At 72.0% G+C, this 55,596-nt stretch carries 52 protein-coding genes and 1 pseudogene (2 of these 53 only partly in view); 24 read left to right on the top strand and 29 right to left on the bottom strand.

What is annotated here, in order from left to right; genetic code table 11:
• The 3 genes from OG928_RS27220 to OG928_RS27230 form a co-directional block, all read left to right on the top strand.
• Nucleotides 1–304, top strand: the end of a protein-coding gene (locus OG928_RS27220; RefSeq protein ID WP_406288403.1) for a hypothetical protein. It extends 470 nt beyond the left edge of the window; only the last 304 of its 774 coding nucleotides appear in the window; the start codon falls outside the window, past its left edge; it ends in the stop codon at nucleotides 302–304.
• A 246-nt stretch (nucleotides 305–550) separates the two neighbouring features.
• Nucleotides 551–1,624: a fatty acid desaturase family protein gene (locus tag OG928_RS27225; RefSeq protein WP_406288405.1), complete on the top strand. Its 1,074-nt coding sequence runs from the start codon at nucleotides 551–553 to the stop codon at nucleotides 1,622–1,624.
• 64 nt (nucleotides 1,625–1,688) lie between these two features.
• A complete protein-coding gene (locus tag OG928_RS27230) occupies nucleotides 1,689–3,167 on the top strand; it encodes an MFS transporter (protein WP_406288407.1) in 1,479 nt (492 codons plus the stop codon).
• On the opposite strand, the gene OG928_RS27235 is transcribed toward OG928_RS27230, so the two are convergent.
• Nucleotides 3,139–4,692, bottom strand: a complete 1,554-nt coding sequence (locus tag OG928_RS27235) for an ABC transporter substrate-binding protein (protein WP_406288409.1) — start codon at nucleotides 4,690–4,692, stop codon at nucleotides 3,139–3,141. The genes OG928_RS27230 and OG928_RS27235 overlap by 29 nt on opposite strands.
• Nucleotides 4,693–4,998: 306 nt before the next feature.
• Here OG928_RS27235 and OG928_RS27240 point away from each other — a divergent pair, with 306 nt between their 5' ends.
• Nucleotides 4,999–6,132 (top strand): chemotaxis protein, encoded by a 1,134-nt coding sequence (locus tag OG928_RS27240; RefSeq protein ID WP_406288412.1) that lies wholly within the window; start codon nucleotides 4,999–5,001, stop codon nucleotides 6,130–6,132.
• A gap of 134 nt (nucleotides 6,133–6,266) precedes the next feature.
• On the opposite strand, the gene OG928_RS27245 is transcribed toward OG928_RS27240, so the two are convergent.
• Complete coding sequence (locus OG928_RS27245) at nucleotides 6,267–6,908, bottom strand: hypothetical protein (protein WP_406288414.1); 642 nt, start codon at nucleotides 6,906–6,908, stop codon at nucleotides 6,267–6,269.
• A gap of 117 nt (nucleotides 6,909–7,025) precedes the next feature.
• On the opposite strand from OG928_RS27245, the gene OG928_RS27250 reads away from it, so the two are divergent.
• Entirely contained in the window at nucleotides 7,026–7,211 is a 186-nt protein-coding gene (locus OG928_RS27250) for a DUF5703 family protein (protein WP_395868893.1), read from the top strand.
• Nucleotides 7,212–7,394: 183 nt separating this feature from the next.
• Here OG928_RS27250 and OG928_RS27255 read toward each other — a convergent pair whose 3' ends face one another.
• The 3 genes from OG928_RS27255 to OG928_RS27265 form a co-directional block, all read right to left on the bottom strand.
• Nucleotides 7,395–8,120 carry a chaplin gene (locus OG928_RS27255; RefSeq protein WP_406288417.1) on the bottom strand — a complete coding sequence of 242 codons (726 nt, stop codon included), beginning with the start codon at nucleotides 8,118–8,120 and terminating at the stop codon, nucleotides 7,395–7,397.
• A gap of 291 nt (nucleotides 8,121–8,411) precedes the next feature.
• Nucleotides 8,412–8,651, bottom strand: a complete 240-nt coding sequence (locus tag OG928_RS27260) for a chaplin (RefSeq protein WP_406288418.1) — start codon at nucleotides 8,649–8,651, stop codon at nucleotides 8,412–8,414.
• Nucleotides 8,652–8,823: 172 nt separating this feature from the next.
• Nucleotides 8,824–10,152: a M20/M25/M40 family metallo-hydrolase gene (locus OG928_RS27265; RefSeq protein ID WP_406288419.1), complete on the bottom strand. Its 1,329-nt coding sequence runs from the start codon at nucleotides 10,150–10,152 to the stop codon at nucleotides 8,824–8,826.
• A gap of 247 nt (nucleotides 10,153–10,399) precedes the next feature.
• Here OG928_RS27265 and OG928_RS27270 point away from each other — a divergent pair, with 247 nt between their 5' ends.
• On the top strand, nucleotides 10,400–11,284 hold the full coding sequence (locus tag OG928_RS27270; protein WP_406288421.1) for a TIGR04222 domain-containing membrane protein: 885 nt from the start codon (nucleotides 10,400–10,402) through the stop codon (nucleotides 11,282–11,284).
• A 174-nt stretch (nucleotides 11,285–11,458) separates the two neighbouring features.
• Nucleotides 11,459–12,715 carry a class I SAM-dependent methyltransferase gene (locus OG928_RS27275; RefSeq protein WP_406288422.1) on the top strand — a complete coding sequence of 419 codons (1,257 nt, stop codon included), beginning with the start codon at nucleotides 11,459–11,461 and terminating at the stop codon, nucleotides 12,713–12,715.
• Between the two features lie 394 nt (nucleotides 12,716–13,109).
• On the opposite strand, the gene mshC is transcribed toward OG928_RS27275, so the two are convergent.
• The 4 genes from mshC to OG928_RS27295 form a co-directional block, all read right to left on the bottom strand.
• Nucleotides 13,110–14,336: a cysteine--1-D-myo-inosityl 2-amino-2-deoxy-alpha-D-glucopyranoside ligase gene (mshC, locus tag OG928_RS27280; protein ID WP_406288424.1), complete on the bottom strand. Its 1,227-nt coding sequence runs from the start codon at nucleotides 14,334–14,336 to the stop codon at nucleotides 13,110–13,112.
• Between the two features lie 151 nt (nucleotides 14,337–14,487).
• Entirely contained in the window at nucleotides 14,488–15,339 is an 852-nt protein-coding gene (locus tag OG928_RS27285) for an SCO1664 family protein (RefSeq protein WP_406291250.1), read from the bottom strand.
• Nucleotides 15,309–15,878 carry a DUF3090 domain-containing protein gene (locus tag OG928_RS27290; RefSeq protein ID WP_406288426.1) on the bottom strand — a complete coding sequence of 190 codons (570 nt, stop codon included), beginning with the start codon at nucleotides 15,876–15,878 and terminating at the stop codon, nucleotides 15,309–15,311. The genes OG928_RS27285 and OG928_RS27290 overlap by 31 nt, the downstream gene beginning before the upstream one ends.
• A 166-nt stretch (nucleotides 15,879–16,044) precedes the next feature.
• A complete protein-coding gene (locus OG928_RS27295) occupies nucleotides 16,045–16,770 on the bottom strand; it encodes an MSMEG_4193 family putative phosphomutase (protein WP_406288427.1) in 726 nt (241 codons plus the stop codon).
• A 140-nt stretch (nucleotides 16,771–16,910) separates the two neighbouring features.
• Here OG928_RS27295 and corA point away from each other — a divergent pair, with 140 nt between their 5' ends.
• Both corA and OG928_RS27305 read left to right on the top strand, forming a co-directional pair.
• Nucleotides 16,911–17,885, top strand: coding sequence for a magnesium/cobalt transporter CorA (corA, locus tag OG928_RS27300; protein WP_406288429.1), 975 nt, complete (start codon nucleotides 16,911–16,913; stop codon nucleotides 17,883–17,885).
• A gap of 206 nt (nucleotides 17,886–18,091) precedes the next feature.
• Nucleotides 18,092–18,715: a hypothetical protein gene (locus OG928_RS27305; protein ID WP_406288431.1), complete on the top strand. Its 624-nt coding sequence runs from the start codon at nucleotides 18,092–18,094 to the stop codon at nucleotides 18,713–18,715.
• Between the two features lie 100 nt (nucleotides 18,716–18,815).
• Here OG928_RS27305 and OG928_RS27310 read toward each other — a convergent pair whose 3' ends face one another.
• The gene (locus OG928_RS27310) at nucleotides 18,816–19,862 is read right to left on the bottom strand and encodes an LLM class F420-dependent oxidoreductase (RefSeq protein ID WP_406288433.1); all 1,047 of its coding nucleotides are present in this window, start codon (nucleotides 19,860–19,862) and stop codon (nucleotides 18,816–18,818) included.
• Between the two features lie 232 nt (nucleotides 19,863–20,094).
• On the opposite strand from OG928_RS27310, the gene OG928_RS27315 reads away from it, so the two are divergent.
• The gene (locus tag OG928_RS27315; RefSeq protein ID WP_406288436.1) at nucleotides 20,095–21,075 is read left to right on the top strand and encodes an aldo/keto reductase; all 981 of its coding nucleotides are present in this window, start codon (nucleotides 20,095–20,097) and stop codon (nucleotides 21,073–21,075) included.
• A 263-nt stretch (nucleotides 21,076–21,338) separates the two neighbouring features.
• Nucleotides 21,339–23,945: an AAA family ATPase gene (locus OG928_RS27320; protein ID WP_406288438.1), complete on the top strand. Its 2,607-nt coding sequence runs from the start codon at nucleotides 21,339–21,341 to the stop codon at nucleotides 23,943–23,945.
• 80 nt (nucleotides 23,946–24,025) lie between these two features.
• On the opposite strand, the gene OG928_RS27325 is transcribed toward OG928_RS27320, so the two are convergent.
• The 3 genes from OG928_RS27325 to OG928_RS27335 form a co-directional block, all read right to left on the bottom strand.
• Nucleotides 24,026–25,123, bottom strand: a complete 1,098-nt coding sequence (locus tag OG928_RS27325; protein ID WP_406288441.1) for an ABC transporter ATP-binding protein — start codon at nucleotides 25,121–25,123, stop codon at nucleotides 24,026–24,028.
• Between the two features lie 185 nt (nucleotides 25,124–25,308).
• On the bottom strand, nucleotides 25,309–26,121 hold the full coding sequence (locus tag OG928_RS27330) for an MOSC domain-containing protein (protein WP_406288442.1): 813 nt from the start codon (nucleotides 26,119–26,121) through the stop codon (nucleotides 25,309–25,311).
• Nucleotides 26,122–26,295: 174 nt separating this feature from the next.
• Nucleotides 26,296–26,832 (bottom strand): DUF6643 family protein, encoded by a 537-nt coding sequence (locus tag OG928_RS27335; protein WP_406288445.1) that lies wholly within the window; start codon nucleotides 26,830–26,832, stop codon nucleotides 26,296–26,298.
• Between the two features lie 362 nt (nucleotides 26,833–27,194).
• Between OG928_RS27335 and OG928_RS27340 the strand changes: the two genes are divergently transcribed.
• The gene (locus tag OG928_RS27340; RefSeq protein ID WP_406288448.1) at nucleotides 27,195–28,418 is read left to right on the top strand and encodes an ADP-ribosylglycohydrolase family protein; all 1,224 of its coding nucleotides are present in this window, start codon (nucleotides 27,195–27,197) and stop codon (nucleotides 28,416–28,418) included.
• Nucleotides 28,419–28,596: 178 nt separating this feature from the next.
• Here OG928_RS27340 and OG928_RS27345 read toward each other — a convergent pair whose 3' ends face one another.
• Nucleotides 28,597–29,013 (bottom strand): cupin domain-containing protein, encoded by a 417-nt coding sequence (locus OG928_RS27345; RefSeq protein WP_406288450.1) that lies wholly within the window; start codon nucleotides 29,011–29,013, stop codon nucleotides 28,597–28,599.
• A 171-nt stretch (nucleotides 29,014–29,184) separates the two neighbouring features.
• On the opposite strand from OG928_RS27345, the gene OG928_RS27350 reads away from it, so the two are divergent.
• From OG928_RS27350 to OG928_RS27360, 3 genes are all read left to right on the top strand, one after another.
• Complete coding sequence (locus OG928_RS27350) at nucleotides 29,185–29,610, top strand: MarR family winged helix-turn-helix transcriptional regulator (protein ID WP_406291253.1); 426 nt, start codon at nucleotides 29,185–29,187, stop codon at nucleotides 29,608–29,610.
• Nucleotides 29,611–30,123: 513 nt separating this feature from the next.
• Nucleotides 30,124–31,296 (top strand): histidine kinase, encoded by a 1,173-nt coding sequence (locus OG928_RS27355; RefSeq protein ID WP_406288452.1) that lies wholly within the window; start codon nucleotides 30,124–30,126, stop codon nucleotides 31,294–31,296.
• Complete coding sequence (locus OG928_RS27360; RefSeq protein WP_406288454.1) at nucleotides 31,293–31,994, top strand: response regulator; 702 nt, start codon at nucleotides 31,293–31,295, stop codon at nucleotides 31,992–31,994. The genes OG928_RS27355 and OG928_RS27360 overlap by 4 nt, the downstream gene beginning before the upstream one ends.
• A gap of 22 nt (nucleotides 31,995–32,016) precedes the next feature.
• Here OG928_RS27360 and OG928_RS27365 read toward each other — a convergent pair whose 3' ends face one another.
• Nucleotides 32,017–33,060, bottom strand: a complete 1,044-nt coding sequence (locus OG928_RS27365; protein ID WP_406288457.1) for a transporter substrate-binding domain-containing protein — start codon at nucleotides 33,058–33,060, stop codon at nucleotides 32,017–32,019.
• A 444-nt stretch (nucleotides 33,061–33,504) separates the two neighbouring features.
• On the opposite strand from OG928_RS27365, the gene OG928_RS27370 reads away from it, so the two are divergent.
• On the top strand, nucleotides 33,505–33,885 hold the full coding sequence (locus OG928_RS27370) for a hypothetical protein (protein ID WP_406288460.1): 381 nt from the start codon (nucleotides 33,505–33,507) through the stop codon (nucleotides 33,883–33,885).
• Nucleotides 33,886–33,930: 45 nt separating this feature from the next.
• Here OG928_RS27370 and OG928_RS27375 read toward each other — a convergent pair whose 3' ends face one another.
• Complete coding sequence (locus tag OG928_RS27375; RefSeq protein ID WP_406288461.1) at nucleotides 33,931–35,115, bottom strand: trans-sulfuration enzyme family protein; 1,185 nt, start codon at nucleotides 35,113–35,115, stop codon at nucleotides 33,931–33,933.
• 60 nt (nucleotides 35,116–35,175) lie between these two features.
• On the opposite strand from OG928_RS27375, the gene OG928_RS27380 reads away from it, so the two are divergent.
• Nucleotides 35,176–35,682, top strand: a complete 507-nt coding sequence (locus OG928_RS27380; RefSeq protein ID WP_406288463.1) for an Lrp/AsnC family transcriptional regulator — start codon at nucleotides 35,176–35,178, stop codon at nucleotides 35,680–35,682.
• A gap of 61 nt (nucleotides 35,683–35,743) precedes the next feature.
• Here the strand turns inward: OG928_RS27380 and OG928_RS27385 are convergent, their stop codons facing one another.
• Nucleotides 35,744–36,874 carry a low temperature requirement protein A gene (locus OG928_RS27385; RefSeq protein WP_406288466.1) on the bottom strand — a complete coding sequence of 377 codons (1,131 nt, stop codon included), beginning with the start codon at nucleotides 36,872–36,874 and terminating at the stop codon, nucleotides 35,744–35,746.
• Nucleotides 36,875–37,101: 227 nt separating this feature from the next.
• The gene (locus OG928_RS27390) at nucleotides 37,102–38,271 is read right to left on the bottom strand and encodes a lactate 2-monooxygenase (RefSeq protein ID WP_406288468.1); all 1,170 of its coding nucleotides are present in this window, start codon (nucleotides 38,269–38,271) and stop codon (nucleotides 37,102–37,104) included.
• Between the two features lie 314 nt (nucleotides 38,272–38,585).
• Between OG928_RS27390 and OG928_RS27395 the strand changes: the two genes are divergently transcribed.
• Nucleotides 38,586–39,857, top strand: coding sequence for an alpha/beta fold hydrolase (locus tag OG928_RS27395; RefSeq protein WP_406288470.1), 1,272 nt, complete (start codon nucleotides 38,586–38,588; stop codon nucleotides 39,855–39,857).
• A 114-nt stretch (nucleotides 39,858–39,971) separates the two neighbouring features.
• Here OG928_RS27395 and OG928_RS27400 read toward each other — a convergent pair whose 3' ends face one another.
• From OG928_RS27400 to OG928_RS27425, 6 genes are all read right to left on the bottom strand, one after another.
• Entirely contained in the window at nucleotides 39,972–40,655 is a 684-nt protein-coding gene (locus tag OG928_RS27400) for a GntR family transcriptional regulator (RefSeq protein ID WP_406288472.1), read from the bottom strand.
• Nucleotides 40,656–40,757: 102 nt separating this feature from the next.
• Entirely contained in the window at nucleotides 40,758–41,759 is a 1,002-nt protein-coding gene (locus OG928_RS27405) for a proline racemase family protein (protein WP_406288474.1), read from the bottom strand.
• Complete coding sequence (locus OG928_RS27410) at nucleotides 41,759–42,691, bottom strand: dihydrodipicolinate synthase family protein (RefSeq protein ID WP_406288477.1); 933 nt, start codon at nucleotides 42,689–42,691, stop codon at nucleotides 41,759–41,761. Before OG928_RS27410 ends, OG928_RS27405 begins: the two co-directional genes overlap by 1 nt.
• Nucleotides 42,688–44,001, bottom strand: a complete 1,314-nt coding sequence (locus OG928_RS27415) for an FAD-dependent oxidoreductase (protein ID WP_406288478.1) — start codon at nucleotides 43,999–44,001, stop codon at nucleotides 42,688–42,690. Before OG928_RS27415 ends, OG928_RS27410 begins: the two co-directional genes overlap by 4 nt.
• Nucleotides 43,998–44,228 (bottom strand): (2Fe-2S)-binding protein, encoded by a 231-nt coding sequence (locus OG928_RS27420; protein WP_406291256.1) that lies wholly within the window; start codon nucleotides 44,226–44,228, stop codon nucleotides 43,998–44,000. Before OG928_RS27420 ends, OG928_RS27415 begins: the two co-directional genes overlap by 4 nt.
• A gap of 167 nt (nucleotides 44,229–44,395) precedes the next feature.
• Nucleotides 44,396–45,541 (bottom strand): NAD(P)/FAD-dependent oxidoreductase, encoded by a 1,146-nt coding sequence (locus OG928_RS27425; RefSeq protein WP_406288481.1) that lies wholly within the window; start codon nucleotides 45,539–45,541, stop codon nucleotides 44,396–44,398.
• Nucleotides 45,542–45,761: 220 nt separating this feature from the next.
• On the opposite strand from OG928_RS27425, the gene OG928_RS27430 reads away from it, so the two are divergent.
• The gene (locus OG928_RS27430; RefSeq protein WP_406288483.1) at nucleotides 45,762–45,941 is read left to right on the top strand and encodes a hypothetical protein; all 180 of its coding nucleotides are present in this window, start codon (nucleotides 45,762–45,764) and stop codon (nucleotides 45,939–45,941) included.
• Nucleotides 45,942–46,118: 177 nt separating this feature from the next.
• Here OG928_RS27430 and OG928_RS27435 read toward each other — a convergent pair whose 3' ends face one another.
• Complete coding sequence (locus tag OG928_RS27435; RefSeq protein WP_406288484.1) at nucleotides 46,119–46,898, bottom strand: SDR family NAD(P)-dependent oxidoreductase; 780 nt, start codon at nucleotides 46,896–46,898, stop codon at nucleotides 46,119–46,121.
• A 111-nt stretch (nucleotides 46,899–47,009) separates the two neighbouring features.
• Between OG928_RS27435 and OG928_RS27440 the strand changes: the two genes are divergently transcribed.
• Nucleotides 47,010–48,227, top strand: coding sequence for a TetR/AcrR family transcriptional regulator (locus tag OG928_RS27440; protein ID WP_406288486.1), 1,218 nt, complete (start codon nucleotides 47,010–47,012; stop codon nucleotides 48,225–48,227).
• Between the two features lies 1 nt (nucleotide 48,228).
• Here OG928_RS27440 and OG928_RS27445 read toward each other — a convergent pair whose 3' ends face one another.
• The 3 genes from OG928_RS27445 to OG928_RS27455 form a co-directional block, all read right to left on the bottom strand.
• Nucleotides 48,229–48,663 (bottom strand): molybdenum cofactor biosynthesis protein MoaE, encoded by a 435-nt coding sequence (locus OG928_RS27445; protein WP_406288489.1) that lies wholly within the window; start codon nucleotides 48,661–48,663, stop codon nucleotides 48,229–48,231.
• 3 nt (nucleotides 48,664–48,666) lie between these two features.
• Nucleotides 48,667–49,674, bottom strand: coding sequence for a GTP 3',8-cyclase MoaA (gene moaA / locus OG928_RS27450; RefSeq protein WP_406288492.1), 1,008 nt, complete (start codon nucleotides 49,672–49,674; stop codon nucleotides 48,667–48,669).
• A 184-nt stretch (nucleotides 49,675–49,858) separates the two neighbouring features.
• The gene (locus OG928_RS27455) at nucleotides 49,859–50,662 is read right to left on the bottom strand and encodes an IclR family transcriptional regulator (protein ID WP_406288494.1); all 804 of its coding nucleotides are present in this window, start codon (nucleotides 50,660–50,662) and stop codon (nucleotides 49,859–49,861) included.
• A gap of 175 nt (nucleotides 50,663–50,837) precedes the next feature.
• Here OG928_RS27455 and aceB point away from each other — a divergent pair, with 175 nt between their 5' ends.
• The 4 genes and pseudogenes from aceB to OG928_RS27475 form a co-directional block, all read left to right on the top strand.
• A complete protein-coding gene (gene aceB, locus OG928_RS27460) occupies nucleotides 50,838–52,457 on the top strand; it encodes a malate synthase A (protein ID WP_406288497.1) in 1,620 nt (539 codons plus the stop codon).
• 170 nt (nucleotides 52,458–52,627) lie between these two features.
• Entirely contained in the window at nucleotides 52,628–53,017 is a 390-nt protein-coding gene (locus tag OG928_RS27465; RefSeq protein WP_406288498.1) for a gamma-glutamylcyclotransferase, read from the top strand.
• Nucleotides 53,018–53,125: 108 nt separating this feature from the next.
• Nucleotides 53,126–53,500 carry a hypothetical protein gene (locus OG928_RS27470; protein WP_406288500.1) on the top strand — a complete coding sequence of 125 codons (375 nt, stop codon included), beginning with the start codon at nucleotides 53,126–53,128 and terminating at the stop codon, nucleotides 53,498–53,500.
• A pseudogene (locus tag OG928_RS27475) lies at nucleotides 53,497–54,186 on the top strand (LysR substrate-binding domain-containing protein); the annotation flags it as partial. The gene OG928_RS27470 and the pseudogene OG928_RS27475, both read left to right, overlap by 4 nt.
• Before the next feature lie 108 nt (nucleotides 54,187–54,294).
• On the opposite strand, the gene OG928_RS27480 reads toward OG928_RS27475, so the two are convergent.
• Nucleotides 54,295–55,596: the 3' portion of an 8-oxoguanine deaminase gene (locus tag OG928_RS27480; RefSeq protein WP_406288503.1), read on the bottom strand. 93 nt of this gene lie beyond the right edge of the window; only the last 1,302 of its 1,395 coding nucleotides appear in the window; its start codon lies beyond the right edge, outside the window; the stop codon is at nucleotides 54,295–54,297.

Genomic DNA, 55,596 nt, shown 5'->3' on the forward strand with positions numbered 1-55,596 from the left:
GGCCGCCAGGCCGTGGCTGCACGCGACCACCCTGGTCGTCGACACCACCGCGACGTCCCCGGACACGATCGCGGTCGGACTCGCGGACGCGCTGCTGACGGGGGCGCTGCCCGTACACCGGTCGGCGACGGAACCCGAGGAACCCGAAGCGGCGACCGAACCCGAACTCGCCCCGGAACCCGAAATCGGAGCCCGAACCGAAATCGGATCCGAGCCCGCCCCGGCCGCCGTATATCGCGCCCCACAGCGGAACTCGACGCTTCCCATCAGCCGATTCTCGGATGTCCGCAGGCGGAACGGGTAGCCAGGTCCGTGATCCGGGTGCGACAGTTCGTCTATCACGCCGACGGTGCCCAGACCCCGTGCCGGCCATACCGGATCGAACGGCGTGTGTCCATGGTGCTCGACCCCTCAGCGGGGGAGGACAGCCTCCCCTACGTTGGGGGGCTTGTCGGGTCGTCCTCTGGACGGTCGGTCAATAGCGTCGAGATGGCGCCGCACAGCCCACCGCGCCCACACGATCGCCTCCACCGAATACAGGGACGCCCATATGACCATGACCGCGCCGATCCTGGACACACCGGATCTGTCGCCACCGCGCCGCGGCAGCGACTTCGCGCCGCTGCTCGCCGACCTCAAGGACGCGGGCCTGCTCGAACGCCGCACCGGATGGTACGCCCGGATGATCGGGCTCAACCTGATCCTGCTGCTCGGATCGTGGGCCGCGGTCTGGTGGGCGGGAAACACGTGGTGGCAGCTCGCGCTGGCGGTGCCGGTCGCACTGTTCACCGCCCGCGCTTCCTTCGTCGGCCACGACGCCGGGCACCAGCAGATCGCCCGCAAGGCACGCACCCACCGCGCGCTCTCCCTGCTGCACGGCAACGTGCTGATGGGGATGAGCTGCGGGTGGTGGAACGCGAAGCACAACAAGCACCACGCCAACCCCAACCACCTCGAGAAGGACCCGGACGTCTCGGTGGGCGTGCTGGTGTGGGACGTCGACCAGACGGCCGACCGGACCGGGTTCATGGGCTGGCTGACGCGTCACCAGGCCCGGCTGTTCTTCCCGCTGTTGCTGCTCGAAGGGCTCAACCTCAAGGTCAACGGGCTGATGGCGCTCAAGGACCGCACCCCGCGCGAGCGGCTCGAGGAGGGCGCGGCGCTCGCCGTGCACTACGCCGCGTACCTGTCGGTGCTGCTGCTGACGATGTCCCCGCTCAAGGCGCTGGCCTTCGTGTTCGTCTCGCACGCGCTCCTCGGTCTGCACCTGGGCATGGCGTTCGCGCCCAACCACAAGGGCATGCCGATGCCCGAGCCGGGCGTCAAGTGGGATCACCTGCGTCGCCAGGTGCTGACCTCGCGCAACGTCAAGGGCGGCGCGATCACCGACTGGATGCTCGGCGGCCTGAACTACCAGATAGAGCACCACCTCGTGCCGAACCTGCCCCGCGTGAACCTGCGCGAGGCGCAGCCGATCGTGCGCGCGCACTGCGAACGGCTCGGGGTCGCGTACCTGGAGACCAGCCTGGTCGACTCGTATCGGCAGGCACTGGGGCACATGCACGCGGTGGGCGCACCGCTGCGGGCCCGGCGCGGCGGAGAATCCGTGCCGACAAAGGATTGATGCGTCGTACATCTATCTCTATGGTGGGGGCGACCATCCCCCTCCCCACCCTGGAGCGCGTCCCTTGGCCGGCCCCGCCACCTCCGCTCCGGACGTCCGGCAACGCTTCCTCGTCCCCGTGCTCGGCGCATGCGGCATCGTCTCCGCGCTCATGCAGACCGTCGTCGTACCACTCCTGCCGGACCTGCCCGAACTGACCGGGAGCACGGCCTCGACGGTCAGCTGGATGGTCACCGCGACGCTGCTCAGCGGTGCGGTGTGCACACCGCTGCTGGGCCGCGCCGGCGACATGTTCGGCAAGAAGCGCATGTTGATGGTCGCGATGGTCGTGCTCTCGATCGGCTCCCTGATGTGCGCGCTGACCTCGGACATCGGCGTGCTGATCGTGGGCCGCGCGCTGCAGGGCATGGCCACGGCCGTCGTCCCGTTGGGGATCAGCATCCTGCGCGACGAACTGCCGCCGGCCAGGGTCGGCGCCGGCGTCGCGATGATGAGCTCGACGCTCGGCATCGGTGCCGCCGTCGGGCTCCCGGTCGCGGGCCTGGTCGTCGACCACGCCGACTGGCACGTGATGTTCTGGGGTGCCACCGGGCTCGCGCTCGTGGTGCTGACCCTGGTCGCCGTGGTCGTCCGCGAATCGCCGGTGCGCAACCCCGGCCGGTTCGACGTGGTCGGCTCGCTCGGCCTCGCCGCGTTCCTGGTGTGCCTGCTGCTCGCGGTGTCCAAGGGCACCGCGTGGGGCTGGGGGAGCGCCCACACGCTCGGGCTGCTCGCGGCCGCGATCGTGATCGTGTTCGGCTGGGGAGCGCACCAACTGCGGGTGTCCACACCGCTCGTGGACCTGCGGGTGACCGCGCGACCGGCCGTATTGCTGCCCAACATCGCGGCGCTGTTCATCGGATTCTCGTTCTACGCCAACAGCCTGTCGACGGCTCAGCTGGTGCAGACGCCGAAGGAGAGCGGGTACGGGCTCGGCGTCTCGGTGGCGGTCGGCGGCCTGTGTCTGCTGCCCGGCGGGGTGATGATGGTCGTGCTCTCGCCGATCTCCACCCGGCTGACCGCGACCCGAGGGCCCAGATTCTGTCTCGGGATCGGCTCGGTGCTGCTCGGTCTGGGCTACATCGTGCGGATCTTCACCAGTCACGAGCTGTGGACCATCATCCTGGGCGCGACGGTCGTCGCCTCGGGGACCGCGATGTGCTACTCGGCGCTGCCGATGCTGGTCATCCGGGCCATCCCCGCCGCACAGACGGCGGCCGCCAACGGCATCAACGCGCTCATGCGCACGATCGGCCAGGCCGTGTGCAGCGCGGTGGTCGCGGCGGTGCTCACGGCGTACACGATGTCGGTCGGCGGGCGGGTGCTGCCGGCGCTGCACGCGTACATGGTCGTGTTCGTGATCGCCGGGGTGGTCGCCGGCTGCGCGCTCGTCGCGTGCCTGTGCATCCCCGACGCCGCGGGCCCGACGGCGGTGGCGATCCCCGCCCCCGCCGCCGAGCCGCGGCCGGCGCCGGCTAAGCCAGGCCCAGGCGGTCGAACATGATCAGGCCGTCCTCGAAGACGGTCAGCCCGGTGACCTTCGCGTCCTTCGCCTGGATCGCCGCCGTGAACGCCTGCTCGTAGGCGAACAGCGGGACGTCCTTGGCCAGTTCGCGCTGGACCAGCGCGTAGGCGGCCTTGCGCGCCTGTGCGTCGGTGCCGGCCCGGGCCTGGTCCAACGCCTGGTCCACCGCCGGGCTCTTCCACTGCATGTGGTTGTCCTGGCCCTTGGAGTGCAGGAAGTTGTAGAGCACCGGCTCCGGGTCGTCGAAGGACAGCACGAACTCACCGGCCTCGAACTGCCGTTGGATCTGCACCTTCTGGAGGTACTGGGTACCCTCCAGGAACTCGGTCTTCATGGTGATGTTCTTCATCGTCGCGACCTGCGCGAGCCAGTACTCGGCGGTCAGATGCGAACCGGGGCTGTTGTACGTGCTGTACGTGAACGACAGCGGCTTGCCCTCGGCGGCGAGCTGGTCGAGCAGCCGCTGCGCCTCGGCCCGGTTGTTCGCCGGCAGCACCGCGTCGGCGGCGGTGAACTCCGTGCCGGGGCGCAGGAAGGTGCTCAGCGGCTTGCCGGCGTTGGCGGTGACCACCTTCGCCCGGTCGACCGGGTCCATGATCAGCGCGTACGCGCGGCGTGCGCGGGGGTCGTCGAAGGGCGGCCGGCTGGTGTTGAACAGCGTCATGAAGCCGCCGTTCTTGCCCTCGGTGGCGACCGGCAGGCCGGCTTTCTGCGCGTCGCCCATCAGCTTGGCCTGGGCCGTCGTCAGCACGTGTGCCTGGTTGGCGTTGAGCATCGCCAGCCGCTGCGACTGGTCGACCACCGGCTTGAGGATCAGCTCCTTGAGCGGCGGCCGCCCACCCGGCTGCCAGTACCGCGGATTGCGCTCGAGCACGAGCTGCTGGTCGCGCACCCAGCTCTTGACCTTGTACGGCCCGGCGCCCACCGGCTTGTTGCCGAAGCCCTTGGGGTCGGCCTTGATCGCGGTGGGCGAGCCGATGAACGCGAGGTTGTGCGCGATCACCTTGTCGAAGTGCGCGTTCGGTGCGGGCAGCGTGATCGCGAGCGTCCGGTTGTCGGTCACCGCCACGTCCAACCCCGCCACCACGCGGGCCTGCATCGACCTGTTCGCCGGGTCGGCGTGCCGGGCCCAGTTGAACTTGACCGCCTCGGCGTCCAGGGGCGTGCCGTCCGAGAACTTCAGGTCGGGCTTGAGCCGCAGCGTCCACACCCGGCCGCCCTCCGCGGCGGTCGCGCGCTCGGCGAGCTGCGGTTCGGCGCGTCCGGTCTTGGGGTCGATCCACAGCAGGACATCGAACACGGCGGCGGCCTGGGTGCCGCCCGTGATCTGCGACAGGCTCGCCACGGTCGGGTCCAGGCTGCGCGCCTCCTGGGTGACCAGGACGGTCATCGAGCCGTGCCCGGAGCTGCCGGCCGCCGAGTCGGAGCCGCAGGCGACGGTGGTGAGGGTGAGTCCGGTCATCGCGGCCACCAGGGCCGCCTGCCGGGGGAGCACGGATCGCACGTGGTCTCTCCTTGCGTGGCACACCCCGGGCGGACCGGGCAGGCCTGAATCTCCGTCGGTGAGGGGGCTCAACCTAGAGTCACTTCTGACACTCCGTCAACAGTCGTTCCATCCAGAGTGATCACCCGACTCGGCGGGGGCGGTGGGGCGGGGCGGGCCCGAGTGTCGTCCGCGGACCGGACGGTCGATCACGGCCGGTCGGGTGATTCGTGCGATTTCCCCGGCAAATCGGGCATAGGACGGTGTGTTTGTCGATGCCGACATGCCCGAGACACCCGAGACGCCGAACGCACGCCAGGAGACCGCATGACGACCGCCGACCTGTCGCCGGAGCTGCTCGCCGAGCTGCGCCGGCCCCGCGCGCACCCCGCCGTGTCCGCGACGCTGCCCACGCACCGGCACCGGCCGGAGAACCAGCAGGACCACATTCGGCTGCGGAACGTGTTGGCGGAGGCCGAGAAGCGGCTCGCGGCGGATCCCGAGGTCAGCCGGGAGGCTCGGATCAAGACGGCGGACCACCTCAAGGCCGCCGCGGCCGAGCTGGACCCCGAGCACTTCCTGGACGGCCTGGTCCTGTACGCGTCGGCGGACGAGCACTACGCCTTCACCATCGAGGCACCGGTGAGCGAGCGCGTGGTCTTCGCGACCACCTACCTCACCCGCAACCTGGTCTCCGCGGCCGAACGGCTGACCCCGTACTGGGCGCTCGTGCTCAGCGACCACGAGGTGCACCTGTGGCACGGCCGGGGCGAGGAGGTGCACGAGGTCCGGGACGGGGGCTTCCCGGTCACCTCCGGTGGGCCGGAGCCGGATGGACCGCTCAGGCGCGAGGGCGGCGGCATGGGCGTGAGCGAGGAGGTCCGGCGGCTGCTGCACGAGGCCGACGAGCAGTTGGCGCACGCGCTGGCGGGTCGCGACGACAAGGTCGTACTCGTGGGGCTGCGGCCGCAGGTCAAGGCGTTCCGGGAGACCACCCGCAACGGTGTGCACCTGGCCGAGACCGAGCTGGAGGTCGGCGGCCTGGCCGACGCGACGCCCGGGCAGTTCGCGGCCATCCTGGCACCCGCGCGCACCGCGCTGGCGGCCGAGGCGACCGCCGCCGCGCTGTCGACGCTCGACGACGCGCGCAGCGCCAAGCGCTACGCCGGCGGGATCCAGGAGGTGTGGGCTCCGGCGCGGGCCGGTCGCGGCGCGCTCCTCGTGGTCGAGGAAGGGTTGCGGGTGACGGGCAGGCTGGTCACGGTCGACAAGACCGAGGAGATCGTGTTGCAGGTGCTCACCGGCCCGCGGGCCGAGGACGCGGTGTTGGCCGGAAGGGCGGAGGACGACATCGTGGACACCGTGGTCGAGGCGGTCCTGGAGGCGGACGGCAAGGTCGTCTTCGTGCCCGACGGCACGCTCGCGGACGCGGGCGGCATCGCGATGTGGCTGCGCTACTGAGCCGGCGCCCCCGGGCGGCCCGGCGCCGCGGAGTATGCCGGCGCTCCTGAGTGTGAACATGCGTGCGGCGGCGATCCCCGAGGGGGTCGCCGCCGCGGTCGCGTGACACGTGTCACAGCGGGTCGGATCGGGGTTCAGCGCAGATCGCGTTCCAGCGCCTCGAGGTCGTCCTCGTACGCGGTGCTGGTCTCGAACCGGTAGATGATGCTGCGCGGATCCGCGTCGTCGAACGGCGCGTCCAGCCACTCGCCCGGTTCGGTCGGCTCGATCGCCGAGACCCACAGGGTGGAATCGCCGGGTTCCAGGCCGAGTTCGTCGGCGCGCTGGGCGATCTCGTCGGGGTCGTACACGTCGAACAGGACCGCGACCGCGCTGGACGCGTTGTCCGTCCCGGCGTCGCGGGGGGACGTCGGCGGTTCGGACTCGCCGGCCTCCGCGTCGGCCCGGCGCGCGTGGTCGACGAGCGCCATGAGGTCCTTGATGACGTAGTCCCGGCGGATCAGCACGGTGACCGCCTCGGGGTTGGTCGGCCCCTCGTACTCGGTCTCCTCGCCACTGCTCGGCACCTCGAACGGGGTGACCTCGTCGTAGGCGTCGTACAACAACTCGTCGTACGCCTCGGCGGCGGCCGCGAGCGCGTCATACGCGGTGAACACGGCCGGGTCGCTCTCGCCTTCGCGAGCCTCGACGGCCGCCAAGTGGTCGTCGATCGCCGATTTGAGAACGTCCGCGGCGGCACGGACCTGCTCTGGCGTGGGCTGCGCAACACCGGTCATGGGGTGACGTTATCCGCAAGACCCCTACCGGCGCACAATGGTTCACTGATGGCGGAGTCGGAGAGTTACCAAAAGGCCGGTCACCGTGCCGTCGCGCGGACGCCGGGGAACGGAAACATGGCGGACTACGAGTTTCGGCAACTGGACATTCCGCGCGGTACATCCCGCACCGACGCGTGCCGGATCCTGACCGAGCACGCGGAGTACGGCTATTGGGAGCTGGACCGACTGCTGCTGCGGGGCGACGGCAGCCGCCGGGTGGTGCTGCGGCGCCGGATCATCCGACAGGTGCGGACCATGTGACCGATCGTCACGTCGAACGAGCGGCGCCGGCGAAAGCACTGCCGACGAAGCACTTCCGACGAAGCAGTGCCGACGCACAGCGGGGACGAACCAGCGCCGACGAAACGGCACCGACGAAAACTGCCCGCCCCTGTCCTCCCAGGGGCGGGCGGTCTATGTGATCGTCGATCGCGTGCGCCGGGCTCAGTCCTGCGTGGTACGCGCGCGGCGGTACAGCACGAAACCGCCGAGCAGCAGCGCGGCGCCGAACGGCGCCACCGTCAGCGCGCTCGAACCGGTCTGCGCGAGCGACGTGCCGCCGTGCTTCGCGGTGTCACCGGTCGTGTCGCCACCGGTCGAGCCATTGCCGGTCGTGCCGTTGCCGTTCGTGTCGCCACCGGTCGAGCCATTACCGGACGTGCCGTTGCCGTTCGTGCCGCCACCGGTCGTGCCGTTGCCGTTCGTGCCGCCACCCGTCGACGTCTCGCCGGTGGTGCCGCCGTTGCTGCCATTCGTCGGCGGCTTCGTGGTCGGCGGCTTGGTCGTCGGCGGCTTCGTGGTGGGCGGCTTGGTGGTGGGCGGGTGCGTGTGCGTCGGCGGCTTCGTGCACGGGGGGCACGAAGTCGGCGGCTTCGTGGTCGGCGGCTTCGTCGTCGGCGGCTCGTGCGTCGGCGGCTTGTGCGGCGAGGCGTTCACGCAGTTGTTGCCGAACGCCGGGTTCAGGGCACCGATGACGTTCACGGTGTTCCCGCACACATTCACCGGGATGTGGATCGGGACCTGGATGTTGTTGCCCGACGCCACGCCGGGTGATCCGGCGGCGGCGCCCTGCGCGCCGCTACTGGCGTTGGCCATGCCGACTGCCGCGGACGCGAGTGCGCCCGTGGTGGCGACGACGACCAACAGCCCCTTCTTGGTGAGCTGGTGCATGTAGTTCCCCTGTGTCTTCTGGCGAGGGGCGGGGGACGTTGACCCCGCACGGACGTCAACGAGGGGGGATACGCGAGGTCACCGAAGCTGCGCCGATTCGCTCTTACGGCTGAGCTTTTGGATTTCTTGGAACCGGCTTCAGATCGTTTATGACCGCTTTGTCTTCCAGGCGGGCGCTTGGCTGAGCGATGACGATCGACGATTTCGACGGCCGGACGGCCCGACAGCGGGATGGCCCCGAGACCGGAAGGGTCTCGGGGCCATCCTCACGCCAGAGAGCGCGGGTCTGTATCAGGCGTTGATGCAGGTGTTGCCGAACGTCGGGTTCAGCGCAGCGATGACGTTGACGGTGTTGCCGCACAGGTTGATCGGGATGTGGATCGGAACCTGGATGTTGTTGCCCGAGAGCACACCGGGGGAACCGACGGCCGCACCCTGCGCCTCGGAGTCCGCCATGGCGCCGCCGGCGCCGGCGAGCACAAGACCACCGCCGGCCGCGACGATGAACGCGACCTTGCCCATCTTCTTCATAATTCTTCCGTCCTCCTTGTCGACACCACGACGCGCTTGCGCGCCGCACAAGGGGAAACGACGGGATCGGGGGGAGGCTACGTGCTGAGTCGGGTATTCACTCATTCGGGCCCGAGAGCAGTTTTGGCAGGCATGTGGACGGGGCGCGCGGCCCCGGCCACACGCCCCCACGTCACGCGTTGTCGAGGAAATGATCCAGGACGCGCACGCCGAACTTCAGGCCGTCCACCGGGACGCGCTCGTCGACGCCGTGGAACATTCCGGCGAAGTCGAGGTCGGCCGGCAGCTTGAGCGGAGCGAACCCGAAGCAGCGAATCCCCAGGTCGGCGAAGGACTTCGCGTCGGTGCCGCCGGACAGGCAATACGGCACCGCGCGCGCACCCGGGTCGTGCGCGCGCAGCGCGGCCGACATGGCCTCGACCAGCGAGCCGTCGAAGCCGGTCTCCAGGGCCTGGTCGGTGTGTACCGTCTCGCGGCGCACCCGCGGACCGAGCACGGCGTCCAGCTCGGCGTGGAACTCGTCCTCGAAGCCCGGCAGGAACCGGCCGTCGAGGTGTGCGGTGGCCTGGCCGGGGATCACGTTGACCTTGTACCCGGCGCTGAGCATCGTCGGCTCCGCCGTATTGCGGATGGTCGCGCCGATGATGCTCGCGATCGGACCGAGCCGCTCGATCGTCGACTCGATGTCGTCCGGGTCGAGCTCGATGCCCAGCGCGTCGGAGACCTCGTCCAGGAACGCGCGCACGGTCTTGGTGACCCGGATCGGGAACTTGTGCCGACCCACGCGCGCGACGGCCTCGGCCAGCTCGGTGATCGCGTTGTCCTTCGCGATCATCGAGCCGTGGCCGGCGGTGCCGTCCACGATCAGCCGCATCCAGTCCATGCCCTTCTGGGCGGTCTCGATCAGGTACAGGCGCAGGTCGTCGTTGACCGTGAAGGAGAAGCCGCCGACCTCGCCGATGCCCTCGGTGACGCCCTCGAACAGGTCGCGGTGGTTGTCGACCAGGTGCCGGGCGCCGTATACGCCGCCGGCCTCCTCGTCGGCCACGAACGCCAGCACGATGTCGCGCGAGGGCAGCCGGCCGGTGCGGACCCGGTCGCGCAGCACCGCGAGCACCATCGCGTCCATGTCCTTCATGTCGACCGCGCCGCGGCCCCAGAGGCAGCCGTCGGCGACCTCGCCCGCGAACGGGTCGTACGTCCAGTCCGCCGCGTTCGCGGGGACGACGTCGGTGTGGCCGTGGATCAGCAGGCCGGGGCGCGAGGGGTCGGTGCCCTGGATCCGGACGACGGTGCTCGCGCGACCGCGGTCCGATTCGTAGATCTTCGGTTCGAGCCCGACCTCGGCGAGTTTCTCCGCGACGTACTCGGCGGCAGCCCGCTCGCCCGGCCCCGAGCCGTCCCCATAGTTGCTCGTGTCGATCCGGATCAGGTCGCGACACAGGTCGACGACCTCGTCCTCCGCGGTCGTGGTGGGCTGGGGACGGACAGCCTCCGTCATGACGGGCTCCTCGGGAAAGGCGGAACGGCACGTGTGTACGGGTGTATCACCATCCTGCACCCGCGTGCGGAGTCGGAGCGGGCGGGGCCGGTATCCGACCACCACCGATCGAGGGTGGGTCCGCGGTCGTCGCCGGGCGCGAACGTAGGGAGATGCCTCTGACGGGCCGGATCGAGCCGGGCTACCGTCCCCATCACGGGTCGAACACGAACAAGCAGGCGAGTCGGACAATCGGGAGGGGTGGCACATGAACGGCACCGCGTGGGGTCTCACCGGACCCGAGTTCCTCAGGCTGTACGGCGGCGTCATCGTGGGCCTGTTCCTGCTCGCGCTGGTCCTGCGGGTCGTGATGGCGTGGGCGGTGCGCGGTTATCCGAACCGGTCCGAGCTCGGCGCCTACGACGCCGCGTTCCTGGCCGGCGGAGCGATGCGGGTCGCCGACACCGCGCTCGCGTCGCTGATCACCGACGGGTACGTGCACGTCCAGCGCAAGGGTCGGGTCGGCGCCGCCACGGGCGCGCGCCCGGCCGATCCCGTCGCGGCGGCCGTGTTCGACGTGGTGCGCACGTCGAGCGGATCGCGCCCCGCGATGATGCGGGCGTGGTCGCGCAGCCCCGCGCTCGCGCAGATCGAGGGCGGCCTGGTCGAGCAGGGCCTGGTGCACTCCAAGTCGGCCCGGCGGATCGGCAAGCTGCCGGTGCGGCTCATGATGCTCCTCGCGTGGGTCGCCATCGCCCGCGTGATCAACGCGATCGTGGTCGGGCGGCCGGTCGGCATCCTGATCGTGTTCGTCGTCGTCACGTTCTTGCTCATCGGTCTCGCCGACAGCCCCTTCCGGGCCACCCGAGCCGGCCGCAAGGCGCTGGCCGAGCTGACCTCGCGGGTGCGTGCCGACTCCCAAACGGTCTCCTCGGACCTGTTGTCGGGTTCCTCGGTCGCCACCGGGGCGATCGTGGGCCTGTTCGCGGTGGCGTGCCTGGGCCTGGCCGCGCACCCGGACCCGGAGGCGCGCGAGTCGTTGGTGGCCTACGGCGGCACCTCCGGCAGCGGTGGCGGTGACGGTGGTGGTGACGGCGGGGGTTGTGGCGGCGGTGGTGGCTGCGGCGGTGGCTGCGGTGGTTGCGGCGGCTGACGGATCACACCGATCCGAACACGCGCCGGTCGAGGTGGGGCGAATCCCCCCTCGGCCGGCGCGTGTTCGTGGTTCGAACCCTTGAGCGGGGAAGAGTCCGGCCGGGGAATGAGTTCTACGTGTCGCCGCTCCTCCTGAGTGCCCGTGGTGCGGCACGACCGGAGGGAGTCTGCGTTGAGTGTGATCGAGGTTGCCCCGGCTCGGATCGACCCTGTGCGGTGGCCCGACGTGGCCGCCGTGCCGCGGCGACCGATGCGTGCGGCGGTGGCCCGTTTTCTGTTCGAGCGGGCGGTGGCACGCCTGCCGCTGCGGGTGTGGATCGACGGGGCGGTTTTCGGCGCCGGCGGCTCGGCGGCGCCCCGGATGCGGATCGTGCGGCCGGACGCGTTCTTCCATCGGGTGGGCGCGGGCGGGCTGATCGGCTTCGGCGAGGCGTACCAGGCGGGTGACTGGGAGGCCGACGATCTGACCGCCCTGCTCACCGTGTTCGCGTCGCGGGTGAGCACGCTGATCCCGCCCGCGTTGCAGCGGCTGAGACCGATCGTGGTGCCGCGCATGCCGCGTTCACAGCGCAACACGGTGGCGGGCGCGCGGCGCAACATACACCGGCACTACGACCTGTCGAACGAGCTGTTCGCGACCTTCCTGGACGAGACGATGGCCTACTCGTCCGCCGTGTTCGAGCCGGGCTCCGACGGCGGCCCGGCGGCGGGCGAGGACGCGCTGACCGCGGCCCAGCACCGCAAGATCGACCGCCTGCTCGACCTCGCGGCCGTCGGACCGGGCACTCGGGTGCTCGAAATCGGGACCGGGTGGGGCGAGTTGGCCCTGCGCGCGGCCGAACGCGGCGCGCACGTGCACACCATCACGATCTCGGCCGAACAGCGCGACCTCGCGATCGCGCGGATCGCCAGGGCGGGCCACGCGGACCGGGTCGAGGTCGAGCTGTGCGACTACCCCCAGGTGCACGGCAGTTACGACGCCATCGTCAGCGTCGAGATGATCGAGGCGGTGGGGGAGGAGTACTGGCCGATCTACTTCGGGGTGCTCGACCGGCGGCTCGCGCCGGGCGGGCGGGTCGCCCTGCAATCGATCACGATGCCGCACGATCGGATGGTCGCCAGCCGGTCCACGTACACGTGGATCCACAAGTACATCTTCCCGGGCGGCCTGATCCCCTCCGACGACGCGGTTCGCAAGGCGACGAGCGCGACCCGGCTGCGGGTGGCGGACAGCAGGTCGTACGGCCTGCACTACGCCGAGACGCTGCGCCTGTGGCGCGAGCGGTTCAACCGACGTGCGGACGAGGTCGAGTCGTTGGGCTTCGACCGGGTCTTCCGGCGGATGTGGAACCTCTACCTGGCGTGGTCCGAGGCGGGCTTCCGCTCGGGCTACCTGGACGTCCGGCAGTACCTGCTGATGGAGGCGTGATCCGGTGCCGCTCCGACGGCCTCCGGCCCGACCGGCGGAGTGGGGGAGCGGGGGAGCGGCTCCCGGTTCACCGAAACTCCCTCACGACCGGGCCGGAATTCGAGGGCTTCCCCTGCATCGCCACCGATACCCCGCGTGATCTGCTGAGAACTCGGAGGAGGCAAGGGACGGCAAGCCGCGTCTCCATCGACCTGGTCGTACCGGTGGGACCGGTCGACGAGGGTGTGTTCCGGTCGGCCGTCGCGGGGGTGCGGCCGGCCGGAGCCACACCGATCACCTACCTGTCGCGCAACACCGCCGCAACGACGAAGCCCCGGGCGCCGCCCGGGGCTTCGTCGTGTCGCGGTCTTGCGAGCGTCGAGGGCCCGGCCCCAGGGGGCCGCGACTCGACGGCTCAGAGCGCCACGCCGAGGATGGCGTCCAGTGCTCGCGAGGCCACGCCCGGGGCGGACATGTCCTCGCCGCCCTCGGCGATTTGCTTCGCCGCCCAGGCGTCCATCGCGGCCAGTGCGCCCGGGGCGTCCAGGTCGTCGGACATCCGCTCGCGGATCGTGGCGAGGAGTTCGGTGGTGTCGGGGCCGTCGGGGCGGCCGACCGCCGCGCGCCACAGCGCCAGTCGGGTGTGCGCGTCGGCCAGGACCCCCTCGGTCCACTCCCAGTCGCTGCGGTAGTGGTGGGCCAGCAGGACCAGGCGGATCGCCATCGGGTCCACGCCCTCGCGGCGCAGCTTGGACACGAACACCAGGTTGCCGCGCGACTTGGACATCTTCTCGCCGTCGAGCGCGACCATGCCGGCGTGTACGTACGCCTTCGCGTACGGCACCTCGCCCGTGTAGACGTGCGCGTGCGAGGCGCCCATCTCGTGGTGCGGGAAGATCAGGTCGCTGCCGCCGCCCTGGACGTCGAAGCCCATGCCCAGGTACTTGAGCGCGATCGCGACGCACTCGATGTGCCAGCCGGGCCGCCCGGCGCCGAAGGACGCTTCCCACGACGGCTCACCGGGCCGCGCCGCGCGCCACAGGAGCGGGTCGAGCGGGTCCTTCTTGCCCTCGCGGTCCGGATCGCCACCGCGCTCGCCGAAGATCTCGAGCATCTCGCCGGCGCTGTAGCCGGACACCCCGCCGAACCGCTCGTCCGAGGCGATCGAGAAGTAGATGTCGCCGTCGACCGAGTAGGCCGCGTCCTTCGCCAGCAGGTCCTCGATCAGTGGCACGATCAGCGATATCGCCTCGACCACGCCGATGTAGTTGGCCGGCGGGAGCACCCGCAGCGACGCCATGTCCTCGCGGAACAGCGTGGTCTCGCGCTGCGCCAGCTCGACCCAGTCGATGCCGTCGCGGTCGGCGCGCTCCAAAAGCGGGTCGTCGACGTCGGTCACGTTCTGCACGTAGTCGACCTCGTGCCCGGCGTCCCGCCAGACCCGCTGGAGCAGGTCGAACGCGACATAGGTGGCCGCGTGGCCGATGTGGGTCGCGTCGTACGGGGTGATGCCGCACACATACAGCCGTGCAACCGGTCCCGGGGTGATCGTCACGAGATCGTGCACGGAACTGTCGTACACGCGCAGGGACGCACCCTGACCAGGGAGGACGGGGAGCTCGGGAGCAGGCCAGGCATACATACGTATGAGCCTAACGTCAGTGGACCCGGAAGATCTTCCAGGGTTGACGGACGAGTTTCGCGCGCCTTTCGCGGACAGGCCCACCGGCCCGCGCTCGGCGGCGCTTCCGGACCCGCTCTCGGACCCGTTCCCGGGTCGAACTCACGAACCGTCAGATCGGCGGCCACGGGATGACATGTCGCCGGCCGCTCGGCTCCGGCAGCTTGTCGAGCTCCAGCAGAACTCTCACCCGTTCGCGCGTGGCGGCCACCTCGTCCGGCGTAATCAGCTCGCCGAGGCGGGCCCCGAGGGCGCCGTCCAGCTCGGTCGCCAACGAGGTCAGCGCCGCCCGAGCGGTGGCCGGCAGCGGTTCGCCCGCCCAGCCCCACAGCAGCGTGCGCAGCTTGTCCTCGACGTGGAAGCAGATTCCGTGATCGATCCCGTACACGTGCCCGTCCGGGCCGGGCAGCAGGTGGCCGCCCTTGCGGTCGGCATTGTTGATCACCGCGTCGAATACCGCGATCCGGCGCAGCGTGTCGGCGGCGGCGTGGACGAGCAGGGCCGGCTGCTCCTTGCCGTTCCCGTCCGGGACGACCACGTGCGCGATCGGCTTCCAGGCCGGCCCCGGGTCGACCGCGGGCAGGATCGCGACCGGCTCGGGCTCGTCGTCGGCCCGGGTGTGATCGATCCACATCTGGCACATGCCCGAGCCGTACGGCCCCTCGCGGAACACGGTCGTGGGCACGATGTCCCAGCCGAGCGCCTCGGACACCTCGTACGCCGCGACCTCGCGCCCCGCGAGCGTGCCGTCGGGGAAGTCCCACAGTGGACGCTCGCCGGCCACGGGCTTCCACACGCACGGGAGCGACACCCCCTCGAGTGTCGCGACGCAGTACAACGTCGCGTTGGAGGCGTCCTCCAGGCGCGCCTGCACGGTCAACTCGCCCCGGAGCAGCAGCTCACGGACGGCGTCGGAGTCGAGGACCGTGTCGATCAACGTCGGTATCCGTTGGCGCGCGGGCAGATGTGCCCCTCGGGATCCATCGGCAGCCCGCAGAACGGGCACGCGGGTCGGCCGGCCGCGACCACGAGCAGCGCGCGCTTGGCGAACGCACGGGCCTGACCGCCGGTGAGCCGGACCCGCAGCAGCGGCGGGCCGTCCTCGTCGTCGTCATCGCCGAGCAGGGTGTCCTCGGGGGTGTCGTCGTCGGGCACCTGTGCCTGCGCCTCGACCACGAGCCGCTCGTCGTCGGCGTCCCACGCGAGCGCCATCGTGCCGACCCGGAACTCCTCCAGGATCGGCGGCAACAGCGGCCCGGAGTCCTCGAGTTCGGTCGGCGTCACGGCCGGCACCGCGGTCTCGCCGCCGGTGCGGCGAACCAGCTCGTCGAGCAGTTCGTCGACGCGTTCGGCCAGTACCGACACCTGGGTCTTCTCCAGGGCCACGCTGGTGACGCGTCCGCCGGCGGACGCCTGGAGGAAGAAGGTTCGCTGGCCGGGCTCACCTACGGTGCCGGCGACGAACCGCTCCGGGGGGTCGTACAGGAAGACCTGGCGGGGCACGAGCTGCTCCGTGTTTCTGTCGAGAGCGAGGGACGGGGGAGTGGGACGGGCGGGACGGGACAGGCGGACCCGGGGTCCGGTGCGCGTTCGGGCGTTCACGCACGTGCTCTCGTGCGTACGCGCCGTCCCGCGCGGGCGCGTGGGGGGAGCGCGCCTTTCGAGCACCCTACGGCGCGCCGGCTCCGCCGCCCACCACCGCGTCGTCCGACGCGGAGGCGTGCCGTCCGTCGGGCGGCGGCAGCAGGCCGGCGACGGAACCGCCGGTGTCGTTGAGCCGGCCGACGCTCGGGCGCTGCCCACCGTAGGAGACCACCGTGAGCGAGCACGGGTCGACCTGGATCCGCTGGAACAGGTCCAGGTGCATCCCGAGCGCGTCGGCGACGAGCGCCTTGATCACGTCGCCGTGCGAGCAGACCAGGTACATCGCGTCCGGGCCGTGCTCGGCGGTGATCCGCTCGTTCCACTCGCGGACCGCGTCCACGGCGCGGGCCTGGGTGGTGCGCAGGGCCTCGCCGCCCGGGCCGGGGAAGGTCACCGCGCTCGGGTGGTTCTGCACGGTCTTCCAGAGGCTCTCCCCGGCGAGCTCCTTGAGCTCTCGGCCGGTCCAGTCGCCGTAGCGGCACTCGCCGACCCGCTCGTCGACCTGCGCGCCGGCGTCCAGCGCGAGCTTGGTGCCCAGGCGCGCGGCCAGGATCGCCTCGGACGTCTGCCGACAGCGCTCCAGCGGGCTGGTCACCACGGCCGCGAGCGGCACCTCGGCGATTCTCGCGGCGAGTGCCGCCGCCTGTTCCTCGCCGCGGTCGTCCAGGAGCACACCGGGCGCCCAACCGGCGAGGATCCCGGAGGAGTTGGCCGTCGTGCGTCCGTGCCGAACAAAGAGCACCGTCGTCATGGTGGTCACCCTACGTGGGTGATTCCCGGGCGCGGAGGCGTGTCGGGAGCGGAGGCGGGAGCGGGAGTGTGGGCGGTCCGGGTTCGGGGGCCGGATCGCGAGTGTCCCCGCCGCGCCGGAAAAGGCATAAGAATGTCCGTGTGATCGTGGACTGTGCCATCTACACCAACGGCCGGCGGACCGAAGGTCCCGCCGACTTCTCCGATGCCCTCGACGAGGCCCGGCGGGTCGGCGACTCGTTCCTGTGGATCGGCCTGCACGAGCCGACACCGAGCGAGTTCGAGCTTGTGACCAGCGAATTCGGGCTGCACCCGCTCGCGGTCGAGGACGCGCTGCACGCGCATCAGCGGCCCAAGCTGGAGACCTACGACGACTCGGTCTTCTTCGTCCTCAAGACGCTGCACTACTACGACGAGACGTCGTCGGTGGAGACCGGCGAGCTGATGATGTTCATCGGCGACTCGTTCGTGGTGACGGTGCGTCATGGGCCGGGTGCGGAGCTGAAGTCGGTCCGCCGTCGGGTGGAGAAGCAGCCCGAGCTGCTCAAGCACGGCCCCGGCGCGGTGTTGTACGCGGTCGCGGACGCCGTCGTGGACACCTACCTCGCGATCGCGGGCGAGCTGGAGACCGACCTCGAGGAGCTCGAGGCGCGCGTGTTCTCGCCGAGCCGGGACAACGACGCCGAGCGGATCTACCTGCTCAAGCGCGAGGTCCTGGAGTGCCGGCGGGCCGCACTGCCGTTGATCGAGCCGATACGGAAGCTGGCCACGACGGAGGTCGCGTTCGTACCGTCCGACACCCGGCCGTTCTTCCGCGACGTCGCCGACCATGTGACCAGGGTCACCGAACAGATCGAGTCCTTCGATCGGCTGTTGTCCGACGTGCTCGGGGCGCACCTGGCCCAGGTCGGCGTGCGGCAGAACGAGGACATGCGCAAGATCTCGGCCTGGGCGGCGATCTTCGCCGTGCCGACGATGATCGCGGGCGTGTACGGCATGAACTTCGACCACATGCCGGAACTCCGGCAGGTGTGGGGCTATCCCGCGGCGCTCGCGCTGATGGTGTGCGCGTGCCTGGGCCTGCATCGGATGTTCCGCAAGAGCGGGTGGCTGTAGGCCGGCGGGGGGTCGGTACCGCGCGACGCCGTGTCTTTCGCGGGGTGGGGTCGTTGACCTGGATACCGGCCGTGGCGGGGATGTACTGGACTCCCCCGCCGCGGCCTGATTCCGTTCCGTGAGCGATCAAGCGGTGGACCCTGGCACCGCTCACGCCGGACTCTCGTAGGCTTCTGCTTGTACAGACGCGGCGGAAGCAGGTGGGGATGTTCGGCAAGTCGGGCAAGCAGCGCACATCGGGGACGCGCCCGGCCCAGATTCCGGGCGCCGGGGCCGCCGGGGCCGACTGGTCCTCGCACACCCATCTGGAGGACGCCGTACGGTCCTACCTGCTGCACCCCGACGTGGCGATGGAGGCCCTGGGCTCGGTGCTCGGTCGGCGTCCGGTGCGCGGCTTCACGCTGGAGCGGGTCGTGGACATCAACGCGAACGGCACATCGGTGTGGCAGGAGGCCGCGGTCTGTGACGATCGGCGGCTCGTGTTGTGGCACAGCGAGGACATGACCGACCCGTCGGCCCCCGGCGGCACGGTGTTGGACTCCTCCGTGCAGGTGATTCCGCTCGGTTCCGTCTCGCATGTCGGGATACGCACGCTGGTCGGCACCGACACCGACGGCCGGCGGCAACTGCGGGGCGCGTTCGTGTTCCTGGCGACGCCGACCCTGCAGGAGGTGGCGACGGTGCGCGGCGAGGACGGCACGTCCACCGGCCGGTTCCGGCAGGAGGCGTACCGGTTCAGCAAGTCCCTGGAGGACGGCGGGCCGGGGCAGATTCGCCGACTGCTCGAATTCGCCGAGGTGATCGCGGCACGGGTGCCCGGGCCGCGCTGAGGCGTGGCGAACGCGGCGGCGGGCCCGGAATCCGTGGGTCCCGCCGCCGGTCTCGCGCACGGGCTGTGCGCGGTGTCGTCTCCCGCCGCGTCCGCTCCGGCTACGCGCAGCCGGAAAGCTCCAGCGCCTCGGCCGCGATCCGCAGTGCCGCGACACGTTCGTCGAGAGTGGTGCCGTTCGGGGCGATCGTGAGGGTCGTGACGCCGGTGGCGGCGTACGCCTGCATGCGCTCGGCGATCCGCTCCTTGCTGCCGAGCAGGCTGGTCTTGTCGATGAAGTCGTACGGCACGGCCGCGCCGGCGCCCGGGTAGTCCTTCGCCAGGAATTTGTCCTGGATCTCCTTGGCCTCGGCCTCGTAGCCCATCCGGCACGCGAGCCGGTTGTAGAAGTTCTGGTCGCGGCTGCCCATGCCGCCCACGTACAGCGCGGCATACCCGCGGACCTGGTCGGCCGCCGCCTTCGGGTCGTCGCCGACGACGAGCGGAACGGTCGGCACGACGTCGAAGTCGGTCATCGACAGGCCGGCCTTCTCGCGGCCCGCGCGGATGTTCAGCAGCGAGTCCTCGGCGTGCTCGGGCGCGTAGAAGACGCCGAGCCAGCCGTCGGCGATCTCGCCGGTGAGTTCGAGGTTCTTCGGGCCGACGGCCGCGATGTACAGCGGGATGTGCTCGCGCACGGGATGCACGGTGAGCTTGAGCGGCTTGCCCGGCCCGCCGGGGAGCGGCAGCGTCCAGTTGGCGCCCTGGTGGTCGACCCGCTCGCGGCGCATCGCCATCCGGATGACCTCGACGTACTCGCGGGTGCGGGCCAGCGGCTTGTCGAACTTGACCCCGTACCAGCCCTCGGACACCTGCGGCCCGGACACGCCCAGGCCGAGCCGGAACCGGCCGCCGGAGAGCACGTCGAGCGTCGCGGCGGTCATCGCGGTCATCGTGGGCGTCCGGGCCGGGATCTGGAAGATCGCCGAGCCGACGTCGATGCGCGTGGTCTGCGCGGCGACCCAGGACAGCACGGTGGCCGCGTCCGAGCCGTACGCCTCAGCGGCCCAACAGACCGCGTAACCGAGTCGGTCGGCCTCCTGGGCCACCGCCAGGTTGTCGGCGTCGTTGCCGGCGCCGAAGTAGCCGAGGTTGATACCGAGTCGCATATCCGCGGACCCCCTGTTCGATGTCCGTCCGACGTCTTTGGCACGTCCGACCGACGTTGGAATGGTTGACGATGGACGACGTTTGGCGTGGGACGATCCGGACCGGCACCAGTACGCCGGCTCGGGCGACCATACCGTGATACCTACCCATGGGTAACCTGTCTGGGCGGTATACCGCCGAACGGCCCCGCCAACGCCGGCGCGGGTGGGCGAGCGGCTAGTCTCCGGTGCCATGGAGCAGCGACATCTCGGCCGCACCGGCCTGCGGGTCTCCCGCATGGGGCTGGGCACCATGACGTGGGGACGAGACACCGACGAGCACGACGCGGCCGACCAGATGAAGGCGTATCTGGACGCCGGCGGCAACCTCGTGGACACCGCCGACGTGTACGCGGACGGCGAGGCCGAGTACATGATCGGGCGCCTCCTCGACGGGTACATCCCGCGCTCGGACGTGGTCATCGCGACCAAGGCCGCGAGCGTGCCGTACAGCGAACGCCGTTTCGACGGCTCGCGGGGCCACCTGCTCCAGGCCCTCGACCACTCGCTCGCCCGGCTCGGCACCGACCACGTCGACCTGTGGCAGTTGCACGCGTACGACCCGTCGACGCCGCTGGAGGAGACCCTGCACGCGCTCGATCTCGCGGTCACCAGCGGGCGGGCCAGGTACGTGGGGGTCTCCAACTTCTCGGGCTGGCAGTTGGCGAAGGCCGCGACGTGGCAATCGGCGGCCCCCGGTCGGGTGGTCGTGGCCAGCGCGCAGATGGAGTACTCGCTGCTGGAGCGGGGCATCGAACGCGAAGTGCTGCCCGCCGCGCTGGACATGGGGGTCGGCCTGCTGCCGTGGTCCCCGCTCGGTCGCGGCGTGCTGACCGGCAAGTACCGCCACGGCATGCCGGCCGACTCGCGCGGCGCGTCGGCGCACATGGGCCCCTTCGTGGCGCCCTATCTGGACGACCACTCACGGCGGATCGTGGACGCCTTGGCCACCGCCGCCGACGGCCTGGGCGCGGCCCCGATCGAGGTCGCCCTGTCCTGGGTCCGCGACCGCCCGGGCGTGGTGGCCCCGATCGTCGGCGCCCGCAACGCGGCCCAGCTCCGGGCCTCGCTGGCGGCGGAGGCGGTGGTGCTGCCGGGGGAGATCAGGGCGGCGCTGGAGGACGTGTCGCAGCCGATGACCGGCTATCCGGATCACGAGTGGGGGCTGGTCTAGGGAGTGGGGCGGGCGTACGGGTGGGCGTGTGGAGAGGGGCGGGGCGGGGCTTCGGGCTCCTGGCTTTGGGCTCCTGCCTTGGGCTCCGGGCTTCGCTTCGGCGGGCTTCGGCGGGCTTCGGGGGGCTTCGGGGGGCTGTCGGTGACGTGGAGGGTGAAGAGGGTCGCGGGACGGAAGTTTGGGAGCATCGGTCGCGGCAGGTGTCGGTGACGCCGGCGTGACCGGTGCTTCGGGGCGTTGAAGCGGACGAGTTCGGTTCGGATATGGGTGACGTGAGCGTGGGCGACGTGGGCATGGACGCGGGTACGGGTGCGGGCGGGAACGGCGAGGACGGTCCGAAGCCCGACCCGGTGGCACTGTTGCGCGATCAACTCGCCAGGCTGGCACGCGGCGAGGCCCCGGAGGTGGTCGGGGGCACGGCCCATGTCGCCCCCCAGCGCTCGACCGGCTCCGAGCCCGCCCGCAGGCGCACGACCGTGGCCGCCGAGGCCGTCGAGGCGGTGGCCGCGGCCGACCCGGAAACACCGGAAGCCGGAGCCTTGGAACCCGGAGCCTTGGAACCCGGAGTCCCGGAATCCCACGACGACGCGACAGACGACGCGACAGACGAAGACCACGCCGTCACGGCGGAGGTCACGCCCTTCCGCGAAGCAACGCAGGAGGGCGAACCGGAGGCCGACGACGACTCGGCGCCGACGACTGCCACGACATCCACGCCGGACGCTGGGCCCGAAGGACAAGGGGACGCCGACAACGGCGCCCCTGACCTCGCAGAGCCGGAGCCGGAACCGGGGCACGAACCGGGGCCCGAGCCGGAATCCGAACCCGAGCCGGAACCCGAACCCGAAGGCGTCACTCTCCAAACCCCCGCCGCCGCTCCGGAGCCGGATGCCGACGCCGCGGCGGCCCCGAACCCGGACGGTGAGGGCGGCGCCCTCGAAGGCTTGCCCGAGACCGGCACCGCGACGACGGATCCGGGCCGCGAGAGTCGTGCCCGCGGCGGTGAGCGCGGGCCGGAGCGGCCGGACGACCGCACGGACGCGCACTCGGGGCGGGACGCGGTGGGTGCCGCCGGCGCTGGTTGGGCGGGGCCCGGCACGAGGTCCGTGCCCCCTGAGCCGCCGGTGGTGGTGGAGCCGGAGGAGAAGCGGCCGTTCGCCGCCGTGGTCGCGGATGTGGCTCGGCTGCTCGTCGCGGCCGGGGCACCCGAGCGGGTCGCTCCGCAAGTGGTGACCGCACTCGGGAGCGAGGCGGCGGAATTGTTGGCGGGCGATCCTTGGGCGCTGCTCGCGGTGTCCGGGTTCGCGCCGCAGCAGGCCGACCTGTTCGCGCGTGGGGCGCTCGGCGACGCGTGGGCGGCGGCGGATCCCCGACGGGTGCGGGCCATCGTCCTGTGGTTGCTGCGCCGGGCCGCGCGGCAGGGCGATACCGCGATCGAGGCCGATGCCGCGCGGGCCGCGCTCGCGCACTTCGAGGTGGCCGACCCGGACACCGCATTGCGGGCCATACTCGCCGAAGGCCGGGTGATGGCCTTTGCCGCCGCGCCGGTCGAGGAGCCGCAGGACACCGGCGATCCGGGCGACCTCGACGATCTCGACGATCTCGACGGCGACTTCGAGGCGGAGTTCGAGGAGCCCGACGAACTCGCCGCCGTCGGCGGTGTGTTGCTCGCGCTCGACGACTACGCGCTGGCCGAGGAGGCGATCGCCGAGGCGGTCGTCCGGCTGATGTCGACCGTCGAACCCTGGCCGGACACCGGCGACGCCAAGCTCGACCGCGCCCTGCGTGCGGCGGGTGTGGTCCTGTACGCCGCGGGCCCCGGCGAGGAACCGCCGCCGGCCGTCCTGGCCGCCGCCGCGAACGCGCGCGCGGCGGGGCTGCGGGTGGCCCTCGTCGCCCCGACCACCGACGCGCGCGACCGGCTCGGCGACGGAGCGGTCGGGCTGCGGGAACTGGCCGCGATGGACCGCGGCCCCGACGGCACCCTCGAAATCGACCTCCTCGTCGTCACCGACGCGACCCTGCTCGACGTCACGGCCGCCGCCGCGATCTTCGAGGCGGTACCGGACGGCGCCCGACTGCTCCTCGCCGGCGACCCGGCCGGCCTCGAATCGACGGGCCCGGGACGGGTGTTCACCGACCTGGCCGCCACGGGCACGATCCGCGCGCTGGTCGCGCCGACCGTTCCGGAGGGGCCGCTCGAAGCCCTCGCCGACGGCATCCGCGACGGCCGGCTGCCCCCGATCGACGACCCCGAACGTCGCGTCGTCCTCATTCCGGCCCGCACCGGCGAGGAGGCCGCGCACCGCTGCGCCCAGCTCGTCGTCGACTCGATCCCGCGCGCGATCGGCATCGCGGCGCGGGACGTACTCGTCGTCGCCCCGCTCGCGACCGGCCCCGCCGGCGCCACCGCGCTCAACGCGGCGCTCAAGGCGAGGCTCAACCCGGGCACCGGCGGCGCGAACGGCGTCGCCATCGACGTCGGCGATCGGGTCATCAGGGCCACCCCCGGCCCGAGTGGCGGCGTCGTCCAGGGAACCGTCCGCGAAGCCCTCCCCGACGGCCGAGTCGTGGTGGCCTTCGGCAACGCCGCCCCGGAGCCCGTCCACCGCGCCGAGCTGCGGCACGGCTGGGCCCTGACGGCCCGTCAATCCCTGGGCGTCCGCCGCCCGGGCGCCGTGGTCGTACTCCCCTCGGAAGGGGCCGACGCCTACACCCGGGCCCTCATGTACACCCTCGTCACCCGAGGCGAACAGCACGTCTCGATCGTCCACGCCGCCGGCCCGGCCCTGGCCGCCGCGGTCGCCACCGACCCCACCCACCAGCGCACCACGCACCTGCGACAAGCCCTGCGCGAAGCCACGAACTGACCCACGCCCACCGGCACGTGTCCCGGAATCCCGGACCCGCGCCGGCCCGGCCGCTCTCTTCGGGGCGGGGCGGGGTGGGGTCAGTCGGTCAGGCGTTCGCCCGTGGATTTCGAGAACTTGTGGATCTCGTCCGGGCGGGGGGTGACGTACAGGGTCTCGCCCTTGCGCGGGACGCTGTCGCCGGGGACGCGGACCACCAGGGTGACCGGGGTGCCTTTGACCTGGGCGGTGCCGTATACGTAGGCGTCGGAGCCGAGTTCCTCGACCACGTCGACCGCGATCGACAGGCCGCGGGCGCCCTCGCCGGAGGTGACGTCGAGGTGCTCCGGGCGAACGCCCACGGTGATCTGCCGGGCCTCCTCGGCGCGGGCGGTCGCGTGCGCCTCGCGGGTCAGCGGGACCAGGACGTCGCCGAAGCGGATGCCGTCCTCGGTCAGGTCGGTGTCGATCAGGTTCATCGAGGGGGAGCCGATGAAGCCGGCCACGAAGACGTTGATCGGGCGTTCGTACATCCGGCGGGGCGTCGCGACCTGCTGGAGGATGCCGTCCCTGAGCACGGCGACGCGGTCGCCCATCGTCATCGCCTCGACCTGGTCGTGCGTGACGTAGACCGTGGTCGTGCCCAATCGCCTTTGCAAGCCCGCGATTTGGATGCGGGTCTGGACGCGGAGCTTGGCGTCGAGGTTGGACAGCGGCTCGTCCATCAGGAATACGCGCGGCTCGCGGACGATCGCGCGGCCCATCGCGACGCGTTGGCGTTGGCCGCCGGACAGGGCCTTGGGCTTGCGGTCCAGATAGCCCTCGAGGTCGAGGATCTTCGCGGCCTCGGCGACCCGGCGGGCGATCTCGTCCTTGGACTTGTGCGCGATCTTGAGGGCGAACGCCATGTTCTCGGCGACCGTCATGTGCGGGTAGAGCGCGTAGTTCTGGAACACCATCGCGATGTCGCGCTCTTTGGGTTCGAGGTTGGTGACGTCGCGGTCGCCGATGCGGATGGTGCCCGCGTTCACGTCCTCCAAGCCGGCGAGCATGCGCAGGGCCGTGCTCTTGCCGGAGCCGGACGGGCCGACGAGGACGAGGAATTCGCCGTCGCCGATGTCGAGGGAGAGTCGGTCGACGGCCGGTTTGTCGCCCTTCGTGTACTGGCGGGTGGCCCGGTCGAACGAAACGGTGGCCATGAAGACGTGTCCCCTCACCGGCAGGAACGTGCCGGACGGTCCGAAGTGGTGGGGGGAACAGCGTGCCCGCGCCGGCGACGCGTGTGTTCGGGCCACGCGGAGGGGGTCACCCGCGCGGGTGACCGGGAGTGCGCCACATGGTCGGCGCGGGCGCCGGGCGCGGGCGAGGTGGGGCGCGGCCGGGCCTACGTCGTTTCCAGGACCTCGAACTCGTCGCCCACCCTGAGCACATGCGGCCCGTCCGGCCGCAGGTCCGGGACCAGGTTCTGGCCGAACACCAGGCTCTTGCCGAAGCGGTGGTGCTTGCCGAGCGCCCTCAGCGGCTCGTGGCCGCGTTCGCCGGTCAGCTGGTCGGTCGTGGTGATCACGCATCGCGAGCACGGCTTGACGACCCGGAAGGTGATGTCCCCGATGCGGATTCGCCGCCAGTGGTCCTCGGCCCAGCCGATCGGCTCGTCGACGACGACGTTGGGCCGAAAACGATTCATGGGGAGCGGGGAATCCATCACGCCGTTGAGCGCGTCGAGCGAACCCGTCGTCGTCAAGAGCAAGGGAAATCCGTCCGCGAAACTCACCCGATCGGCAATGTCCGCGTAAGTCTGATCGGGCCTTCGCCGGGTCGGATCGTCGAGATACACGAGCCGGACGTCGATGCCCAACAACTTTCCGAACCAGGTGTGCGTGTCGTCGACGCCGACGGCTGCTTCCAGTTCGTCGTTCCACACGGTCACCGTGGTGAGCCGGACCTCGGCAGGCGGCTCGATCCGCAGTTCGTCCATCGAAGGAGCGCGTACGACCAGTGTGCCGCCCGGCTCCTGACGTACCGTCACGGTCGCGAGCCGAGGCTGCTTGCGCTGGCTGACGAACCGTCCGGTCGCGTCGACCAGCATCCAACGCCGGTCGCCGACAAGGCCCCACGGTTCGACGACGGCCTCCGCCAGGTCGATGCCGCGTGCGGACTTGATCGGATACACGTGCAGGGAGACGAGGTTGTGCATACGTTCACTGTTTCACGCCGGTCCGGGGAAACCGGCGGGGGATCGATGCGGACCGATTCTCGGCGAATCCGCAGTTCATACGGGTGGTGCGGGCGGTGCGAGTGGCGGGAACTACAGGCGGTGGTGCGATGCGCGGCCGGTGGCCGTGCGGGCGTGGCGGGTTCGGGTCCGGAATCAGTAGCGGGGCGGGAACTGGCCCGGCTCACCCATGTTCGGCACCCGCGGCGTCGGTACCTGCGGGGGCTGGACGTACTGCGCCGCGTACTGACCGGCGCCCGGCTGCGGAGCCTGGTGCACGGACTGCTGGGGCGGCTGCGGCGCGGCCGGGGCCATCGACGCGTAGCCCGACATGTGCGCGTTGTTGTACTGGCCGCTGTTGTACTGCGGAGCGCTGTACTGCGCGGGTGCCGGAACCGGCAGCGAGGCGGGCAACGCCTGCATGGGGGCAGGTGAGTTGTAGCCGTAGCCGGGGGCCGACGCGCCGTACGAGGCCCCGTACGCCGGTGCGGGCGACGAGTACGAGGACGGGAGCGCCGGGAGGGCGGGAAGGGCCGGTCGTTCGCCGAAAAGCGGATGCATGGCGAAGTCCGGCACCGGCAGGTTGAAGGGGCCGATCTCCGGCCGGCCCCGTTCGGCCACCAGACGGTCGTAGATCGGGGTCTCCGAATACGGCGAGTAGATGCCGCCGTCATAGGCGCGAGCCGAGGTCATGGCCGATAAGGTACGCGATTCGCGGCGGTTGCGAACCCCCTGGGTACTGACGAATTTCAGCGGGATGTGCCAGAACTTCGTCAAGGCCTGCCAATACCCTACGTCGGGGCGGTTCCGTAGCCTGCGCACGGCATGTGATAGGGCGTCACATTTCGGTCGAATCACCTCGACGGGCGTCTGGCCTTTCCCCGACCGGCCGAGCATGATGCGGTACGAGCAGGCTTCGTCACCTCGCGTCGTGATCGGGTCCCGGGTCGGGTCCGGGGCGATCCGCGTCGCGGATCGGGACGAAGCCGCCAACGTCCAGGGCAGCGTCGCTCGCCGGTCGGTGTCGGCCTGCCCTTCCGGCCGGGGAGGACCACGTGCGGCAGGACACGCAAAAGGCGCAGGACGCGCGCGCCGACGGGCAGGCACGAACACAGGCACAGGCGCGCACTCGGGCACGCGATCGCGCCGGCACCCGACGGGATCCGCAGAACACGCAGAACGCGCAGAACGCGCAGAACACGCAGAACACGCAGGACGCGCAGAGCACGCAGAACGCCCAGGGCGCGCGGAACCTTCGAGACCCTCGGGAAGCCGACGGGGACGCGATCGACCTCGCCATGGACGACGCACTGCCGCCCGCAGGCCCCGCCGACGCGCCACCTCCCGGAGCCGCGTTGCTCGACCGCATCCACGGCGGCTGGATCGGCCGTTCCCTGGGCGCGTACGAGGCGGCCCGGATCCCCGACGGCTCGGGCGTACCGGACGCCGGCCGGGCCGAGGACCGCAGCGACGCGATGGACCGCGCGGTGCTGAGTCTGCGCGTCCTGGAGCTGTACGGACCGGGCTTCACCAGTGCGCAGGTGGGCGCGTTGTGGCTGCTCACGCTGCCGTTCCTGCGCACACGCGCGGCCGAGCAGGCCGCGTACCGGAACCTGCTCGGCGGGATGTTGCCGCCCGCGACCGCGGCGAACGGGAACACGCACGGCGGCACCGACGAGGCGATCGCGCGGGGGGACCTGTACGGGTACGTCGCGCCCGGCGACCCGCGCCGCGCGGCCCGGTTGGCCCGCAAGGACGCCTGCGTGTCGCACACCGACGAGGGTCTGTACGCGGCGATGTGGAGCGCGGCCCTCGCGGCGGCGGCGTTCACCGCGCGCGACGCCGCGCAGGCGATCGGGGTGTCGCTGCGGCACATTCCGGTCGAGTCGCGGCTGTCCCACGCCTTACGGGACGTTCTGGTCGCCCACGCCCGCGGCCGGACCTGGGAGCAGACGGCGGCCGAGGTGCACCAGCGGCACGGCACCGGGACCCGGCGGGACGCGCTCGGGAACGCGTGTCTGATCGCGGCCGGACTGCTGTGGGGCGAGGGCGATCCGTGCCGGCGGATCGGTCTGACCGTGCGCGGCGGTTGGGACATCCACACGACGGCTCCGGTGGCGGGCTCGATCGCGGGCATCCTGCACGGCGCGGCGGCGAACTGGCCGTCGTCGGCGGCGGCCGAGGTCCGGACCGCGCTGCCCGGTCAGGAAGTGTGCGTCCTGGACGACCTGGCCCGGCGGACGCTCGCCGTGAGCCGCGCGGAGCCGCCGCTGCGGTGACGACGGGCGGCGGTACACCGGCCTCGACCGGGCGTATCGCGGCCCCCCACATCGGGATGAACGGGTCGGAATCCGGCCGGCGAAGTGGCCCGTGGGCCACCGCCGGCCCGGCCCGTCGCCCGCCCGTGACGGCGATTTCGGGCCGGCCCGGCCGATGACACACCGTCACGTATGCGGGTCACGCCATCCACGGCGGTGAGACCCGGGCGGCCTCCTTCGGGGCGATGTCGCACGCGTCCGGCGGGGTGATGTCGTTCGGGTTGTACGCCAGGGCGCTCGCGGACGCGGTGACGATCGCGGTGAAGCCGGTCTCGGCGTCGGCGTACACCTGCCGGGGGAGGTCGGCCGGCACGACCACGGTGTCGCCCGCGCCGACGGTCAGCTTCTCCCCGGCCAGGTCGATGACGAAGGCGCCGGTGAGGACGGTCCAGATCTGCTCGGCGTCGAACGCGTGGTACGGGCCGACCGCCGCCGCGCCCATGTCCGCCCGCCACAGGGCCGCGACGGATCCGCCCTGGGTGGGCGAGGCGTAGGTGGTCATGACGGCGTTGGGGGTGGTGGTGACGCGGACGTCGGCGCTGCGGATGACAGGCATGGTGCGATCTCCTAAACTCGACAATGTCGTTGTCGAAATAGTGAACCAGGTTGTCTATTCATGTCAAGAAGAGATCCCGCCGCGAGCGCCCCCGCGAACGATCCGACGGACAACCCCACCGCCGACCCCGCGAACGATCCCCCCGGTTTCGAGCTCCCGCTGCGCCTGTTGATGGCCTTCCGGACGCTGATCGACGAGGTGCACGCGGAACTCGCCCGCCAGGGCCACCCCGACATGCGCCCCATGCACGGCTTCGTGTTCCAGGCGATCGGCCCGTACGGCACCACCGCCGCCGACCTCGGCCGCGTGCTCGGGGTCTCCAAGCAGGCCGCGGGCAAGACGATCGACGCTCTGGAGCGGATGGGCTACGTCGAACGCGCCGCGGATCCCGCCGACGCGCGGCGCAAGGTGGTCCGGCTCACCGCGCGCGGCTTCGACTCGCTCGCCAAGTCGGCCGCGATCTTCGAGCGATTGCGCGCCGAGTGGGCCGCGACGCTCGGCGCGGACCGGCTGCGCGCACTGGAGCGGGACCTGCGGACGATGACCCCGGGGGACGTGTTCCACTTGGACATGCCCGCCTGGTTCGGCGGCGGCTGACCGCCCGGGGGAGTCCTGTTCGAGGCCCGTCGGCCGCGTTCCAGGCCCAACCGGATGGCGACGAGTCGATCAAGTACTTATTCGTGACTGATTCCAGCTCGGGGTGAACCGCGTAGGTTTTCGAACGAGGGGAGTGAGCGCCTCGGTCCGGCGGTCGAGACGCTCCCTCCCCTCGCCCCACCCCGGTGGCTCCGACGACCGGCGCTCACGGGGGCGCCGGTCGGCGGGGGAGTCCACCCGGCTTCGTCGCACCTCCCGCCCTCGCACCTCCCGCCCTCGTACTCCCGCCTCGTACTCCCCCGGGATTAGCCCGTCCCCCCGGACATCGCGCGGAGTAACCCGGACGTCCGTCGTGGGCCCGACGAACGCGGCTCGCCGCCACGGAAGCCTTGAGGTCATGAGGACACCGTCGAAACAACCGCCCACGACCGACGGACGGTCGGGCCGCCGGCGCGGCCCCGGGCCGGGGGACCGCTCTGTCGGGGTCGAGGCGGTGTCGCGGAGGATGGCGGTGTGACGAAACGATCGGATGGCGGTGGGGTGTCCCTCGTGGACGTCCTGCTCGCCGTCGTCCTGGGCGCGGGTGCGATCTGGTCCGCGTGGATGTGGCCGGACCGGCGCGAACTGGACCCCCTGGGGGTGGCGTTCCTGTGCGCCGCGTCGCTCACGCTGGCCTGGCGGCGGGTCCGGCCCGGGGCGGTGTTGCTCGCGTCCTTCGTGCTCACGGTGCCCTACCACGCCCGGGAGTACCTGCACGAGAGCGCGGCCACGCTCGCCCTGGTCGCGCTGGGTACGTACGCGGCGTACATCCGGCGCGCGCAGGCGATCGTGGTCGGTGGCCTGACCCTGATCGTCGTGCTCGTGGCGATGACGCTCGGCGGCGAGGATCCGCCCACCTGGCGGGAGCGCGGCGGGATGGCCGGCTGGGTCGTCGCCGCCCTGATCGCGGGGCAGGCGTGGCGCAGTCATCGGGACTACGTGGGCGCCATCATCGACCGGGCCGAACGCGCCGAGCGCACGCGCGACGAGGTGGCCCGGCGTCGGGTCGCCGAGGAACGCCTGCGGATCGCGCGCGACCTGCACGACCTGCTCGCGCACAGCATCACCCTGATCGGCGTGCAGGCGGGCGTGGCCGCGCACCTCGCGGCCCAGGAGCCGCCGCCGGAACGCACGGTGCTGGAAGGCGCGTTGGACACGATCGCCGAGACGTGTCGCAGCGCCCGGCACGAACTGCGGGCCACCCTCTCGGTGTTGCGGGACACGGAGGAGAGCGCGCCGTACGAGGCGGTGCCGGGCCTGGCCGGTCTGGACGGCCTCGTGCCGCTCACGAGCGCGGCCCGCTCCGCCGGCATCGCCGTCACGCTGACCGGCCACGACGGACCGCCGCCCGCGCCCGAGGTCGGCGTGGCCGTGTACCGGATCGTGCAGGAGGCGCTGACGAACGTGGTCAAGCACGCGCGGGCCCGCGTGGTCGAGGTCGAACTCCGCCGGGCGGCGGGAGAATTGTGGCTCACGGTGATCGACGACGGACGGGGAACGATGAACACGGAGGGACCCGGCTTCGGCATCCTGGGGATGGCCGAACGGGCACGCAGCGTCGGCGGGACGCTGAAGGCGGGCCCGGGTGCCAGTGGCGGCTTCACGGTCACGGCCGTGCTGCCGATGACGCGACGGGGGACCGAATGACGGCGGCCGGCGTGCTGCGCGTCCTGCTCGCGGACGACCAGCACCTGGTGCGGTCCGCGTTCGCGATGCTGGTGGGATCGGCCCCGGACATGGAGGTCGTGGGCGAGGCGGCGGACGGCCGGGCGGCCCTCGAACTCGCGCGCGCGATCAAGCCGGACGTCGTGGTGATGGACATCCGGATGCCGACCCTCGACGGGATCGAGGCGACGCGCCTGATCGCGTCGGATCCCGAACTGGCCCGGGTCCGGGTATTGGTGCTGACCACCTACGAGGACGACGACAGTGTGCTGGCCGCGTTGCGCGCGGGCGCCGGCGGCTTCCTGGTCAAGGACACCCGCCCGGCCGAACTCCTGGCCGCGATCCGCACGATCGGCGCCGGCGAGGCCCTCCTGTCCCCGGGCCCCACGGCCCGACTGATCTCCCGCGTGCTGCGGCTGCCCGCACGGGCGGAGACCGAATCGGGATCGGCCCGGGTCGCCGACCTCTCCGCCCGCGAACGCGAGGTCCTGACCCTGGTGGGCCGCGGCCTGACCAACGCCGAGATCGGCACGCTCCTGGGCCTGAGCCCGCTCACCGCCAAGACCCACGTGAGCCGCATCATGTCGAAGCTGAACGCGCGGGACCGACCCCAACTGGTGGTGACCGCCTACGAGTCCGGGCTGGTCGTCCCGGGCGACGAGACGTCCCCGATGTCCTGAGGCGTGTCTTCGATCCCGGCCCTCAGTCCGCATAGACCGCCTGCGGCACCACCCGGTCGTCCGCCGGCAGGAACCTCGCCAAGTGCGTGTCGTACAAGCGCGTCCAGGTCCCGTCCGCGCGGACGCGTTGGAGGGACGCGTTGACGAAGCGGACCAGATCCGGGTGCTCCTTGGCGATCTCCAGGCCGTAGGGCTCGTGGCTGAGCTTCGGGCCCACGAGGCGGAGGTAGCGGTCCTGGGCCTGGAGGCCGACCATGATCGTGTCGTCGCCGACCGCGGCGTCGGCGGCGCCCTGTTGGATCCGCACGAGGCAGTCGGCCCAGGTGTCGCCGGACACGTCGACCAATCCCCGCGTCGCGCGCACGTTCTCGGCGGCCGTCGTGCCGCCGACCGTGCACATCCGCGTTCCGGGCGGCAGCCCGGCCAGCCCCCGGGTGTGGTCCGCGGCGTCCGCGGGGGTGCCGCGGAGGACGAGTACGCGTTGGCCCGCCGCGTAGTAGGTCGAGCTGAAGTCGACCACGGCGCGCCGTCGGCAGTTGATGGTGACCGACTTCGCGACGATGTCGACGACGCCATTGGCGACGGACTGTTCGCGGACCGCGTTGGGCACGACGCGGAACCGCAGCCGGCTCGAATCGGCGCTGCCGAACAGGTCCTTGGCGATCTCGCGGACCAGGTCGATGTCGAAGCCCTGGAGGCTGTTGTCGACGGCGTCGGCGTAGCTGAACGGATACGCGCTCTGGTCGATGCCGATGGTCAGGTAGCCCCGAGCGAGGATCCGCGCGAGCGAGCCGTCGGCCGTGTAGTCGGCGGCGTCGGGCGGGCCCGGCCGGGGGCGCAGGCTCGCGGTCGGCTCGCCGCAGGACGCGACGGGCGAGGTGGTGGGCGCGGCCGCGGCGGTGCCCTGGGCGCCCGGAGCGGCCGCGGGATCGGTCGGGCCGGCGGCCGACCGGTGCGTGGGCGTACACGACACGAGCACCACGCTCAGCGCGGCCAGAACGGCCACGGCCGAACCGGGGGCCCGGCGCCGATTCCCGTGCTTGGAACGGACTGCGTGCGAGGACATGACGTGGCACACCTCCCGGGGCGGCGCGAGGGACACCGCTCGGCTCGTCCGGCTGCTGCCGTATCGCGACGCTAGCCGAGCGGAGCCGCCCGCCACCCGGGGAATTCCCCAGCTTTCGTGCCGGCCCACTCGACCGCCGGCCCGGCGACCCGGAATTCCATCCGATCCCCTTGCCGGCCGGGAGCGGCCAAGACGCTCACCGACCCACAGCAGCCAGGCCCACCGGCGGATCGCCCTCCCCAGCGGATACCCTGCCTGCCTGCCGGCGCGTCGGCGCCGGGAGATGTGTGCGGCCCTGGGGAGGGTCTGCCGGGGGAGGGGCGATGAACATCGACGAGGCCACCACGGGGCAGACACAGCCATGTCCGGACTGCGGTACGGACGTTCAGTGCCGAGTACCTCGCGGACCGGACCGCCGCCCGGGCGGGCTCCACCGCGTCCGCCGTGGAACTCATGGACCGGCTCTTGGTCATCGACTCCATCACCGCCGAACTGCGCCGACAGACCGTCGCTGCGCACACCCGGATCGGGCGGAGCAAGCCGCGCGGCGAGGTCGGGCCGGGCCTGTGGGAAGGTCTCGCGGCGCACGTCGCGAGCCTCCCGGAGCGCGAGTACGAACGGCTGCGCCGGGTCGGCGCGTTGCGTGGCCACAGCTTGGACGCGACGCACCCGCCCACCCACCTGCGTCGGCACGGTCTGGCGGCGGGTGGGCGGCATGGCGCAGGGGTTCGGCTCGATGAGAAGACCGGCGCCGCGATCGCGGTCGAGCCGGCCGGGGCCCGGGCTCGGGTGGCTCGTGAGGTGATTCGTGATCACGCGGTCTGAACCGTGGCCACCCGAGCCGAACCCGGTACATCCGAGCCCTGGGGCTCAAACGCCGGCCGGGACCCGTGTTCGGCTGGGTGTCGACGTGTGGTTCAGGGCGGTCGACAGGTCCGACCACAGGTCGTCCTCGTTTTCCAGGCCGACCGACAGTCGCAGCAGGTTCGGGCCGATCGCGCCCTCGGCTCGGGCCGTGTCGTCGATGACGCGGTGGGTCAGCGAGGCCGGGTGCTGGATCAGGGTGTCGGTGCCGCCCAGGCTCACGGCCGGCGTGATCAGGCGCAGTGCCGACACCATCGCCATCGGGTCGTTCGCGACCTCGAAGGCCACGAGCGCGCCGCCGATGCTCGGGTAGTGCACCCGCTCGACCGCCGGGTGGGCGGCCAGCCGGCGGGCGAGCGTGGCGGCCGACGCGGACGCCTTGGCCACTCGGATCGGCAGCGTCGCGAGGCCGCGCAGCAGCAGGTAGCCGGCCAGCGGATGCAGCAACGCCCCGGTGGCGAACCGGATTTGGCGCAGCACGCGCGCCGACTCCTCGTCGCACGCGACCACGCCGCCCATCACGTCGCCGTGCCCGCCGAGGAACTTGGTCGCGCTGTGCAGCACCATCCGCGCGCCCAGTGTCGCGGGTCGTTGCAGGACCGGCGTCGCGAAGGTGTTGTCCACGAGCAGCGGCACCTCCCCGGCCTGCGCGGCGAGGTCGACCAGATCCAGCTCGGCCAGCGTCGGGTTGGCCGGCGTCTCGACCATCACCAGACCGGTGTCGGGCCGCACCGCCGCGGCCACGCCGCCCGGTTCGGCCCAGGTGACCTCGGTGCCGAGCAGCCCGCTGGTGAGCAGGTGGTCGGTCGTGCCGTACAGCGGCCGTACCGCGACGACGTGTCGCCGCCCGCGAGCGGCCGCCGCGAGCAGGCACGCGGTGACCGCCGCCATGCCGCTCGCGAACGCGACCGCGGCCTCGCAGCCCTCCAGCTCCGCGAGCGCGTCCTCGAACCGGCGCACGGTCGGATTGGTCAGGCGGCCGTAGATCGGCGATCCTTCGGGCAGCTCCCCCTCGGCGTAGGCGTCGAGGGCGAGGGCCGCGCCGGGCAGGTCCGGCAGGGGATAGGTGGTCGACAGGTCGATCGGCACGGCGTGCGTGCCCAGGGCGGCGAGGTCGTCACGGCCCGCGTGTACCGCACGGGTTTCGAACGCGTGGCCGGCGCCGGGCACGGCCGGGGGTCGGTGCTCCATGGCCGTCAGGGTGCGCCGATCACCGGAGGAGTGGTTGACAGGCCGAATTATCATCGCCCAATGAGCCAATCCATCGCCCTCGATCCGATCGACCTCGGCATCCTCCGCGCTCTCCAGAACGATGCCCGGATCAGCAACAAGGCGCTCGCCGCCGAGGTCGGGATCGCCCCCTCGACCTGCCTCGACCGGGTGGCCCGGCTGCGCTCGGCCGGCGTGGTCAAGGGCTCGGTGACGGTCGTCGACGCGGCCGCGCTCGGCCGCCCGTTGCAGGCGATGCTCGCGGTCCGGGTCCGCCCGCACCACCGCGCGGTGCTCAACCCGTTCGTTGGCCACGTGCTGAAGCTGCCGGAGACCCGCGCGCTGTACCACCTCGCCGGCCCGGACGACTTCCTCGTCCACGTCGCCGTCGCCGACGCGACCGGACTCCAGCGGCTGGTCGTGGACGGCTTCACGTCCCGTACCGAGGTCACCCAGGTGCACACGATGCTGATATTCCAACAGTGGCAGGGCGGTCCGCTCCTCCCGCCCGACCTACAGGGCCCGCCGCGGCGTCTGACGGCGGGTTGACCGGCCGAGGACGCCCTCTCGGCGCTCGGCCTCAGCCCCGACGGGCACCCGGCCGCACGCCCTAGCCCTGCCGCGCGGACAGCACGACGCCGACCGCGACCGTCGACGCGGCCACCACCCCGGCCAGCGGCACTGCGGCCTTGCCCGCGAACGTGCACAGCAGGACCAGCAGGGTCGCGGTCGGCAGCACCATCTGCTGTACCCGCCCGCGCTTGTGGTGCCGCGAGTGCAGCGCCCACGTGGTGAGCATGAACAGCGCGGCCGGGACGGTGACACACGCCGACGCCGCGACCGTGGAGATGTGCGCCTCGCCGACCGCCTGCTCGATCGCCACCTCCAGGCCCGCGCCGATCGCCGCCGCGGACCCGAAGATCACGTAGTGGCCGTACCCCCACAGGAAGGCCTGCCGGTTGGAGCCCAGGTAGCCGTGGATCGGCACCGCGAAGTAGATCCAATAGGCCGCGAAGACGATCAGCAGACCACCCGCCGCGATCGGCAGCAGCTTGCCGAGCGCGGCCGAGTCGTCCACCGCGGTCTGGATCGCGATGGTCGCCGCGGACACGCTCTCGCCCAGCATGATCAGCGTGAACAGCCCGTACCGCTCGGCGATGTGATGCGGGTGCCAGCTCGTCGGGCGATCGCGCTCGGCGATCGCCGGCACCGCCATCTCGGCGATCGCGAGCGGCACGAAGCCCCACTTCCAGGCCGCGTCCGGGAGCAGCAGGAGCACGACCCAGCCGATCTGGACGAGCACCAGGCCCGCCGCGTAGCGCAGCGCGGTCCGGCGCGCGGCCGGGTCGGTCTCGTCGTGCGCCGCCCGCAGCCACTGGAACGTCAGCGCGACGCGCATGATCAGGTACCCGACGATGGCGACCGCGTAGTCGCCGTCGAACGCGCGCGGCACGCCGGCCGCCAGCACCAGGACCCCGGTGATCTGGCAGAGCGTGGCGACCCGGTACAGCGGGTCGTCGCAGTCGTACGCCGACGCGAACCACGTGAAGTTGACCCACGCCCACCAGATCGCGAAGAACACGAACATGTACCCGGTGATCCCGTGCCCGGGATGCCCCTCGGCCAGCGAGTGCACGAGCCGACCGCCGGCCTGGGCGACCGCGACCACGAAGGTCAGGTCGAAGAACAACTCCAGCGGCGTGGCGGCGCGGTGCGGCTCGTCGCTGCTGCGGGACGTCATCCGCCGCAGAATCGCGTGCGGTCGCCGCGCGTGCGGGACACCGGCGGCATCGCTCACAGGGCAGGTCCTCTCGATCCGGGCGTGATCATGCGCGGAGATTATCCGAGCGGCTTCCGCAAACCCGGCAGATCCGGCAAGGCATTCGCGCCAACCCGCCTCGACCCGACCGAGCCGGGACCCGCCTCGACCCGTCCGGGACCGACGGTCCGCCCCTCCCGGCCCCTCCGCTACCCCGCCGACAGCACCGAGGGATCCAACCCGTCGACCCGGGTGTGCCCGGACAGCGCCATCGACAGGTCGAACTCGGCCAGCAGGCACCGGAGTACGTGCCGAACCCCGTCCTCGCCGCCGAGCGCGAGCCCGTACACGTACGGCCGCCCCACCAACACCGCACGCGCCCCGAGCGCGAGCGCCTTCAGCAGGTCGGACCCGGTGCGTACGCCGCTGTCGAAGAGCACCGCCAGATCCGCGCCGACCGCCTCCACGACTCCCGGCAGCGCGTCCAACGCGCCGATGGCGCCGTCGAGTTGGCGCCCGCCGTGGTTGCTCACCACGACCCCGTCCATGCCCGCGTCGCGGGCCCGGCGCGCGTCGTCCGGGTGCAGGATGCCCTTGAGCACGATCGGCCCGGTCCAGTTCTCGCGCACGAACGCCAGGTCGTCCCACGTCTTGCCGGGATCGGCGAACATGGTCGCCCAGTGCGCGATCGCCGCGAAGGGATCCTCGGCGATCGGCTTGCTCAGCCCGGCCAGGAAGGCCGGATCGCTCAGGTAGTTCGCGATCCCGATCTGTCGCAGGAACGGCAGGTACGCCTGATCGAGGTCGCGCGGCCGCCACCCGAGCAGCCACGTGTCCAACGTGACCACGAGCGTGTCGTACCCCGCCGCCCGGGCCCGGGCCAGCAGGCTCACCGTCACGTCGGGATCGCGCGGCCAGTAGAGCTGGAACCAGCGCGGACCCGTGCCGGACGCGGCGGCGACCTCCTCCAGCGTGAACGACGACGCGGTGCTGAGCACCATCGGCAGGCCCAACCCCGCCGCCGCCCGCGCGGTGGCCCGCTCCCCCTCGGGGTGCACGATCGACTGCACGCCGACCGGCCCGAGCAGCACCGGCGCGGGCAGGTGGGTACCGAGCACCGAGCACGACAGGTCGCGGGTCCCCACGTCGCGCAGCATCCGCGGCACGATCCGCCGCCGGTCGAACGCCTCGCGGTTGGCCCGCATCGTCGCGCCGGTCCCCGCGCCGCCCGCGACGTAGCCCCGCGGTCCCGGGTCGAGTCGCTCGACGGCGGCCTCCTCCAGGGCGGTCGCGTCGACGGGGTAGGCGGGCGTCTCTCCGGTCAGCAGTGCGTTCAGATAGATCGAGTCCTGGAACGCGGAGTAGGGACCATCGGCCACGGCTGCACCCTTTCACCGAGTGGGAGTCCGACGATCCCGCACCGGGCCGGTCGCGGGAAGGGCCGAACGAGCGAGAACGGTCGAACGGACATCGGGGCAGACTCACCCGTATGGCACCGCGACTCCGCACCCGGCCGCGATCGACGCGACGCCGGTGCGACGCCGGCGCTGTATCGGCGCGATATTGCCTCGGCGGAAGCGAGACAGCAGGCCCTTGTCTCCTGTGAAATGTCACACGACACAGAAGCGGCCCGGGGACGGCCCGGGAATGACGACCCGGGGACGGCCCGGGAATGATTTGGGGAGGAATCCGCATGACCCGCACCACCCGGATCCCGGGGATGGCACTCACGGATCACACGTTCGTCGTACCGCTCGACCACTCCCGCCCCGACGGGCCGACCATCGAGGTCTTCGCGCGCGAGGTCGTCGATCCCACCGCCGTCGACAAGGACCGGCCGTGGTTGTGCTTTCTCCAGGGCGGCCCGGGCGGCAAGTCGCCGCGGCCTAACCGGGCGACCGGCTGGCTCCAGCGCGCGCTGCGGACGCACCGCGTGCTGCTGCTCGACCAGCGTGGCACCGGCCGCAGCACACCGGTCACCCCGAGCCTGGCCGCGCGCACCGCGCCCGAGGAACTCGCCCACCTGCTGCGGCACATGCGCGCCGACGCGATCGTCGCCGACGCGGAACTGATCCGCCGTCAGTTGTGCGGCGACGAACCGTGGGAGACGCTCGGGCAGAGCTACGGCGGGTTCATCACGCTCGCCTACCTCTCGCAGGCACCCGAGGGGCTGAAGTCGTGTTACGTCACCGGTGGCCTGATCGGGCTCGACGCGAGCGCGGAGGACGTCTACCACCGCACGTACCCGCGCGTGCGGGCCAAGAACGCCGAGTACTACGCGCGCTACCCGGGCGACGTCGAGCGGGTCCGGCGGCTCGCCGATCACCTGGCCGCCAACGATGTCCGACTGCCCGACGGGGACCGGCTCACCGTGCGCCGGCTCCAGTTCCTCGGGACACCGTTCGGGATGGGCGACGGCTACGAGCGCGTGCACTGGATGCTCGACGAGGCGTGGGACGGCGACCGGGTCTCCGACACCTTCCGCACCGCGGTCATGCACGCCACCGCGCTGACCGACCAGCCGCTGTGGGCGGTGCTCCAGGAGCCGATCTACGCCCAGGGCAAGGTCGCCACCGGCTGGGCGGCGGAGAAGGTGCGGAGCGGGCTGCCCGAGTTCGCCGAGAGCGCCGACCCGCTGCTGTTCACCGGCGAGATGATGTACCCCTGGATGTTCGAGGAGTTCGGGTCGCTGCGCCCGTTCCGCGAGGCGGCCGACCTGCTCGCGCGCCACGACGACTGGCCGGTCCTGTACGACGTCGAACGGCTGCGCGAAAACACCGTCCCGGTGGCCGCGGCGATCTACTTCGACGACATGTACGTGGACGCCGACCTGTCCCTGGAGACCGCCAAGCGGGTCGGCAACCTGCGCACGTGGGTCACCAACGAGTGGGAGCACGACGGCTCGAACGTCTCCGGCGGCGCGATCCTGGACCGCCTGATCGACATGGTCGCGGGCAAGCTCTGACGGTCCGGTCCGGTCCGGTCCGGTCCGGTCCGGACCGGACTCGTGGGCGAGGGGACCGGGCCCAGGCTCGTGGGCGAGGAGCCCGGGCACTGCCCGGGCTCCTCGCCCACGAGATCACTCCGGCTGGTTCGGGTCCGCCCACAGATTGCGGACGTGGCCGATGTGCCGCGCCATCACGGCCTCGGCCCGGGCCGAGTCGCCGGTCGCGAGCGCGTCGAGCAGTTCGAGGTGCTCGAGCGCCGACGCGGTGAGCCGGCCGTTCTGCGCGAGGCGGGACAGGCCGTACAGGCGCGAACGCTTGCGCAGGTCGCCGACCACCCTGACGAGGTGTTCGTTGCCCGCCAGGGAGAGCAGCGACAGATGGAAGCGGCGGTCCGCCTCCACATACCTGATCAGGTCGCCCGCCTCGGCCGCCGTGACGATCTCCTCGGCGACCGGGCGCAGCAGGGCCAGCTGTTCGGGCGTGACCACGCTCGCCAGGCGGGCCACGACCGGCACCTCGATCAGCGCGCGCACCTCGGTGAACTCGTCCAACTCGCGGTCGGACAACTCGGTGACCCGAAACCCCTTGTTGCGGACGGCCTCGACCAGACCCTCGTTCGCGAGGTCCAGCATCGCCTCGCGGACCGGGGTCGGCGACACGCCGAACTGCGCGGCGAGTGCGGGCGCCGAATAGACCACACCGGGTCGCATCTCGCCCGCGATCAACGCCGCGCGCAATTCTCGTGCCACCCGATCCCGCAGGATCGGCCGATCGTCGAAGGACGGCAGCGCGAGCGCTCCGTGTCCCGTGTCCATGGTGCCTCCTACCGCCATGCTACTGACGGTCGATCACCTCGGGGGGCCGGATCGGGACCGAACCGTGGGCAATCGCGGAGTGTGACGCACGCGCGGCCTCGGTCACAGCCGGAATCCGGCCGGGAACGGGTCCTCGGGATCGAGCAGGTACTGCGCCGTCGCGGTGATCCAGGCCCGCCCGGTGACCATCGGGATCACTGCCTCGCGCCCGCCGACCGAGGCCCGCTCCACCAGCCGGCCGTGGAACCGGGTCCCGATGAACGACTCGTTCACGAACAGCTGACCGATCGTCAACTCCCCGCGCGCGTACAACTGCGCCATCCGCGCGCTGGTCCCGGTGCCGCACGGTGAGCGGTCGAACCAGCCGGGGTGGATCGCCATCGCGTGGCGCGACAGCGCGGCGTCCGAGCCCGGGGCGAGGAACTGCACGTGGTGACAACCCGAGACGTTCGGGTCCTCGGGATGCACCGGCCGGGCCTGTTCGTTGATCGCCGCCATGATGGACAGGCCCGCGTCCAGGATCCGCGTCCCCTCGGCCCGGTCGAAGGCCAGGCCGACCTTATCGAGCGGCAGGATCGCGTAGAAGTTGCCGCCGTAGGCCATGTCGTACGTGATCGCGCCGAGCCCGGGCACGTCCACCGTGGCGTCCAACTCGTGCGTGTAGGAGGCCACGTTGCGGATCGTGACCGAGCGCGCGGCGCCGTCGGCGACCTCGACCTCGGCGATCACCAGGCCCGCCGGGGTGTCCAGGCGCACGGTCGTGACCGGCTCCACCACCTCGACCATGCCGGTCTCGACCAGGACGGTCGCGACGCCGATCGTGCCGTGTCCGCACATCGGCAGGCACCCCGACACCTCGATGAACAGCACGCCGTAGTCGGCGTCCGGACGGGTCGGCGGTTGCAGGATCGCGCCGCTCATCGCGCCGTGCCCGCGCGGCTCGTACATCAGCAGTGTGCGGATGTGGTCCAGGTGGGCCATGAAGTGCACCCGTCGTTCGGCCATGGTCGCGCCCGGGATCACTCCGATGCCGCCGGTGATCACCCGGGTCGGCATGCCCTCGGTGTGCGAGTCGACCGCGTGGTAGACGTGTCGTGAGCGCATCAGCCCAGCCCCTCCGCAAGTGCCTTCTCGGTGAACTCTCGTACGGACGCCGCCTGTTCCGGCAGCAGCGGCAGTCGCGGCGCCCGGCACGGACCGCCTCGGCGTCCCGCGAGGTCCATCGACAGCTTGATCGACTGCACGAACTCGGTGCGCGAGTCGAGCCGGAGCAGCGGATGCAGCAGGCGGTACAGCGGCTGCACCGCGCGCACGTCGCCGCTCGTGGCGGCCCGGTACAGCTCGGCGCTCGCCTGCGGGAAGGCGTTGGCGTAGCCCGCGATCCAGCCGACCGCGCCGGCCAGGCCGAGCTCGAGCGCGACATCGTCGCTGCCGATCAACACGTCCAGGCCGGGCGCGAGTTCGGCCACCTCGTAGGCCCGGCGCACATCGCCGGAGAACTCCTTGACCCCGACGATCAGACCCTCCTCGTACAGGTCCGCGAGGAGCCGGGGGGTCAGGTCGACCTTGGTGTCGAACGGGTTGTTGTAGGCGACGATCGGCAGGCCGGCTCGCGCGACGGTGCGGTAGTGGTCCACGACCGTACGGTCGTCCGCGCGGTAGGCGTTGGGGGGCAGCAGCATGACCGCCTGCACGCCGGCCTCCGCCGCCTGCTCGGTCCAGCGCAGCGCCTCGGCCGCGCCGTACGCCGCGACGCCCGGCAGGACCCGGTCGCCGCCGACCGCCTCGACCGCGACCCGTACCACGCGGGCTCGTTCCTCTGGGGTGAGCGACTGGTACTCGCCGAGCGAACCGTTGGGGCAGACCCCGTCGCAGCCGGAGTCGACGAGCCAGCGCACGTGTTCGGCGTACGCGTCGAAGTCCACGGACAGGTCCGCGCGCAGCGGCAGCGCGGTGGCCACCACGACGCCGTGCCACGGCTTGCGCTGCTCGGGGGTCGGTGGTGCCGAGCCGGTATCGGTGCTCGTGCCGGTCATGGCGCTCCTTGGGCTAGGTCTCCGAGACGGATGGGCTGGGCGATCGGTCGGGACGGGGGAGCGGGGGTGATCGGGCGGTCCAGCGCATCGGCCAGTACGCACGCGGTCGCCTCGGCGCACATCCGCCCCTGGCACCAGCCCATGCCGGCGCGGGTGAGGAGCTTGACCGCCCGCACGTCGTCGGCGCCGCTGCGCACCGCGTGCGTGATCCGGTCGCGGGTGACCTCCTCGCACCGGCACACGAGGGTGTCCGCGCCGAGCCAGGTCAGCCACCCGGGCCGGACCGGGTACAGCTCGCGCAACCCGGCCGCGAACCGCGTCAGCCTGGCGCGCCGCCGGAGCAGCCCGCGCGGCGGTGTCCGCCCGGCGATCGCGTAGGCGCTCAACTCGCCTTCCACGGCCGAGAGTTGGGCCCCACCGATGCCGGTCGTCTCGCCGGCGGCGTACAGCCCCGGCACGCTCGTCGCCTGCCGCGCGTCGACCGTGACGAAGCCGTCCGGCGTGTTCGCGCAGCCGAGCTGCGTCGCGAGTTCGAGCTGTGGTGTGAAGCCGTAGCCCACCGCGAGCGTGTCGCAGGCGAGTTCGTACCCGGTCCCGGGCCGGGGCCGCCAGTCGGCGTCGAGCCGGGCCACGGTGACCGCCCGGAGCCCGGCGTCGTCGCCGCGCGCGGCGATCACGGCCCGGCCGGTGAGGTAGGGGATGCGCCGACGGGCCAGCGCGGCCGCGTATCCGGCCGCCTCCACGACGCGCGCGGGACTGTGCGGTGCGAGCGCGGCGGCGCGCGGGGTGGGCCGGGCGGCCTCCAGGACGCCGAGCACCTCGACGCCGGCGTCGGCGAGCCCGACGGCGACCGGCAGCAGGAACGGCCCGGTGCCGGCCACCAGCGCCCGGCGGCCGGGCGCGACGCCGTTGCCCTTGAGCAGGGCCTGCGCGCCGCCGGCCGTGAAGACGCCGGGCAGGTCCCACCCGGGGAAGGGCAGTTGGCGATCGTAGGCGCCGGTGGCCAGCAGCAGTCGGCGCCCGCGCACGGTGACCGGGCGGGTGTCCCGCTCGCCCGCCGCGGCGTGCACCGCGAAGTGGTCGTCCGCGCGTTCGAGCGCCCATACGCGGTGGCCGGCCAGGTGCTCGACGGTGTGCAGCCGGGCGAGCGCGGGCCAGTCGGGTGCGTGGCCCGCGCGGTGGCGGTGATACTGCCCGCCCGCCCGGGAGTTCGCGTCGACCACGGCCACCCGCAGGCCGAATCGGGCGGCGGTCACGGCGGCGGTGAGGCCGGCCGGGCCGGCGCCGATCACGACGAGGTCGTGGGTCATGTCGTGGTCACCTCGTCGCCGGGGCGTGCGGTCACGAGGCAGGCCCGCAGCGACGGCGTGCCGTCCACCGTGACCAGGCAGTCGAAGCACACCCCGATGCCGCAGAACAGCCCGCGCGGCTTACCCGCGAACCGGGTCGTGCGCCACGACCGGATCCCGGCGGCGATCAACGCGGCGCCCACGGTCTGGCCTGGTTCGACGGGTACGCGGCGCCCGTCCACGGTGATGTCGAACGGCGGACCGGACGGCGGCCCGGACGGACGGGATGAAGCGGATGAACCAGACGGCCCGGACGGCCCGGACGGACCGAAGAGCCGATCGGCCGGCGGGCCGGACGACGGCTCGAAAGGTGGCTCGAAAGGCGGTTCGAGCGGGGCGGGGTCGTGCGCACCGGTCACGCGGGCACCTCCGCGAAGCGGGTCGGGGCGAATGGGGTGGGGTCGAGCTCGTAGCCGTCCCCGGTCAGCGCCTGTGCGATCAGCAGGCCCGTCGCGGGCGCCAGACCCACGCCGGCACCCTCGTGGCCGCACGCGTGCAGGAGGCCGGGCACGCGGGGATCCCGGCCGATCACCGGCAGATGGTCCGGGCAGTACGGACGAAAGCCCTGGTAGGCGCGGAGCACCGACGCGCCGGCCAGGATCGGGAACAACTCGATCGCCTGCGCGGCCAGGCGGCGCAACACCGACACCGGGAACGACCGGTCGAAACCGACCCGTTCGCGACTGGCGCCGATCAGGATCGGCCCGGCGGGGGTGCCCTCGACTACGCCCGAGGAAGCCAGGTCCGCGTCGTCGCTCGCGACGTCGGCGGAATAGGCCGCCGCGTACACCTTGTGCCGCACGATCGGCGGCAGCGGCTCGGTCACGAGCACGAACCCGCGCCGCGGCAGCACCGGCAGGGTGACCCCGGCCAGCGCGGCCACCTCGCCCGACCAGGTGCCGGCCGCGTTCACGACCGCGCCTGCCGTGAGGTCGCCGCGCGAGGTGCGCACGCCGGTCACCCGCCCGTCCCGCCCGCGCAGGAAGCCGGTCACGGCCACTCCGGTGTGCAGCCGGACTCCCGTGCGCAGCAGCGCGGCGGCGGCCAGCGCGGGCTGGACCTGGGAGTCCTGCGGATAGTGCGTGCCGCCGGCCAGGCCGCGGGCCAGGTGCGGTTCATAGGAGGGGAGTCGGTCGGTCGGGACGGGATGCGCGGTGACCCCGCACGCGCGTTGGGCGGCGGCCGTCGCGGTCATCGCGGCTTCCTCCGCCGCGGTCCGGGCGACGATCAGGCCGCCCTTGGCCTCGTACTCGAAGTCATCGAGTTCCCGGGCGAGTTCGCCCCAAAGGCGCAGCGAGAGCAGGGCCATGGACAGCTCCGGGCCCGGCTGCTTGTCCGAGACGAGCAGGTTTCCCTCACCCGCGCCGGTGGTTCCGCCCGCGACCGACCCGCGATCGAGGACGGTGACCGACAACCCGGCTCGCGCCGCGAAGTGGGCACACGCGGCACCCACGACCCCGGCGCCGATGACGACGACATCACTGGAACGGAGTTCGCTCACCCCGGTAAAATGTCACATTGCCCTCACGAGGTAAAGGGTTTACCGGCTTCGGTTCGTCCGGTTTCGGCTCCTCGGGGAGCATTCCGCCGTCATGGAGCCCCGAAAAGGTACCCCACCACCTGTGATGACTACACAGTGTCATGGTCGAAGTGCGAACGGTGTCGGATGATGTGAGAGTGGTCGGTGACCGCTCATCGGTTCTCCGTAGGAGGAGATGGCCATGCCCAAGCAGAAGCCGAAACCGCACCTGCAGGACAAGAGCACGTTGTTCGTCGAGGCCGAGAGTGCGCACTCCGCACCGGCACCGTCAGCGGAGACTGCCGCGACCCACGAACCCCGCACCCCCAAGACCGAACGGCGTGCCAAGGGCAGCCGCCCGAAGGGCCGTTCACGGCACTGAGACAGATGTCGGCGTCCGCTGACGCCGGCCCGGACACTTCGCGGATGCCCGGGGGAGGGGCGTGCGTCCCACACCGCCCCGCCCGGTACGCGCCTGGAGGCCCTGCCGATCTCGCATCGGCAGGGCCTTCGGCGTGGGCCGGCCCCGGCGCGCTCGCGGTTCGGCTGAAGACACGCCCTACGGGCGGGTCGGGCCGTACGTGCGCCCGGTCTTCGTGGACACCCGGCCGAACAGGGCGCGCGGGGTGATCCTCGCGAGGCCCACGACCGCCTTGTAGCGGATGTCCGGCACGCTCACCGTCCGGCCCAGGGCGAGGTCGCGCACGGCCGCCGCGACCACGCGATCGGCGTCCAGCCACATCCAGTTCGGGATGTTCGACGTGCCCATGCCGGCGCGCAGGTGGAACTCGGTCCGCACGAAGCCCGGGCACAACGCCATCAACCGCACGCCGCTGCCCGCGAGTTCGTGCGCCGCGCCCTCGGTGAAGCTGACCACCCACGCCTTGCTCGCGCCGTACGTGCCGCGCGGCAGGAAGGCCGCGACCGACGCGACGTTGACAATCCAGCCGCGACCGCGCTCGCGCATCGCCGCGCTCGCGGCGGTGGTCAGCCGCAGCACCGCCTCGCAGTGCACCTTGAGCATCCGCAACTCGTCCGCCGTCGACGCGTCGAGGAAGCCGCCCCTGTTGCCGAAGCCGGCGTTGTTGATCAGCACGTCCACCGGCGCGGATCGATCCGCCAGCCGGGCCTCGACGGCCGCGATCCCCGTGTCCAGGGACAGATCGGCGGCCAGCACCTCCACCCGCACGCCGTGCTCGTCGCGCAGATCGCGGGCGTGCTCCGCCAGTCGCTTCTCGTCGCGGGCCACCAGGACGAGGGCGTGCCCCTCGTGGGCGAGTCGCCGGGCGAACGCGGCACCGATGCCCGCCGTCGCGCCTGTGATCAGTGAGGTCGTCATGCGGTCAGCGTAGTAAGGGGGAACGGGCCCGCCGGTCGGGCACGGGGCCGGCTCCGGGTGCGGCCTCCTGGAACAATGGGCGCAGGGGCGGATCCCGGAAGGAAGTACGCGATGGCGGCTGCGGCGCGCAAGGTCGGCGGACTCGTTCCGCCCGCGCGGGGGACCCGACCGCACAATCGCCGCGAGTTGATCCTCCTGGCGGCGGCCGACCTGTTCTACCGCCGGGGCTACGCCGACGTCGCGATGAGCGACATCGCGGAGGCGGTGGGCATGGGCCCTTCCGCGCTGTATCGGCACTTCCGGAGCAAGCAGCAACTGCTCATGCAGGTCGTGCTCGATGGTGTCGCACCCGTTCGGGAGGCGCTGGCCCGGAGCGACGTCGACGATCCGGACACCGTGCTGCGCGCGGTCGTCGCGGTCACGCTCGACCATCGCGAGGTGGGGGTGCTGTGGCAGCGCGAGGGCCGGCTGCTGCCGCCGGAGGAACGGGCCGAGGTTCGCCGCGAGGTGCGCGCGATCACGGCCGTGGTCGCCGGACTGATCCGGGACGCCCGGCCGGAACTCGACGCCGCGCAGTGCGAATTGCTCGCGTGGTGCGGCCTGGGCGTACTGCTCAGTCCGTCCTTTCACCGGGTCGAGCTACCGCGGCCGGAGTACGTCCGGCTGCTCGTGGAACTGGGCCGGGCCGCGGTCACCGCGCCGCCGGCGGTCGTGGGACCGCTAGCGGCCGGCCCGGTCGGGGCCGGCCGCATCGTGCTGCGGTCCCGGCGCGAGGCGCTGCTGACCGCCGCCGCACGGTTGTTCGCCGAGCAGGGCTACGCCGGCGTGGCCATCGAGGACATCGGCGCGGCGGCGGGCATCGCGGGCCCCAGCGTGTACAACCACTTCGAGAGCAAGGCCGAGTTGTTGTCGGCGGCGGTGACCCGGGGCATCGAGTGGCTGCTCATGGACATGACGCGCGCGCTCGCCGGTGCCCAGGACCACGCGGCCGCGCTGCGCGTACTGCTGCGGTCGTACATCCGCTTCGCGGCCGGGCACAGCGATCTGGTCTGCCTGCTCCTCGCGGAGGTGTCGCACCTGCCCACGCAGGCCCGACACCGGGCCCGGCAGGCGCAGTTGGAGTACCTGACGGAGTGGACCCACCTGCTGTGCGCCGTGCACCCGGAGTACGGCGCCGCGGTCGCGCGGATCCGGGTGCACGCGGCCCTGACCGCGATCAACGACGTCGCGCGGACCCGGCAACTGCGGGACACGGCGGGCGTGGCACAGACGTTGGAGGCGGTCGCGTCGGCGGTGCTCGGGTTGGCGCCGCGACCCGCCTCCGCGTAGCTCAGTGGTCGCAGTCGACCCAGCCCCGGTCGCCGTCGGTGTAGGTCTGGTGCTTCCAGATCGGCACCCCGTGCTTGATTCGTTCGACCAGTTCGCGGCAGGCCGCGAAGGCCTCGGCGCGGTGGGCGGTGGCGATCGCGACGGCGATCGCGGTGTCGCCCACCAGGAGGTCGCCCACCCGGTGCAGCGCGGCGATCGCGAGCACGTGCGGATCGTCGGCCGCGAGCCGTTCGGCGATCTCGCGCATGCGCTCCGCGGCCTGCGGATGGGCCGAGTAGGACAGCGCGGTCACCCCGCGGCCCGCGTCGTGGTCGCGTACGGTCCCGACGAACACGGACGTGCCGCCGGCGGCCGGGTGGGTGACGGCGGCGAGCACCTCGTCGACGCGCAAGGGGGTGTCGCGGACGGCGGTCAGGCGTACGACCGGGGAGGTCACGGCTCAGCCTCCGATCGCGGACATCGGCCGGTCCGGTCGGACGAATTCGGGGGTGCCGATGCCGTGGCCGGCGCCCTTGCCCAGCAGGGCGATCCGCCAGGCCGCCGCGATCGCCGCGTCGTCCGCGTCGGAGCGCAGCAGCGCGCGCAGGTCGGACTCGTCGCGGGCGAACAGGCAGGTGCGCAACTGCCCGTCGGCGGTGAGCCGGACCCGATCGCACGCGCCGCAGAACGGCCGGGTCACGCTCGCGATCACGCCGACGGTCGCGGCCGTGCCGTCGACGTACCACTCCTCGGCGGGCGCCGACGCGCCCTCGCGCGGCACGGGCACCAGGGTGAATCGCGCGGCCAGGCGCGCCAGCACCTCGTCGGCGGTGACCATCAGGTCGCGATCCCACGCGCCCTGCGCGTCCAGCGGCATCTGCTCGATGAAGCGCAGCCGGTAGCCGTGCTCGATCGCCCATTCGAGCATCGGCACGATCTCGTCGTCGTTGACCCCGCGCACCGGCACCGCGTTGATCTTGACCGGCGCGAGCCCGGCGGCGTGCGCCGCGCGCAGGCCCTCGAACACGTCCTCGATCCGGTCGCGGCGGGTCAGCAGCGCGAACCGCTCCGGCCGCAGCGTGTCGAGGCTGACGTTGACCCGGCGAAGGCCCGCGGCGCGGAGCGCGGGGGCCAGTCTCGCGAGCCGGATCCCGTTCGTGGTGAGCGACAGCTCGGGCGCGCGGTCCAGGCCCGCCAGGTCCGCGATCAACGCGGTCAGGTCCGGCCGCAGCAGCGGCTCGCCGCCGGTCAGCCGGACCGTCCGGATCCCGAGGTGGTCCACCGCGATCCGGACCAGGCGGGTGGTCTCCGCGCGCGAGAGCAGGTCGTCGGCGGGCAGCCACGGCAGGCCCTCCGCGGGCATGCAGTAGGTGCAGCGCAGATTGCACCGGTCGGTCAGGGACACACGCAGATCGGTGTGCACCCGACCGAACCGGTCGGTGAGCGGGATCGGGATGGGGTGGGACATGCCCGTCAGTAGAGCCGTCCGCGCCGCGTACGGTCCACGGGCGGAACGTACGAGAGCCGTGGGCGCGGGTCGCGCGGGTCATGGTGGCATCGTCCGAACGCACGCCCCGTGCCGGAGCCGCGTGGAGGCGCGCTGGGCCGGGCGGAGCAGGGTGGAGCAGGGCGGGCCGCTTCGCGGCCGGCCCTCAGCTCACGGTCACCGTGGTCGGATCGGGCTCGGTGCCGCCCAGTCGTTGGCCCAGGCGGGCGGCGATCTCCTGCATCCTCGCGGTCATCCAGCCCTCCTCCATCGCCCGGATCCGGCCCTCGGGCCCGGACACCGACAGGGCGGTCGCGGTCGGCGCGCCCGGCACCACGACGGCGACGCAGCGCACGCCCAGCTCCTGCTCCTGGTCGTCGATCGCGTAGCCCTGCGCCTTGATCACCGGGAACTGCGCGAGCAGCGCGGCCGGGTCGGTGAGGGTGTGCTCGGTGTGCGCGGCGAGCGGGCGGCCACCGAGCACGCGCGCGGCGTCGGCCTCGGGCAGCTGGGCGAGCAGGACCTTGCCGACGGCGGTGCAGTGCGGCTGGACGCGCCGGCCGACCTCGGTGAACATCCGCATCGAGTGCCGGCTGGGCACCTGGCCGACGTACACCACCTCGCCGGCCTCCAGGACCGCGAGATTCGCGGTCTCGCCGGTGGCCTCCATGAGTTCGGCCAGGTACGGTCGCGCCCAACTGCCGAGCAGCCGACCGGCGGTCTCACCGAGTCGGATCAGGCGCGGGCCGAGCGTGTAGCGCCGGGACGCGTCCTGGCGCAGATAACCGAGTGCCACCAACGTGCGTACGAGACGGTGGATTGTGGGCATGGGCAATCCGGAACGCGCGGCGAGTTCGCTGAGCGTCAGGACCCCGCCGGCGTCGGCGAGCAGCTCGAGGAGGTCGAACGCGCGCTCCAAGGACTGGACGCCGCCGCTCGTGGGGTTGCTACCTGAGTCGAGTGCGGCCACCGCACGATCCTCTCGTTGGGTTCGACGGCGTCGGCTTCCACGGCCGGCGCAGCCTCGTTCGGTCCCGTGTCCGGAATATTTGTTCAACAAGTTGTTGAACTTCCGTTTCCCGGAAACTAATGTCCACTCTACAAAAGCCCGGACGGGCTGAACGTCGACGGCGAAGGAGGGTCACATGAGTGCACCGGCCATTGTGGTGAAGCACAGCACGGCGACCGGCGGCTCCGTGCCGCGGGCGGACGAGGTGCTCACCACCGAGGCACTGCGCTTCGTGGCCAGTCTGCAGCGGAGGTTCGGCGGTCGTCGCAACGCCCTGCTGAACCGTCGCCAGGCTCGCCGTGCGGAGATCGCCCGCACGGGCAGGCTCGACTTCCTTCCCGAGACCGCGGACGTGCGGGCCGGCGACTGGCGGGTCGCCGAGGCGCCGCCCGCGCTGCGGGACCGGCGGGTCGAGATCACCGGCCCGGCGGATCGCAAGATGACGATCAACGCGCTCAACTCGGGCGCGAAGGTCTGGCTGGCGGACTTCGAGGACGCTTCGGCGCCCACGTGGCAAAACGTCGTCGCGCACCAGCTCAACCTGATCGACGCGTACGACCGACGGATCGACTTCGCCACCGCCGAGGGCAAGACGTACAAGCTGCGCCCGGACGAGGAACTGGCCACCGTCGTGATGCGCCCGCGCGGGTGGCACCTGGACGAGCGGCACATCCTGGTCGACGGGGTGCCGGCGGCCGGTGCGCTGGTGGACTTCGGGCTGTACTTCTTCCACAACGCGGCACGGCTGCTCGATCGTGGTCTCGGCCCGTACTTCTATCTGCCGAAGATCGAGAGCCACCTCGAGGCGCAGCTGTGGAACGACGTGTTCCGGCACGCGCAGGACCTGCTCGACATCCCGCGCGGGACGATCCGGGCGACGGTCCTGATCGAGACGGTCACGGCCGCGTTCGAGATGGACGAGATCCTGTACGAGCTGCGCGAGCACGCGTCCGGCCTGAACGCGGGCCGCTGGGACTACCTGTTCAGCATCGTCAAGAACTTCCGCGACGCGGGCGACGCGTTCGTGCTGCCGGACCGGAACGCGGTCACGATGACCGCGCCGTTCATGCGGGCGTACACCGAACTCCTGGTACGCACGTGTCACCGGCGCGGCGCGCACGCCATAGGCGGGATGGCCGCGGTCATCCCGTCCCGACGCGACGCGGCGGCCAACGCGGCGGCGCTCGCGAAGGTCCGCGACGACAAGGACCGCGAGGCGGGCGACGGCTTCGACGGTTCGTGGGTGGCCCACCCGGACCTGGTCCCGGTCTGCCGCGAGGCGTTCGACGCGGTGCTAGGCGATCGGCCCAACCAGCTCGATCGCACGCGTGAGGACGTCGAGGTGACGGCGGATCAGCTCCTGGACGTCGCGTCCGCGGGCGGCTCGCCGACCGGCGCGGGTCTGCACGGCGCGGTCGGCGTCGGGCTGCGCTACATCGAGGCGTGGCTGCGCGGCTACGGCGCGGTCGGCGTGTTCGGCCTGATGGAGGACGTCGCGACGGCCGAGATCTCACGCTCCCAAGTGTGGCAGTGGATCAACAACGGCGTCGTGCTCGCGGATACCGGCGAGAAGGTGACCGCGGACCTGGTCCGCCGCCTGGTCGTCGAGGAACTGGGGGCACTGCGCGAGGAGTTGGGCGACAACGGCTTCGAGTCCGGCCGTTGGACGGACGCGCGCGACCTGTTCCTGAAGGTCGCCCTCGCCGACGAGTTCGTCGACTTCCTCACCCTGCCGGGATACGAACTCCTCGACTGAGTCGAGCCGTTCGCACATCCCCCACATACGCGGAACGGCCGGGCCCACCCCGGCGGTCGTGGGGCGCGTCCAATCGGGCGGGCCCGGTCGTTCCGCACATTCTCGCAGCGCGCGGAAAGCCTCGCGGTACACCTCGCGGTACGTCGCAAGCCTCGAACAGGAGACACCACATGGCACGCATGTTCCTCAACGGCCAGGCGATGGAGGGTGGCCCGTTCCACCACCACCTGAAGGGCGCGCCGCTGGTCGCTCGGACCCGCACGGCCCCGGGGCACCGCTTCTTCTCGATCGGCGACCGCTGCCCGGGCCTGCTGCCCGATCCGTCGAGCGAGATACGGATCGAGGGCGAGGTGTACGAGGTCCCCGACGAGGTGCTGCGCGACAACCTGCTGCCGACCGAGCCGCCGGAGCTGGAGTTCGGCATCATCAAGCTGGAGGACGGCTCGGCCTGCTTCTCGATGATCCTGCGCCGCGGCGAGCTGGAGTCGGGCCGGCACAAGGAGATCACCGAGTTCGGCGGTTGGCGCGCCTACCTCAAGACGCTGGGCCGCGAGGCGTAGCCGCCCCCGATGTGCCGCGGGCGGGTCCGACGAGGTGTCGGGCCCGCCCTTCGGGTTCCCGGGCAGCGGGTCCGAATCCGGGACAATCGCGGCCCCTATGATCACGTCATGACTGCCGCGAACCCGACCCTGGCCGCCCTGCTCGACGGCCCCGACGCCGAGCCCGCCGACCTTCTCGCCGCGATCGTCGAGTCCGGTGTGGTCATCCCGATCGACGACACCGAGTCGGTGGTCTTCATCCGCGGCCAGGACGGCCTGCCGTGGCTGCCCGCCTTCGTCGACGAGGCCACGTGCGCCCGCGACGTCCCGCACGCGCAGCCGTACCTGTGCGACGCGCCGCGCCTGCTCGACATCGCGGCGCGGACCGGCGTCCGGACCCTGACGGTGGCCTCGGCCACGCAGTGCGCGACGGTACCGATGGCCCTGATCGCCAAGGCGTCATCGACCCTCGACCGACCGCTCCCGCCGGACGGCACGGACTAGGGCGTGTCCGACCGGGTGCCACGCGTCGCGTTCGCTGCCGTGTCGGATCTGCGTTCGGCGTCCGGCATCCGGTTTGCAGGATTTCCGGCCTGGTGGCGCCCGCGCTGGCCCGGCTGCGCCGCGAACACCCGGGCGTACAGGTCGATCTCAAGCTGGTCGACCCCGAGGACCCGCTGCCGGAGGTGAAGCAGGGCCGCGCCGATCTGGCCATCGTGGTCCGGCCGCGCGACCCGATCCGCGAGGGCGTCCGGCTCGTGCACCTGCTGGACGATCCGTACCGTGCGGTGCTGCCCAAGGGCCACCGGCTCGCCGCGAAGCGGGTGCTCGACCTGACCGACCTCGCCGACGAACCGTGGGTGGGCAGCCACGGACCACCGGGCCCGTGCCTGGACGCCGTCCTCGACGCGTGTGCCGCCGCCGGCTTCACCCCGAACTTCGTGGTGGAGACCGAGGACTACGCCACGGCACAGGGCTTCGTCGCCGCCGGCCTCGGCATCGGCCTGATCCCGAGCCTGGGCCTGGGACTCGGCCTGGGCCAGGGAACCCCACACCCCGCCGTCGCCGTCCGCAAGGTCCGCAACCCGGAACCCTCCCGCGCCATCTTCGCCGCCCTCCGGGAACCCTCCCTCACCCAACCCGCCCTACGCAGCCTCCTCGACGCGCTACGCGACGCGGCGACTCGCTGACGCGGCGGGGCGATCCACGGCGGACCGGCGCGGAGCGCGCCGTCACGCGATCGGATTCCCAAGCGGACCCGGTCACGTGACGGCGCGTCGGACAGTGTTCGGGCAGGGCTACTTGTTGCGCAGGCGGGATGCCGCTCGGCTTACGTTGCGGGCGATTCGGTCTTCGTCGACTCGGGACAGGTGGCCCTGTTCGACGACCTCGCGGCCGTCGACGAGGAGCAGGGTCAGCGGGGCCGCCGCGCCGAGGACCAGGGCTGCGACCGGGTCGGCGATGCCCGCGTGCAGGACGCCGTCCACCCGCCACATCGCCAGGTCGGCGAGCTTGCCCGGTTCGAGCGAGCCGATCTCGCGCTCGCGGCCCAGCACCTTCGCGCCGCCCATCGTGCCCAGGCGCAGCGACTGGCGGGCCGTCATCGCCGCCGGGCCGCCGCGCAGGCGGGCGATCAGCAGCGCGTTGCGCAGTTCCGTACCCAGCTCGCCCGACTCGTTCGAGGCGGTGCCGTCGACGCCCAAGCCCACCGGGACGCCCGCGGCCACCATGTCCGGCACACGCGCGATGCCCGCCGCGAGCCGCGCGTTGGAGGACGGGCAGTGCGCGACACCCGTACCCGTGGCCGCGAACTTCGCGATGTCCGAGTCGCTCATGTGCACGCAGTGCGCCATCCAGACGTCGTCGCCCAGCCAGCCCAGGCTCTCCATGTAGTCGGTGGGCCCCATGCCGAACTTCTCGTGGCAGAAGGCTTCCTCCTCCACCGTCTCCGAGCCGTGGGTGTGCAGCCGGACACCCTTCGCGCGCGCCAACTCGGCCGCACCGCGCAGCAGTTCGGGCGACACCGAGAACGGCGAGCAGGGCGCCGCGGTGACCCGCACCATGGAGTCGAAGGACGCGTCGTGCCAGCGGTCGATCGCCTCGGCGGTCGCGGCCAGCGCCGCGTCGGTGTCCTCGACGCACGCGTCCGGCGGCAGTCCGCCCTGCGACCGGCCCAGGTCCATCGAGCCGCGGGTCGGCTGGAAGCGCATCCCCAACTCGGCCAGCGCGCGGATCTCCGCGCCCAGGATGTCGCCGCCGTCCTTGGGGAACACGTACGCGTGGTCGGTCGAGGTGGTACAGCCCGAGCGCAGCAGCGCCGCCGCCGAACCCTGGGCCGCGGCGTAACACATCTCGTCGTCGATCCTGGCCCAGGTGGGGTACAGCGTCACGAGCCAGTCGAAGAGGTTGCACTCCTGCGCGAGGCCGCGCGTGATCCACTGGTAGAAGTGGTGGTGCGTGTTGACCAGACCCGGTGTGACCAGGTGGCCCGTCCCGTCGATCCGACGGGCGACGTGCTCGAGCCCGGCCGGGGCCGCCCCGGCGCCGACCGATTCGATGCGGTTGCCCGCGACGACTACGTGGCCGAAGTCGTACTCGGT

Origin of the sequence: Embleya sp. NBC_00896, from assembly GCF_045207785.1 — a bacterium.
GTDB lineage: Bacteria > Actinomycetota > Actinomycetes > Streptomycetales > Streptomycetaceae > Embleya.

What these genes read in the sequence shown, in the direction of transcription:
- OG928_RS27225 (WP_406288405.1), top strand. Translation starts at nt 551, where the DNA reads ATGACCATGACCGCGCCGATCCTGGACACACCGGATCTGTCGCCACCG.
- OG928_RS27240 (WP_406288412.1), top strand. Translation starts at nt 4,999, where the DNA reads ATGACGACCGCCGACCTGTCGCCGGAGCTGCTCGCCGAGCTGCGCCGG.
- OG928_RS27245 (WP_406288414.1), bottom strand. Translation starts at nt 6,908, where the DNA reads ATGACCGGTGTTGCGCAGCCCACGCCAGAGCAGGTCCGTGCCGCCGCG.
- OG928_RS27250 (WP_395868893.1), top strand. Translation starts at nt 7,026, where the DNA reads ATGGCGGACTACGAGTTTCGGCAACTGGACATTCCGCGCGGTACATCC.
- OG928_RS27255 (WP_406288417.1), bottom strand. Translation starts at nt 8,120, where the DNA reads ATGCACCAGCTCACCAAGAAGGGGCTGTTGGTCGTCGTCGCCACCACG.
- OG928_RS27260 (WP_406288418.1), bottom strand. Translation starts at nt 8,651, where the DNA reads ATGAAGAAGATGGGCAAGGTCGCGTTCATCGTCGCGGCCGGCGGTGGT.
- OG928_RS27265 (WP_406288419.1), bottom strand. Translation starts at nt 10,152, where the DNA reads ATGACGGAGGCTGTCCGTCCCCAGCCCACCACGACCGCGGAGGACGAG.
- OG928_RS27270 (WP_406288421.1), top strand. Translation starts at nt 10,400, where the DNA reads ATGAACGGCACCGCGTGGGGTCTCACCGGACCCGAGTTCCTCAGGCTG.
- mshC (WP_406288424.1), bottom strand. Translation starts at nt 14,336, where the DNA reads ATGTATGCCTGGCCTGCTCCCGAGCTCCCCGTCCTCCCTGGTCAGGGT.
- OG928_RS27295 (WP_406288427.1), bottom strand. Translation starts at nt 16,770, where the DNA reads ATGACGACGGTGCTCTTTGTTCGGCACGGACGCACGACGGCCAACTCC.
- OG928_RS27305 (WP_406288431.1), top strand. Translation starts at nt 18,092, where the DNA reads ATGTTCGGCAAGTCGGGCAAGCAGCGCACATCGGGGACGCGCCCGGCC.
- OG928_RS27310 (WP_406288433.1), bottom strand. Translation starts at nt 19,862, where the DNA reads ATGCGACTCGGTATCAACCTCGGCTACTTCGGCGCCGGCAACGACGCC.
- OG928_RS27315 (WP_406288436.1), top strand. Translation starts at nt 20,095, where the DNA reads ATGGAGCAGCGACATCTCGGCCGCACCGGCCTGCGGGTCTCCCGCATG.
- OG928_RS27320 (WP_406288438.1), top strand. Translation starts at nt 21,339, where the DNA reads ATGGGTGACGTGAGCGTGGGCGACGTGGGCATGGACGCGGGTACGGGT.
- OG928_RS27325 (WP_406288441.1), bottom strand. Translation starts at nt 25,123, where the DNA reads ATGGCCACCGTTTCGTTCGACCGGGCCACCCGCCAGTACACGAAGGGC.
- OG928_RS27330 (WP_406288442.1), bottom strand. Translation starts at nt 26,121, where the DNA reads ATGCACAACCTCGTCTCCCTGCACGTGTATCCGATCAAGTCCGCACGC.
- OG928_RS27335 (WP_406288445.1), bottom strand. Translation starts at nt 26,832, where the DNA reads ATGACCTCGGCTCGCGCCTATGACGGCGGCATCTACTCGCCGTATTCG.
- OG928_RS27345 (WP_406288450.1), bottom strand. Translation starts at nt 29,013, where the DNA reads ATGCCTGTCATCCGCAGCGCCGACGTCCGCGTCACCACCACCCCCAAC.
- OG928_RS27350 (WP_406291253.1), top strand. Translation starts at nt 29,185, where the DNA reads ATGGCCTTCCGGACGCTGATCGACGAGGTGCACGCGGAACTCGCCCGC.
- OG928_RS27360 (WP_406288454.1), top strand. Translation starts at nt 31,293, where the DNA reads ATGACGGCGGCCGGCGTGCTGCGCGTCCTGCTCGCGGACGACCAGCAC.
- OG928_RS27365 (WP_406288457.1), bottom strand. Translation starts at nt 33,060, where the DNA reads ATGTCCTCGCACGCAGTCCGTTCCAAGCACGGGAATCGGCGCCGGGCC.
- OG928_RS27375 (WP_406288461.1), bottom strand. Translation starts at nt 35,115, where the DNA reads ATGGAGCACCGACCCCCGGCCGTGCCCGGCGCCGGCCACGCGTTCGAA.
- OG928_RS27380 (WP_406288463.1), top strand. Translation starts at nt 35,176, where the DNA reads ATGAGCCAATCCATCGCCCTCGATCCGATCGACCTCGGCATCCTCCGC.
- OG928_RS27385 (WP_406288466.1), bottom strand. Translation starts at nt 36,874, where the DNA reads ATGACGTCCCGCAGCAGCGACGAGCCGCACCGCGCCGCCACGCCGCTG.
- OG928_RS27395 (WP_406288470.1), top strand. Translation starts at nt 38,586, where the DNA reads ATGACCCGCACCACCCGGATCCCGGGGATGGCACTCACGGATCACACG.
- OG928_RS27400 (WP_406288472.1), bottom strand. Translation starts at nt 40,655, where the DNA reads ATGGACACGGGACACGGAGCGCTCGCGCTGCCGTCCTTCGACGATCGG.
- OG928_RS27405 (WP_406288474.1), bottom strand. Translation starts at nt 41,759, where the DNA reads ATGCGCTCACGACACGTCTACCACGCGGTCGACTCGCACACCGAGGGC.
- OG928_RS27410 (WP_406288477.1), bottom strand. Translation starts at nt 42,691, where the DNA reads ATGACCGGCACGAGCACCGATACCGGCTCGGCACCACCGACCCCCGAG.
- OG928_RS27415 (WP_406288478.1), bottom strand. Translation starts at nt 44,001, where the DNA reads ATGACCCACGACCTCGTCGTGATCGGCGCCGGCCCGGCCGGCCTCACC.
- OG928_RS27430 (WP_406288483.1), top strand. Translation starts at nt 45,762, where the DNA reads ATGCCCAAGCAGAAGCCGAAACCGCACCTGCAGGACAAGAGCACGTTG.
- OG928_RS27435 (WP_406288484.1), bottom strand. Translation starts at nt 46,898, where the DNA reads ATGACGACCTCACTGATCACAGGCGCGACGGCGGGCATCGGTGCCGCG.
- OG928_RS27440 (WP_406288486.1), top strand. Translation starts at nt 47,010, where the DNA reads ATGGCGGCTGCGGCGCGCAAGGTCGGCGGACTCGTTCCGCCCGCGCGG.
- moaA (WP_406288492.1), bottom strand. Translation starts at nt 49,674, where the DNA reads ATGTCCCACCCCATCCCGATCCCGCTCACCGACCGGTTCGGTCGGGTG.
- aceB (WP_406288497.1), top strand. Translation starts at nt 50,838, where the DNA reads ATGAGTGCACCGGCCATTGTGGTGAAGCACAGCACGGCGACCGGCGGC.
- OG928_RS27465 (WP_406288498.1), top strand. Translation starts at nt 52,628, where the DNA reads ATGGCACGCATGTTCCTCAACGGCCAGGCGATGGAGGGTGGCCCGTTC.
- OG928_RS27470 (WP_406288500.1), top strand. Translation starts at nt 53,126, where the DNA reads ATGACTGCCGCGAACCCGACCCTGGCCGCCCTGCTCGACGGCCCCGAC.